Here is a 54,363-nt window from a genome sequence, read left to right on the forward strand (position 1 = left end):
GGCTGACCGGGGCCGACCTGGAGCGGCCGTCGGCGTACCCCTGGCCGGCCGACGCGGGGTTCACCGTCGCGGACCTGGCCGCCTGGGTGAACGCCGAGCTGATGAAGAACGTGGCCGAGATCGGCCAGCTCCGGCTGCTGCGAGCGGCCGGGCTCAGTGGGCGCCGCCGAGGTTGAGCACCACCACCCCGGCGATGACGAGCCCCGCGCCGATCACCTTGGTCACGCTCAGCGGCTCACCGAGGAACGCCGCGCCGATCGCCATGATGGCGGCGGTGCCGAGGCCGGACCAGACCGCGTACGCGACACCGACCGGGATGTCCTTCACGGCCAGGGAGAGCAGCCCGAACGCGGACAGGTACGCCACCGCCAGGCCCAGTGTGGGCCAGAGCCGGGTGAAACCGTCGGTGGCCTTGAGCAGACTGGTGCCGATCACCTCGGCGGTGATCGCGCCGAGCAGGAACAGGTACGCCATCGCAGGACCGTACCCGGTCCTGCGATGGCGTCCGGTCAGCTCGGTCAGGAGACCGTGCAGGCCTTTCCGTTCAGGGTGACCAGCCCCGGATCCGGGTTCGGGAACCGGGAGGCGGTCCCGTTGAAGCCGAACGTGGTGGACGCGCCCGGCGCCAGCTTCGCGTTCCAGGACAGGTTCTTCGCGGTGACCGTGGCGCCGCTCTGGCCGAGCTGTGCCGACCACGCGTGGTCGACCTTCTGGTCGCCGAGGAACGCCCAGCGCAGGCTCCACCCGTTCACCGCCGTCGTGCCGGTGTTGCGCACCGTCACCTGGGTGGTGAAGCCGGACGGCCAGCTCCCGTGCGTGGTGTAGGTGACCGCGCAGGACGGCGCCGGCACCGCGCCGGCGTCACCCTGGTCGGCCAGGAACGACGCGAGCCAGGCCAGCGCCGAGTTCCAGTTGATCGCCACCTCGTTCGTCGCGTACGAGTTGATGTCGTCGACGTAGCAGAACATCGGCGCGCACCCGGCAAGCAGGTTCGCCGCGAACGGGTCCTGGAGCGCGGCGTTCGGACCACCGGCGAGCGAACCGGCCGGCGGGCGCGGCAGGTCCGGGTTGAGCTGGTGGCCGAAGATCCGGCTGTGCTGGTTGCGGGCGTGCTGCTCGCCCCACCCGGTCACGTACGACATGTTCAGCGCGTTGCGGCCGAACAGGTAGTCGGCGGCCTGCACCGCGCCGTCCCGGTACTTCGCGTCCCGGCTCAGGTCGAACGCGGTGGCGAGCACGATCGCGTTGTTCACCAGGTTGCTGTTGCTGCCCCAGACGTACGCGTCGGCGCTGCCCGGGAACGGCAGCCCGTACGCCTGGCCGGCGATCGTGGCCAGGTATCCGTCGGCGGCGGCGGTGATCGACTCGCGGATCCGGGTCTTCTCCGCCGCGGGCAGCGTGTTCGGCACGGTGGCCAGGTCCAGGCGGCCCAGCGCGGCGACACTCTGCCAGCCGAACGCGCCGGTCGGGGCGAACACGTCGGCGGTGTGCAGCGGCGAGCCGGTGATGTCGGCCAGGTACGCCTTGTCGCCGGTGGTCAGCCACAGCTCGACAGCGGCCCAGTAGAACTCGTCGGTGACGTTCGTGTCGTCGTACGCGCCGCCGCCGGTGCCGTCGCTGGCCGAGGCGTAGATCGCCGGGTGCGCCTTGGCCGCCGCGTACGCGGTCTTCGCGGCGGTGCCGCAGCGCGCGGCGAACGCGGCGTCGTACGGGGCGTACAGCCGCTGGCACTGCGCGGCGACGGCGGCCAGGTTCAGCGTGGCGGCGGTGGACGGCGCGTGCAGCTCACGCGGCTGCGGGTCGTCCTGGGGCTGCAGCGGCAGGCCGGTCCAGTTCCGGTCGTGGATCTTGTGGTGGACCATCCCGGCCAGCGGTTTGCCCGCCGGCACCTGCATGCGCAGCAGGAACTCCACCTCCCAGCGGGCCTCGTCGAGCACGTCCGGCACGTCGTTGCCGCGCTCGGGCAGTCGCAGCGTCGAGTCGCCCAGGGCGGCCCCGCCGGCGGCGGTCTCGGCCGTCTTGGTCCGCTCGAACGTGCTCAGCAGCTGGTAGGCGGCGATGCCGCCGTTGACGACGTACTTGCCGTGGTCGCCCGCGTCGTACCAGCCGCCGCGCACGTCCAGCGAGTAGTCGCAGACGCCGGCCTGGCACGGCACGTCGGTGTCACCCTGGTTCGGCTCGACGCCGAGGTGGCCGGCCGGGCGGGCGTACTCCTCGCCGATCAGGTCGCCGTCGATCTCGATGCCGCTGCGCTGGGCGTAGAAGAACTGCAGCGAGTCGGCGCGCAGCCGGTCGTAGAGCGCGCCGGAGATGTCGAACGGGTGGCTGGTCTCGCCGTCCACTGCCAGCGTGTAGCCGGTGCCCGGCGTGCGGTACGCGGAGAAGTCGACAGTCTGCACGTTCTGCGCCGAGGCGACGTCGGTGCCGCGCGGCGTGGTCTGCCCGCTGGCGACCACCGCGCCGCCGGCCGACTTGAGCTGCCAGGGCAGGGCGTCGGTGGCCTCGGTGACCACTGTGGCGTGCTTCGGCCCGCCGGGCAGGTAGCCGACCTGGTTGACCCGGACCCGGGGCCCGGTGTCCGGCTCGTACGGCGGCGCCGGCTCTCCGCCGCGCAGCGACACGTTGTCCAGGCAGAACGTCTGCGCCTGGGCGCTGCCACCGACCTGGAAGATCAGCTGGGCGGTGGGGTTGTCGGCCGGGGAGGTGAACGTGGTGGTGACGTGCTTCGCGGTGCCGGTGGCTGTGGCGTCGACGCTGGCGTAGGTGGTGTAGGGGGCGCTGCCGAGCTGGAGCACCGCCTTGACGGCCGCGCCGGGGGTCGCGGAGACGTCGAAGGACAGCTCGTACTCGGCGCCCTGGGTCAGCGGCACCGCGTCCTGGCCGATCCCGGCGTCCCACGGGTTGGCTGTGCCCGCCGCGACGGAGGTGCAGAGCCGGCCGTCGACGACCGCGAGGTCGCCGGTGCCGTACGAGAACCAGGGGGAGACGCCGGCGCTGAAGTCGCCGTTGCGCAGTTGTTCGGGGGCATCCGGCGGCACCTCGGCGCTCGCCGGGCCGGCGGTGAGGCCGGTGAGCGCCAGCGTGGTGGCCGCGAGTGCGGCGAGCCGACGACGGGATCGGGTCACGGAGGTTCCTTCCGTGCTCGGGGGTGGTGGGGGAGACCGGGAGCTGGGAGCGCTCCCAATATCAGCCCGATGTTTCCACCGCGTTCCGTCGCTGTCAATCGATCCGGCCCGATGAGGCATCCCGCCCGCGCGCGGCCCGATTCGGCGCGCCACGTACGATGTCAGTGATCTCCTAGAGACATCCGAGCCCTCGACCTGGCAGGCTGCGACCCATGACCCTGAAGCTTCGTTCCGTCGGAGCGAGCGACCGTGGGCTGATCCGCAGCGGTAACCAGGACGCGCAGCACGCCGGTGCCTGGCTGGTCGCGGTCGCCGACGGCATGGGCGGCATGGCGGCCGGCGACCTGGCCAGCCGCATCGCCATCGACGCGGTCGCCCCGCTGGACGTGGAGACGCCGGAGGACGCTCTCGTCGCCGCACTCCAGGGCGGGATCGAGCTGGCCACCGCGCGGATCCGCCAGGCCGTCGAGGAGGATCCGGAGCGTCAGGGCATGGGCACCACGCTCACCGCGCTGCTGTTCGCCCGTACCGGCAGCTGTCTCGCGCTGGCGCACGTCGGCGACTCCCGGGCCTACCTGTACCGCGAGGGCGTGCTCAAGCAGGTCACCCGCGACGACACGTTCGTGCAGATGCTCGTCGACCAGGGCGTCATCACCGCCGAGCAGGCCAGCAGCCATCCCCGGCGGGCGGTGGTGACCCAGGCGTTGCAGGGCGACGAGGTCTCCCCGTCGTACGCCACGATGGTGCCCCGGGCCGGTGACCGCTGGCTGCTGTGCAGCGACGGCCTCTCCAACGTGGTCCGCGCGGACACGCTCACCGAGGTGCTCAGCGAGCAGCCGGAACGCGACGCCTGCGCGGCCCGGCTGATCGACCTGGCGTTGCGGGCCGGCGGCCCGGACAACATCACCGTCGTGATCGCCGACGTCGTCGAGGAATAGCCCTCACCGCCGTCGCGGGGCGGCCCTTCGGGTCGGCTCGGCGGTGGTCGGGTCCTCCGGCCACGGATGGCGCGGGTAGCGTCCGCGCAGCTCCGCCCGTACCTGCTGATAGCCGGTGCGCCAGAACGAGGCCAGGTCGGCGGTGACCGCCACCGGCCGCCCGGCGGGGGAGAGCAGGTGCAGCAGCACCGGCACCCGCCCGTCGCCGATGCGCGGCACGTCCCGCCAGCCGAACGTCTCCTGGAGCTTGACCGCCAGCACCGGCGCGGCCGGGTCGGCGTAGTCGACCCGGATCCGCGAGCCGCTGGGCACCTCCAGGCGCTCCGGGGCCAGCTCGTCCAGCCGCGCCGCCTGCCGCCAGTCCAGCAGCCGCCGCAGCGCCGCCGCCACGTCCACCCGGCCGAGGTCGGCCCGGCGGCGGGCGCGGGCCAGCTCCGGGCCGAGCCAGACGGGTGCGTGGTCCAGCAGCGCCGCGTCGGAGACGTCCGGCCAGTCGTCGCCGAGCGCCTGGCGGCAGAACGCCAGCCGGCGGCGCAGCCCGGTCGCCTCCGGCGTCCAGCGCAGCAGGCCCGGTCCCTCCTGCCGCAGCCCGTCCAGCAGCGCCGCCGCGACCAGCTCCGGGTCCGGCGCGGTGAGCGGCCGGTCGACCAGCTCGACGGCGCCGAGCCGGACCACCTCGCGGGCCACCACGTCCCCGCCGGACCAGGCCACCTCCCGCCCGGTGTCCAGCAGCGCCGCCCCGGCCTCCCGGGCGGTCGCCTCGTCGATCGGCGCGGCGAGCCGCACCCGGGCGGCGGGCGCGCCGGGGGAGCGGTCGGCCACCGCGACGGCCAGCCACGCCGCTCCGGCCAGCCCCGAGCCGGGCGCCAGCTCCGCGGCGGTCCCGCCGGCCATCAGGTACGCGGACCCGCCCGGCCGCCGTGCCCGGGCCAGCCGTTCCGGGTACGCCAGTCCGGCGAGCAGCCCCGCGGCCAGATCGTCCGGCAGGCGCCCCCGCTCGGCCGCGCCGTCGGCGGGCAGGGCGGCGCGCAGGCGGCGTACCTCGGTGCGCCAGCGCGCGGTTGCGGCCGGGTCGGTGCCGTCGCGCAGTCGCCGCCAGCGGGCGGGCAGGTCGTCCCCGGTCCCGCCCAGCGTGTCCTCGCCGAGGATCGCCACCACCTGGGCGGCCCGTTCGGCACCGACCCGGGGTGCGCCGTCCAGCAGCGCCCGCGCCAGCCGGGGATGCGTGCCCGCCGCCGCTACCGCCCGTCCCCGCGCGGTGATCCGGCCGTCGTGGTCCACCGCGCCGAGCGTGGTGAGCGTCTCCCGCGCCACAGTCAGCGCGGCCGGTGGCGGTGGGTCGGGCAGCGCCAGCCCGGTGCCGTCCGGTGTGCCCCAGGCGGCCAGCTCCAGCGCGAATCCGGTCAGGTCGGCGGTGGCGATCTCCGGTTCGGGCTGCGGGGCGAGCCGTTCGTGTGCCGCCTCCGACCAGCAGCGGTAGACCGCGCCGGGCGCCTCCCGTCCGGCCCGGCCGGCGCGCTGGGTGGCCCCGGCCCGGGACACCGGCACCGTGACCAGCGCGCCCAGCCCTCGGGCCAGGTCGGTGCGCGGCACCCGGCTCAGTCCGGCGTCCACCACCACCCGGACGCCGGGCACGGTCAGGCTGCTCTCCGCCACCGCCGTCGCGAGCACCACGCGCCGTCCGGCGGCCGGGGTGAGCGCCGCGTCCTGGGCGGGCCCGGGCAGCCGGCCGTGCAGGGGCAGTACCGCGATGTCGCGCAGGTCGGCCAGGCGGCCCGCGACGGCGGCGATCTCACCCGCGCCGGGCAGGAAGACCAGCACGTCGCCGTCGCGTTCGCGCAGCGCCCGGCGCACGGTGGCGGCCACGTGGTCGAGCAGCGCGGGATCGACCCGGCCCGCGCCGGGCGGCGTCACCGGGCGCGGCGGTGGCGCCCACACCCGCTCGACCGGGTGCAGCGCGGCCTCGGCGCGTACCACCGGGGCGGGGTCGCCGGCGCCGAGCAGCGCCGCGAACCGGTCCGTCTGCGGGGTGGCCGACATCGCCAGCAGCCACAGGTCCGGGCGCAGCGTCGCGCGGGCCTCGACGCTGAACGCCAGCGCCAGGTCGGCGTCGAGGTGCCGTTCGTGACACTCGTCGAGCACTACCGCGTCCACGCCGGGCAGCTCCGGGTCGTGGTGCAGGCGGCGGACCAGGAGGCCGGTGGTGACCACCTCGACCCGGGTACGCGGGCCGGTCCGGCGCTCGCCGCGCACCGCGTATCCGATCCGGTCGCCGACCCGCTCGCCGAGCAGGGCGGCCATCCGGTGCGCGGCGGCGCGGGCGGCGACCCGCCGGGGCTGGGCGATCACCACGCGGCCGGGCACCGCGTCGGCGACCGCGAGCGGCGCGGTGGTGGTCTTGCCGGTGCCCGGCGGCGCCACCAGGACGGCGGCGCCGCGCTCGCGCAGCGCGCCGACGAGCGCCGGCAGGACCGGGCGGACCGGCAGGTCGAGCGGGATGTCGGCGAGCACGGCCCCACTCTCGCACCGCGCCGCCGGACGGTCCGCGCTGCCCCCGGAACGCGGAACGGCCCGGCCGGCGCACCGCCGACCGGGCCGGGTGGCCGCCGCGCCGGGTCCGCCGACCCGGCCGCAGCCCCCTTGCTAGTACGTTCCGTCGAGCTGACCGCGCAGCTTGGTCAGGGCCCGGGCCAGCAGCCGGGACACGTGCATCTGCGAGACGCCGATCTGCTCGGCGATCTGCGACTGGGTCAGGTTGCCGTAGAAGCGCAGCGTAAGGATCTTCTGCTCGCGCCGGTCGAGCGTGGCGAGCGCCGGGCCGAGGGCGACGCGCATCTCGGCCAGCTCGAACTCGCCGTCCTCGCCGCCGAGCAGGTCGCCCAGCTCGGTGGCCCGCTCGCCGTCGCCGGTCGGGGTGGACAGCGACACCGCGTTGTAGGCGCGGGCGCCCTCCAGGCCCTCCAGCACCTCTTCTTCGGTGAGCTTGAGGTGGGCGGCGATGTCGGCGACCGTCGGGGAGCGGCCGAGCGTCTGGAGCAGCGTGCTGTTGGCGTCGGAGATCGCCAGGCGCAGCTCCTGGAGCCGGCGGGGCACTCGGATGTCCCAGGTGCGGTCGCGGAAGTGGCGCTTCAGCTCGCCGATGATGGTGGGGATGGCGTAGCCGGCGAAGTCGACGCCGCGCGACGGGTCGAACTTGTCGATCGCCTTGATCAGGCCGATCGCCGCGGTCTGCGCCAGGTCGTCGTTCGGTTCGCCGCGGCCGCTGTAGCGGTGGGCCAGGTGGTTCGCCAGCGGCAGCCACGCCTCGATGGCGCGGTCGCGCAGCGCGGGCCGGGACGGGTGGCCGGCCGGCAGCGCGGCCATCGCGGCGAGCAGGTCGGCGGCGCTGTCGGTGAGCGAGCGGGGGTCGAGCTTCGCGGAGCCGGCCGGCGTGGTCGCCGGGGCGCTGGTCGTGGGAGCGGTCATGGGTGGTCCTCCCTGCACCTCGTCCACGGAAGAAAAAAGACGTGACGCTCAGGTTTAGGTGTCGGTAGTACGTTCGGAAGCCACCATAGCCCGATCGTGCTGCGGAAATCTAGCCGAAAGTACGATGTACTTAAGGTGTGGCGGGGTATGGACCTCGTTTTTCCGGGCATAGCGCGTCCCGATCGGTCAACGAAGAATCCGACAGGTGGTCGATGTGTCGGCTTTCTGTCGTTGTCCCGCCGACGGGACCGCCCGTAGCGTCCGTAGCGACACGTCAACGGAGGCACCGTGCTGGATCCCGCCGCGCCGCAACTCGTCATCAACGCCCGGACGCTGCTGTTCAGCTGGCTCCCGGCGGATCCCCGCGCGGTCGACACGCTGCTGCCCGCGGGGCTGCGCCCGCACCCGCAGCGTCAGGTGTTCGTCAACCAGTACGTGGTCGACGACGAGACGCAGACCTCCGGCTTCGGCGCGTACTCGCTCACCTACCTGGGTGTCTCACTGGCGGATATGGATCCGCCCGACGGCGAGACGCCGGGTGGCTGGTGGACGCACTACCTCACCTCCAGCGAGCGGGTCCGGCAGTACGCCGCCGCGCGGGGCGCACCCGCCGCCGCCGGGCAGACCCGCCTGGACCTGCGGGGCGACCGGCTCACCGCCGAGACCCGGGCCGCCGACGGCACGCTGCTGATCCGGGTCACCGCCCGGGTCGGGCACACCGGCACCGAGGCGCACATGGGCCATCACCGTTACCTCACAGGCAACGACGGCGAGCTGATCGTCACCGACTATCCGTACGTGGCCGAGCCGGTGTCCCCGTTCGAGGTCGAGTCGGTGGAGTTCCCGGCCCCGGAGCACCCGGTCCACGCGTTGCGGCCGGCCAACCCGCTGCACGTGTGCTGGGGCTTCTACTCGCCGCGCGTGTCGTTCGCGTACCCGGCCCGCCCGAACGTGCCGGACGAGCCGGCCGACCTTCACCAGGTGCCGGCCCGGCGGGCCCGCAGCGGCCTGCCGTCCGGGTCGTAGACCAGCCGGTACGCGGGCAGCGCCCAGAGCCGCGTACGCCAGGGCAACCGCTCCGGGCGGTGCGGCCGCAACCGGCCCGGCGGACGGGGACCGGCCCGGCCCCCGGCGTGCCAGCGCTCCAGCTCGTCCGCCGCCGCGGTGATCGCCGCGACCGCGTCCGCCGGGTCCAGCAGGTCGTCGTCCTGCGCGCCGCCCGGATCGCGGTCCAGGTGTTCGCGCCACAGCCGCAGCCGCAGGTCGCGGGCGAACACCCGGGCGCCGTCGCCCAGCCCCGCCGGGTCGGCCGGCGCCCGCTCGTCGCGGGTGTCGTCGAGCACCGCGCAGGACAGCTCGCTGTCGTGCGTCCAGGACCGGCGGTTGAAGTTGTCGCTGCCCACGCTGGCCCACACGTCGTCCACCACGCAGACCTTCGCGTGCACGTAGACCGGCGTGCCGTCGTGGTTCTCCACGTCGAACACGTGCACCCGCTCCGGCGCGGCCCGGTGGCACAGCGACAGCGCCTGCTCCCGGCCGACCATGTTCGGCGGCAGCGCGAGCCGGCCGTCCACGTCCGGATGCCGGGGCACGACCGCCACCAGGTGCAGGTCCGGGTGCTCCTGCAGCGCCTGCGCGAACAGTTCCGCCACCTCGGTCGACCAGAGGTACTGGTCCTCCAGGTAGATCAGCCGCCGGGCCCGGCGTACCGCCTTGGTGTAGCCGCGGGCCACTGTGCGCTCGCCGTCCGGGGCGAACGAGTAGCGGGGGCGCACCGCCGGGTAGGTGCGCAGCACCTGCACGTGGTGCGGTCCGCAGGGCGGCGGGTCGGCAGGCTGCTCGGGCAGCGGGTCCGGGCGCAGGTCGGAGCCGCGCAGCCGGTCCCGCAGGTACGCCATCGGGTTCTCCGAGTCCAGCGGCATCGGGTCGGTCCACCGCTCCCGGAACGTGGTGTCGAGCGCGCCGACCACCGGTCCGCGTAGCGCGAGCTGCACGTCGTGCCAGGGTGGCGTGGGGCCGTACCGCGGGGACATGCCGACCGGCTGCGGGTCGCCGGCGTGGCCGGCGTCGTCGCGGCGGCTGTGGCACAGGTCGATGCCGCCGGCGAAGGCGATGTCGCGGCTCGGGTCGCCGGGCCGGCGCAGCACCACGAGCTTCTGGTGGTGCGAGCCGCCGCGCCGGACCCGCTGGTCGAGCAGCACCTCGCCGCCGGCCGCGCGGACCGCCTCGCTGAGGTCGCGGTTCTCCGCCTCGCTGTAGGAGAGCGTGTCGAGGTGGGAGCGCCAGAGCAGGCCCTTGACGATGACGCCGCGCTGGGCGGCCTGCGCGAACAACTGCGCCACGGTGGGGCCGTCCGGGCGCATCCGCTCGTCCGGGTCACCGCGCCAGTCGGTGAAGAACAGGTGGTCGCCCGCGGACAGCGCCTCCACCTCGCTGACCAGGCGGTCGAAGTACGCGGCACCGTGAATCAGCGGCTCGGCGAGGTTTCCATCGGCCCAGACGGGTAACTCAGACCCCGGGTTGGCGCGTTCCTGTGCGGTGAGGAACCAGTCCCGCAGAGTCACGTTCCACCCCCCGAGGTCGACGACGTCCTCACACGGTAGGACCCCCGGCAGGGCCCCGCACGTCGAGCAGCAGGTCGGCGTCGGTGCCGCGCGTCAGGGGTGCGCCGGACCCCTGGATCGCGATACCGAGGAGGCACCGACATGCCCGCCGAGACGACGAACACCGTGACCGACCGCGACCAGGTGGTGGAGGGGGAGCGGGGTGCGCTGGTGGCGGTCCTGTTGATGGTGATCCTCGGGGTGGCCGGGATCTTCGCCGTCTCCTGAGACCGCGGCCGGGCGCCCCGGCGAACCGGGGCGCCCGTAGCAGGTCAGGGCCGGTCGCCCTGGCCGTCGGTGTGCGGCACCCGCCCGGTCGGGATCACCCCGAGCCGGCCGGCCTGGAAGTCCTCGACCGCCTGGATCAGCTCGGCGCGGGTGTTCATGACGAACGGGCCGTAGTGCGCCACCGGCTCGCGGATCGGCTGGCCGCCCATCAGGTAGAGCTCCAGCGCCGGGGTGTTGGAGTCCTGTGTCCGGTCGGCGGTGATCCGCAACGCCTCACCGGGCCCGTGCACGGCGAGCTGGCCGAGGTGGATCGGCCGCCGGTCGGTTCCGACGGTGCCGCGGCCGGCCAGCACGTACACCAGCGCGTTGAAGTCGGACCGCCACGGCAGGCTCAGCTCGGCGCCGGGTTGCAACGTGACGTGCGCGATGGTGATCGGCGTGTGCGTCGAGCCCGGACCCTGGTGCCCGGCGACCTCACCGGCGATGACCCGGATCAGGCCGCCGCCGTCGGGCGTGGTCAGCAGCGCCGACTCCCGGCCGCGGATGTCCTGGTAGCGGGGCGCGCTCATCTTGGCGACGCTGGGCAGGTTGACCCAGAGCTGCAGGCCGTGGAACAGCCCGCCGCTCATCACCAGGTGCTCCGGCGGCGCCTCGATGTGGAGCAGGCCACTGCCGGCAGTCATCCACTGGGTGTCGCCGTCGGTGATGGTGCCGCCGCCACCCGTCGAGTCCTGGTGGTCCATGATCCCGTCGATCATGTAGGTCACCGTCTCGAAGCCGCGGTGCGGGTGCCAGGAGGTGCCCTTCGGCTCGCCCGGCGCGTAGTCGACCTCGCCCATCTGGTCGAGGTGGATGAAGGGGTCCAGCTCGGTCATCGGCACGCCGGCGAAGGCCCGGCGGACCGGGAAGCCCTCGCCCTCGTACCCGCTGGGGGCGGTGGTGACCCGGCGGACCGAGCGGTATTCGGTGGCCTCGCCGAGCTGCGGCAGGCGGGGCAGGACGAGGACGTCGTCGACGGTGATCGCGGGCATCGCGGGGCTCCTTACTTGTCGGCCGGGGTGGACGACGCGGTGCGGTCGGCGCGCAGGCGCCGGCCGAGCCGCTCGAAGACCCGGGTGAGGCAGGCGACCTCGGCGTCGTCGAGGTCGTCGATCAGGTGGGCGCGCACGGAGCGCAGGTGGTGCGGCGCGGCCTCGCGCAGGGCGAGCAGGCCGGCGGCGGTGAGCACGGCCTCGCTGCCGCGCCGGTCAGCCGGACACGCCTCCTTCGCCACCAGGCCGCGCTTGCGCATCGTGGTGATCTGGTAGGTCAGCCGGCTCGGTGAGAACACCAGCCGGTCGGCCAGCTCACCCATGCGCAGCCGGTGGCCGGGCGCCTCGGAGAGCAGCACCAGCACGTGGTAGTCGGCGAAGCTCAGGTCGCTGTCGGCGCGCAGGTCGTCCTCGAGCCGGGTGAACAGCCGCTGGCTCGACTCGATGTACGCGCGCCAGCAGGCCGTCCGCTCCGCGTCCAGGCTCTCCGTCATGGCTCCGAGAGTAGCACTATTTAAAATTTAAACAAGCTCTGCTGCCGTGGGGACCTGCTCTCCTCCGTAGGCCTCCTTCAAACCTGAAGAGATGACCCGGCTAGGGTCGGGGGATGGACGATCTCGACCTGCTCGACTGGCGGGAGCGGGTGGCCCGGCTCTACCTGTCCGGCCTCGACCTGGCCGGGTTCCGGGCCGCGCGCGACGAGCTGTTCCGCACCCACCCGAGCAGCCCGGTGCCGCCCGCCGACCGGCCCGCCTTCACCGGGCTGCGCTGGTACCCTCCCGACCCGTCGGCTGTGGTCGAGGCGCCGCTGCGCCCCGCTACCGGGGAGCTGCGCATCGACACCGGCGGCCCGGACGGCGTGGTCGCGTACCGGCGGGTGGCGGTCGCCGAGACGCCGTGGGGCCCGCTGACGCTCTGGTGGATCGAGGCGTACGGCGGCGGGCTGTTCCTGCCGCTGCGCGACGGCACCTGCGGCGACGGCTCGTACGGCGGGGGCCGGTACCTCACCGACACGGTCAAGGGCACCTTCGGCCGGGGACTGACAGTGCTCCCCGGCGACCGGGTCCGGCTCGACGCCAACTACCTCTACAACCCCAGCTGCGCCTACGACGACAGGTGGGCCTGCCCGCTGGCGCCGCCGGAGAACCGGGTGGACGTGCCGCTGCGCGCCGGGGAGCGGGCGTACCACGAATGAGGGGAGGGCCGCCCGGCCCTCCCCTCATTGCCCTACCGGTCAGCGGGCGGTGGCGCCGGTTGGTGTCAGGTGCATCCGGCTGAGCAGTTGCTGGGCCTGACCGGCCATCTCCGCGTCCACAGTCACCGCGTACTGCGCGGCCCGCAGTGAACTGGCCGACGTGAAGTCACGCTGCCCACCGCTCATGGCGTGTGCCACAGCACCGAACACCGCACCCCAGATCGCACCGATCACCAGCCCGACCAGGATCACCGCCAGCCAGTTCCCGGCGGTGAAGATGCCGAACAGCAACCCGATGAACAAACCGAACCAGGCGCCGGTGCCGGCCCCGAGCAGGGCCGCCCGGCCCGTGGTGAGCCGTCCCATCACGGTCTCCACGAGCGTGAGGTCCGTACCGACGATCGAGGTACGTTCCACCGGGAAGCGGTTGTCGGCCAGATAGTCCACCACGCGCTGGGCGGACGGATAGTCCGGGTACGAGCCGATCGTGACGGTCGGCGCCCCGGCGTGCGGTCCGTGCCCGTCCCCGCTCGGCGGCGTCGGGCGACCGCCCGGGCCGGACGGGAGGTTGTCGCTGCCCGGCATTCCGGGTTGCCAGGCCGCGGTCGGAGTCGAGGGTCTGGTCATGAGCATCCTCCTTCGTCAACCCACCGCGTTCCCGGCGCCGGGCAGCGGTAACGCGCCGGGCCGGACCGATGTGGCGAGGCATGCCGATGCCCCGGGCCGGGTAGCCACATCCGTGCCGACCCGACACATCAGCGAGCACGGCTTCCTCGCCGACGGGCGCAGCGCGGCCCTGGTCGACCGCGACGGCTCGGTCAACTGGTGGTGCCCGCCCCGGTTCGACGCGCCGTCGGTGTTCGGGCGGTTGCTCGACGAGCACGCCGGGCACTGGAGCATCCGACCCGAGGGCGCGGCCACCAGCACTCGGTCCTACCTGGACGACACGCTGGTGCTGCGTACCGTCTTCACCACGGCGACCGGCACGGTCGCCGTCACCGACGCACTGGCGCTGGAGCACGGCGCGCGGGGCCACGACATCGGGATGCGCTCGCCCCGGGTGCTCGCCCGGCTGGTCGAGGGGCTCACCGGCGAGGTGGCGATGCGTGTCGAGTACGCGCCGCGCTTCGAGTACGGCCGGGTCGGCGCCTACCTCACCGAGCACGACGGGGTGGTGGCCGCCACCGCCGGCGCCTGCCGGCTGGAACTGCGCGCCGACGTCCCGCTGGCAGTCGCCGAGGGGGCCGCCGCCGGCCGGTTCACCGCCCGCGCCGGCAGCGTCCACCGCTTCACCCTCGGGTACGCCCCGGCGTACGCCGGCGCCGCACCGGCGCTGCCCGACGCCGCCGAGGCGGTGGCCGAGACCGTCGCCGCCTGGCGGTCCTGGTCGGCGCTGCACGACTACCAGGGTGAGTACCGCGACGAGGTGCGGCGCAGCGCCCTCGCGGTGCAGGGCATGACGTACGCGCCGAGCGGCGCCGTCGTCGCGGCGGCCACCACCTCGGTGCCGGAGAAGCTCGGCGGCGACCGCAACTACGACTACCGCTACGTGTGGCTGCGCGACTTCAGCCTCACGCTCCAGGCGCTGTGGCGGGCGGCCTGCCCGGACGAGGCGGACCGGCAGTTCACCTGGGTGGCGCGGGCGATGGGCCGGATCGGCGACGAGCCGGTGCCGATCATGTACGGCGTCGAGGGGGAACGGGACCTCACCGAGCACGACCTCGACCACCTGGCCGGGTACGAGCACAGCCGGCCGGTGCTGGTCGGCAACGACGCCTGGCGGCAGCGGCAGAACGACGTGCTGGGCGAGGTGCTCGACGCCGCCTGGCTGATGCGGTACTACCTCGACCCGATGTCACCGGAGGTCCGCGACCTGCTGCGTACGCTCGCCGACCAGGCCGAACGCGGCTGGCACCGGCCCGACGCGGGGATGTGGGAGGGGCGCGGCCCGCAGCGGCACTACGTGTCGTCGAAGGTGGAGTGCTGGACCGCGCTGGACCGGGCGGTCCGGTTCGGCTCCCGCATCGGCGAGCCCGCCGACGTGGCGCGCTGGGCAGCCGCCCGCGACGAGATCCGGGCGGCTGTGCTCACCCACGGCTGGAACGAGCGGGTCGGCGCGTACACCGGGGCGTTCGGCGCCGACGACCTGGACGCCTCGGTGCTGGTCATGCCGCTTGTCGGTTTCCTGCCCGCGAACGATCCCCGGATGCGCGCGACGATGGACGTGCTGGAGCGGCGGCTGTCCCGCGACGGGCTGCTGCGCCGCTGGGACGGCGACCCGGCCGGGTTCGTGATCTGCTCGTTCTGGCTGGCCGCCTGCCTGGCCGAGGCGGGGGAGCTGGACCGGGCCCGGCGGCTGTTCGAGCGGCTGGCCGCCCGCACCAACGACCTCGGCCTGTACGCCGAGCAGATCGACCAGGACACCGGCGAGCAGACGGGCAACTTCCCGCAGGCGTACTCGCACATCGGCCTGATCATCGCCGCCGGCCGCATAACGGACGCCGCCGCCTCTTCCCGCCACCCCGCGCCTGCTTCGCGTCGATCATGAGGTTGACGGCGAAGTCGATCTCCCTGAGTGCCGCCAACTTCATGATCGACCCGGGGAAGCGGGGGTGGGGGAGGATGAGGGGGTGGAACTGGTCGTGATGGCTGACACGCATGTGCCCAAGCGGGCGCGGGATCTTCCGGGGGCGCTGTGGGGGGCCGTCGAGGCCGCGGATGTCGTCGTGCACGCCGGGGACTGGGTGGACGTGGCGCTGCTGGACGCGCTGGAGAAGCGGTCGCGCCGGCTGGTCGGCGTGTACGGCAACAACGACGGGCCGGAGTTGCGCGCCCGGCTGCCCGAGGTGGCCCGCGTCGAGCTGGACGGCCTGCGCGTCGCCGTGGTGCACGAGACCGGCCCGAAGACCCGCCGCGAGGAGCGCTGCGCCGCCGCGTACGGCGACTGCGACCTGCTCGTCTTCGGACACTCGCACATCCCCTGGGACAGCGTCGCCCCGGGCGGCCTGCGCCTGCTCAACCCCGGCTCACCCACCGACCGGCGGGCGCAGCCGTACGCCACCTACCTGACCGCGCGGGTGGCGGCGGGGCGGCTCGACCGGGTCGAACTGCACCGCCTGCCCCCGCGCTGACCTCAGCGGCCCCGGCCGGTCTCCGCCTGGAGCTCGTCGATCCGCCGGGACGCCTCGGCCTTGGTCAGGCCCTCCGGCACCGGCTCGCCCGCCTCCTGGGCCAGGGTGTGCAGGTACGACTCCTGGGCGGCGGTGGGCGGCTCGTCGCCGGTGACCCAGTCGTCCGGGTCCTTGACGGCGGCGTCCGGATTCACGTTCCTGCCGCTGGTGTTGGCGCGCTCGGCCATGCTCATCACCTCTCCTCGAACAGGTGTACCACTACCCCCGGCCCGGCGGGTTCATGCCGCCCGCCGCCTACGATCACCTGGTGACGGCGGAGCGGGCGGGCGTGGTGGTGGTCGGCGCGGGCATCGCCGGGGTGGCGTGCGCGACCGAGCTGGCGCGGGCCGGCATCCCGGTGCGGGTACGCGAACGGGCCCGGGTCACCGGCGGTCGGATGGCCAGCAAGCGCTTCGACGGCCGCCCTGCCGATCTGGGCGCCGCGTACTTCACGGTGGACGACCCGGACTTCGTCGCCGTGGTGGACCGGTGGCGGGACGCCGGGCTGGCGCGGGAGTGGACCGACACGCTCGTCGCGTACGGGCCGCGCGGACGCGAGCAGGTCGCAGGCCCGATGCGCTGGGCCGCCCCGCGCGGGCTGCGCTCGCTCGTCGAACACCTCGCCGCCGACCTGCCGGTGACGCACGACCGGCTGGTGATGACGGTCGAGCCCGGCCCCCGGGTGGACGGCACCGCTGCCGAGGCGGTCGTGCTCGCCATGCCCGGCCCGCAGGCGGCGCTGCTGCTGGACCCGGCGCTGGCCGAGGCGACCCGGGCGGTCGCCGCACAGCGCTGGTCGTCGGCGCTGACCGGGGTGCTGCACTTCCCGGCCCGTCGCTGGGCGGACTTCCGTGGCGCGTTCGTCAACGACCACCCCGTGCTCAGCCTGGTCTGCGACGACGGCGACCGGCGTGGCGACGCCGCGCCGGTGCTGGTCGCGCACACCACCGCCGGGTTCGCCGCCGGGCACCTGCTCCAGCCCACCGCCGCCCGCCCGGCTGTCGAGCAGGCGGTCCGCGACCTGCTCGGACTCCCCGAGCCGGCGGTGTCGGTCCACGTGCACCGCTGGACGTACGCGTCCCCGGCCGCGCACGCCGGGAGCGCCACGTACCACCTGGACGACGACGGCATCGGCCTGGCCGGTGACGCGTTCGGCCGCCCGCGCGTACAGACCGCCTGGCGCTCCGGCCGGGACCTGGGCCGCGCGCTCGCCGCCCGGCTGGGCGGATAGCCCGGGCCGGTCAGCCGGTGGCGCCCACCGGTTGGGCCGCCGACCCGGCCCGCGTGTCCTCGCCGGTGCGATCGCCCTCCCGGTCCAGCAACTGCATGACCGGTGTCGCGGCGATCCCGTGCGCCACCACCGACACCACCACCACGAGACCGACGGTGGCCCAGACCAGATCCGCCTGCGGGAAGTCGGTCTTGCTGGTGGCGTACGCCAGGTAGTAGAACGAGCCGACGCCGCGGATGCCGAACAGCGAGATCACCCAGTGCTCGGCCGGTTTGCCGGGCGCACCGCGCAGCGACAGCCACCCGGCCAGCGGCCGGATCACCAGCACCAGGGCCAGCCCGGCCAGCGCCGCCGGCCAGGTCAGCGGCGCGAGCAGCCCGCCGATCACGGCCCCGCCGAACAGCAGCAGCAACAGCACCGTGAGCAGCCGCTCCACCTGCTCGGCGAAGTCGTGCAGCACGGAGTGGAACTCGTGCGTTCGCTCGGCGGCCCGGATCGCGCGAGCGGCCACGAACACGGCCAGGAAGCCGTACCCGCCGATCACCTCGACCAGCCCGTACGCGAGGAACGTCGCGGCCAGCGCGAGGAAACCCTCGGAGTGCTTGGCCAGCCGCAGCTTGCTCGGGGCGCGGAAGAACAACTTGCCGAGCAGCCAGCCGACGAGCAGCCCGCCGCCCACCCCGGCGGCGAGCTTGTAGAGCACGTCCACGGCGAACCACTCGGCGAGCCAGCCGGACGGCGCGAGCCCGGTGGTGGCGATCGCGATGGCCGCGTACACGAACGGGAAGGCGAGCCCGTCGTTCAGGCCCGCCTCGGAGGTGAGCGCGAAGCGCACCTCGTCCTCCGAGTCCTCCACATCTGTCGGTTCACCCACCTGCACGTCCGAGGCGAGCACCGGGTCGGTGGGCGCGAGCGCCGCGCCGAGCAGCAGCGCCGCGGCCGGCACCAGACCGGCCCACCACCAGCCGAGCAGCGCCACCGCGGCGATGCACAACGGCATGGCGATCGCCAGCAGCCGCCACGTCGACGACCAACGGGCCCAGCTCAACGGGCGGTCGATCTTCAGACCGGCGCCCATCAGCGCGACGATCACCCCGACCTCGGTGAGGTGGGTGGTCAGCTCCGGCCAGCGCAGCGGGTCAGGTGTGGGCAGACCGGTGGGCAGTACGAACACGAGCATGCCGAGCCCGAGGAACGCGATCGGCATCGACAGCGGCCGTCGCTCCAGGACCCGGGGCAGTACCCCGGCCAGCAGCGCACCGACGCCCAGCAGAGCGAACGCGACATCGACCGGTTCCACGACACCACCCTTCGGCCGCCCGTGGACCGGGCGGCGGAGTCCAGCAGTGCCCCGAAGCGGGCCCGGTTAAGCGTGTGCGTGCCCGTCGATCGGACGGGCCGTCAGCCGAGCGTGGCGATGGCGCTGTCCGGCAGGGCGTCCAGCAGCGCCGCCGGGTCGTCGTAGACCGCCACCGCGCCCGCGCCGGCCAGCTCCGCCCGGCCGGTGCCGCCGCAGGTCAGCCCGATACAGGGGATGTCCAGCTTGCCGGCGGCGGCCACGTCCCACACCGAGTCCCCGACGAACACCACCCGCTCGGCGGCCAGCCCCGACTGGTCCAGCGCGGCGACCAGAATGTCCGGCGCCGGCTTGCTCTCCTGCGCGTCGGCCGACGAGGTGACCGAGTCGATCACGTCGTCCGCGTCCAGCGCGGCGCGCAGCGCTGTCACCTCGTGCTCGGCGGCCGAGGTCGCCAGCACCACCCGCAGCCCGCGTTCCGCGCAGGCGCGCAGCAGTTCCCGCGCCCCGGGCAGCGGCGCCAGCCGCTCCCAGTACTCCGCGTACAGCGTGTCGTGCGCGTCGCGCAGCCGGCCGTCGGCGTCCCGGTCCCGCTCCGCGCCGAGCAGGTGGTCGAGGATCTTGTCCGAGCCCATGCCGATGGACCTGTGGATCCGCGCCATCGGCACCCGGTGGTCGGCCTGGCGCAGCGCCTCCCACCAGCTCACCGTGTGCAGGTACGTCGTGTCGACCAGGGTGCCGTCAACGTCGAACAGGACACCGCGTCGCTTGTCGTCGGCCATGTCCGGCTCCTACCCGGCCGGGGCGTCGCCGACGCGCGACTCACCCGCCGGAATGAGGATCTCGAACCACACGGTCGATCCGCGTACGGCCGGGTCGGTGCCCCACGCGTCGCTCAGCTCCTCGATCAGGCCGAGCCCGCGGCCCCGGCTGCTGAGCGTGTCGGTCTGCGCCCGGGTGACCTGACCCCGGGTGCCCGAGTCGGCCACCGACACCAGCAGCCGCTCCGCGGACAGGTCGACCTCGACCCGGGCGGCGGTGCCGGCGTGCAGCAGCGCGTTCGTGGTCAGCTCGCTGGTGCACAGCACCGCCGCGCCGATCACCGCCTCCGGCACCCGCCACTCGCCGAGCTGCGCGGTCATCCAGTGCCGGACCCGGCTCGGCGCAGTCGGCTCGGCCGGCACCTCCATGCTCGCCGACCGGCTGGGGCGCACCGCGTACTCGACGGCGAGCACCGCCACGTCGTCCTCGGTGGCGCCCGGCACCGACGCGGTCGCCACCGCGCACAGCGCACGCGGATCGCCGCCGGCCGCCCCGGTCACCGCCGCGCCCAGCCCGGCCATCCCGGCGGCCAGGTCCTGCCAGCGCCGCTCCACCACGCCGTCGCTGTAGAGCAGCAGCGTGTCGCCGGGCCGGAACGGCACGGTGGTGGTACGCGCCCGTCCACCCAGGCCCAGCGGAGGTGCGGGCGGCACGTCGACGAACTCGGCCACCGGCGCGCCGGGGCCGGCGCGCCGGATCAGCGGCGCGGGATGACCGGCGCTGGCCAGCGTGACCAACTCCCGGTCCGCCTCGACCACGCCGAAGACCACTGTCACGAACAGCTCCTGGGTGCCGCCCTCGACGCCGAGGCTGGCGACCAGCCGGTCCAGCCCGTCGAGCACCGCGTCCGGCCGGGAGTCGACCAGGGCGAGCGCGCGCAGCGCGGCGCGTACCTGGCCCATCCGGGCGGCAGCCTGCACGTCGTGCCCGGCCACGTCGCCCAGCACCACACCGAGAGCGCCGGTGGGCAGCAGGAACGCGTCGTAGAAGTCGCCGCCCGCGGCGTTGCCGTCCACGCCCGGGTCGTAACGCGCGGCGATGCGCAGCCGGGGCAGGTCCGGCAGCCGCTCCGGCAGCATGCTGCGCTGCAGCATCTGGGCGGTGCCATGCTGGGTCTCGAAACGGCGGGCCCGCTCGGCGGCCTGGCCGACCAGCTCGGCGGACGCGGCCAGCAGCGCCCGTTCCGCCGGTGACCAGGGCCGCGGCGTCCGGTAGCCCACTGTCAGCGAGCCCCGCACCACAGTCGTCCGCAGCGGCAGCGCCGCCAGCGCCCGGATCTTCTCGTCGTGCCGGTCCGCCGCGACGCCGCGCAGCGGCTGCCCGTCGGCGGTGAACGAGGCGACCCCGCTCCGCGCGGTCACCACCGCGGGCAGCGCCGACTCGGCGGACATCCGCCGCCACAGCGGGGGCAGCCGCTCGTCGGCCTCGTCGAGCAGCTCACCGCGGATGCGGCGGACCAGACGCCACGCGCTGCCCTCGTCCACCGCGAACGACACCCGGTCGGCGTCGAAGGAGTGCAGGCAGTAGCGCAGCGCCACCCGCGCCACGTCGTCGAGCGTGAGCGTGCCGGCCAGCGCCGCCGCGAAGTCGCTCAGGCTCTGCAACTGCTGGGTCAGCTGGGTGGTCTGCGCCGAGACGGTGAGCACGCCGGCGATGCGGCCGGCCGAGTCGCGGACCGGGCAGTGGCCCCTGGTGAACACGGCCGGTTCGGCCGGGCCCTGCCGGTCGGCCGGCAGCACCGCCTCCCGTTGCAGGAACGGCTCGCCGTGCCGGTAGACCCGCTCCAGCGCCTCGCCTGCGCCCGGGTCGCGCCACACCTCGGCGAACGCCTCGGCCGCGGGCCGGCCCAGCGCCTCCGGGTGCCGGTCGCCGATCAGCTCGGCGTACCCGTCGTTGTAGAAGACCACCAGGTCGTCGCCGAGGAGCAGGGCCATCGGGACCGGGGAGGCGAGCACCACGTCCGCGACGGCGCGGACCGCGGGGTCCCAGGTGTGCGGGGCGCCCAGCGGCGTACCGGCCCACGGGTGGGCGGTCCCGGCCGCCTGCCCGCCGACGACGGGATCGGTGGGCGCTCCCGGTGCGGTAGCGGACGGCGTGGGAATCCGACCGACGGTGCCTGGCATGACCGCAGCCTAACCGGAGCGTGGCCGGGCGGTTCCGATCATGCGTCCGTGGCGGATACGGGTGCCGCCCGGCGCGGATGTTCGGGCAGGTCAGGGCCGGTTCGGCGGACCATGTCGGGAAATTCCCCCGGTCCGGCCCGGCGTGCTGCCCAGGTCACCGGGTATGCGGGCGGCGCAGTTCACGCGACAGGAGGGACATCATGCCGAAAACCCTCGCGGTCGGGCAGGTCGACATCAGTGCGGCCTGGACCGACTTCTGGAGGTCGGTGCTGCTCTTCGTACCGCGGGCGATCGCGTTCATCGCGATCCTCGTCGTGGGTTGGCTCATCGCCCGAGCCGTCCTCAAAATCGTGGACGCGGCACTGGAACGGGTCGGCTTCGACCGCGCCGTCGAACGCGGCGGCGTCAAACGGGCCCTGGAACGCACCAAGTACGACGCCAGCGACATCCTGGCCAAACTGGCCTACTACGCGGTCCTGCTGTTCACCCTGCAGTTCGCCTTCGGGGTGTGGGGACCGAACGCGATCAGCGACCTGATCCGTGGGGTGGTGTCCTGGCTGCCGCGGGCCTTCGTGGCGATCGTGATCGTGGTGATCGCCGCCGCCATCGCCAACGCCGTCCGGGACTTGGTCTCGGGTGCGCTCGGCGGGCTCTCGTACGGCCGGGTGCTGGCCGACGTGACGGCGATCTTCATCCTGGCGCTCGGCATCATCGCCGCGCTGAACCAGGTGGGCATCGCCACCACGGTGACCACGCCGGTGCTCGTGGCGTTCCTCGCCACCGTGGCCGGCATCCTGATCGTCGGTGTCGGTGGTGGTCTGGTCAAGCCGATGCAGGACCGCTGGGACGGCTGGCTGCACCGGGCCGCCGAGGAGTCCCGGGCGATCCGGCAGCAGCGGCAGGCGCAGCAGGCCGGCCGCGGCGACTACGAGCGGCGGATGGCCGACCGGGGCGGGCAACCGGCACCGGCGGCGCCGCAGTCGTCCATGTCGGGCGCGGGCACGTACCGCTCCGGCGAGATGGGCGACGAGACGCAGCAGTTCCGCCGGCCGAACGGCTGACGGCAACGGGTGACGGGGTGTCCGCGGGGTGATCGCGGGCACCCCGTAGCCGTGTCCGGGTCAGGCGAGGTGGCGCGGGTCCAGTCCACGGGCCAGCAGGCACACCGCGAGCAGGCGGGTGAGCGTCCAGTCGGGCGCGGACCAGTCCGGCTCGGTCGGCGGCGTCCAGCCGTACTCGGCCGCCGCGTCGCGCAGACCCTCGGCGTACCCGGCGAGCGCCGCCACGGTGAGCGGGCGGCGGTCACCGTCGAGGGTGTCGCGTACCCCGGCGGCGTGCTGGTCGACCTCGGCGAGCAGCCCGGGGTTCGCGTGGGCCGCGGCGAGGCCGGCGGTGCCGACGGCGGCGATCAGGGAGGTGAGGGTCGTCCGCGCGGCCACGGCCGCGGAGCGGCGGGTCGCGACCCGGTTGTTCGGCACGCGCATGGTGTCCGAGGCTAACGCCGCCCGCCGGGGGCCGGCCTCGGCCGAGCGGGGGATGCCCGGGTCGTCCGGGGGAGCCGTCGCGCCGTCCGGCGGGATTGAGTCGCCCGTGCGGGGGCAGAAGTCCGGTACGCAGAGCACGCGATCGGGGTCACGGAGGGACACGATGGGACAGCGGGCCGACGGACCGGACCGGGCGCACCGGCGCCCGGAGGGAGTGAGTGACGCCACGGTCGAGGCGCTGGGCAAGCTCAGCGAGGCCCTGGAGTGCGTCGAGCGGGCCCGTGGGCACCTCTACGAGCTGCACCAGCTCATCGGCCACGCCGACCTGATGCTCGACGACGCGGTGGAGATGTTCCGCACCGCCGGTCACCCGGCGCTCGCCGAGCGGATCGACAGGGAACTGCTCGGCCGCAACGTCATCGCCGGGCGGTGGACGTTCCAGATCGTCGAGGACTTCGACGACGGCTACTACGCGCTCTTCCGGGAGCTGGACCGGCAGGCCCGCGACGAGCTCGTCGCGGGCCGGCGGCACCTCTACGAGGCGGAGATGAAGGAGCGCCGCCGCAGCCGGGGGATGGCGGGGCACGAGGCGCGCCCCGGCACTCGCTGACTCAGTCGGAGGAGCGTGCTTCGGCCGGGCGACGGCGGGCGCCGTCGTCGGCGATGATCACGGTCGCGACCATCAGCGCCACCACCAGGCTGAACAGCCAGGAGCTGTCCTCGGTGAACCGGGCGGAGACCGGAGCCTGGATCGCGGCGAGCAGGAAGCCCAGCCACGCGAGCTTGCGCTGACGGTTGGAGAGGAAACCGGAGCCCTGTTGCATCCCGAAAGTCTTGCGCGCATCAGGGGGAGTGCCGTCAGCCGTTCGGCCGATTCTGGATGGGCTGTCCGTTTTCCTGGCTGTCCGTACCGCACTTTTTGTCGTGTCGGCCGAGCATGAATCCGGCGGCTGCGGGAATCGGCACCGATGCCCGCAGCCACCCCGCGATCACCCGCCGTCCGGGCCGGTCCGCCCGATCGTCGACGGCCGGTAGGCCCGGTCCGCATCGGTCATCTCACGCCGCTCGGCCTCGGGGCCGGCGCCCCGGTCCACCGCCTCCGGGCCGTGGCCGAACGCGGCCTCCTCGCCGGCGTCGTTGGCGGTGACGTCGTCGCCCTGGCCGTCCGTGGCCGACCGGGCGATGGCCTGGTCCAGCTCGTGCAGGGGAGTGCGGTCCTCGTCGCGCCACTGGCGGTCGTTGTCGGTCATTCCCCTGCGGTACCCGGACCGGATGATCGCAAACGGCCGGACACGGCGATGGCCGCCGGCACCGCCGGCGGCCATCCAGACTCGGGTACGGGGGGAGGTGGCTCAGGGGGTGGGGCGGTCGACAGCGCCGCGCCAGGCGCCGGTCTCCTGACCGCGCCGCTCGATGAACTGCTTGAACCGCTCCAGATCGCCCTTGGCGCGCCGGTCGACCACGCCCAGCTTGTCGCCGGCCTGCTCGACCACGCCGTGCGGCTCGAACTCCATCTGCAGCGTGACCCGGGTGTGCCCCTCGTCGAGCCGGTGGAAGGTCACCACGCCCGCCTGCTGGGTGCCCCCGGTGGAGCGCCAGGCCACCCGCTCGTCCGGCAGCTGCTCGGTGATCTCGGCGTCGAACTCGCGCTTCACGCCCGCGATCTCGACGGTCCAGTGGGTCATCGTGTCGGAGAGCTGCCGCACCTCCTGCACGCCGTCCATGAAGTGCGGGAACTCCTCGAACTGGGTCCACTGGTCGTACGCGGTCCGGATCGGGACGTCCACGTCCACGTGCTCGGTAACGCCACTCATGTCGGGGTTCCTCCTGTTCCGCCGGTGTGTGTCTCGTACGGGCCGTGGGCCGGCCCGCTCACCAGCGCGTCGTCTCGTTCCTGTGCCCGAGTGCGGCCCACACCTCGGAGATCGTCTGGTAGTGGGCGCCCGCGGGCAGGGTCTCCAGGGCGGCGACGATGTCCGTCGGCGCCTCGTTCTCCCGTGCGTTCGCCAGCAGCGCCTCCCGGTCACCGGGCAGGGCGGTCATCGTGATGAACCGCCCCAGACGGCTGCGCGCCTCGACGTCCTCGGAGCTCATGCCCTGCGGCGTGCCGCTGCGCAGCTCCCCGGCCGGCGCGGTGGTGGCCTCCGGCTGGTCCTCGCCGGCCGGCTCCGGGATCCGGAACTCCTCGGCCCGCGAACCGCCGGTGCCGGCGCTCTGGACGAGACCGCTGACCTCGCTGCTCATCTGATCGTCGACCCTGGGCGAGTGCTTGCTGCTGCCACGTTCCATGCCTTGGGAGATGCCCCGGGGGACCGCCGGTAAACCGGCGCCGCCCGGGAGAGCCGGTCATCCGGGCGGCAACCGGTCGGCCGTCTTCTCCGCATCTGCCGTCTCGTCGCCGGCCTTCTGCCCGTCCGTCTTCTCGTCGTCGGCCGGGGCACGGGGCGGCAGCACCGGGTCGTCCGGCTCCTCGACCCCGGCCTGCATCGCCCGCCCGCGTTGCAGTTCGGCGTTCACCTGCACGCCGAGCATCAACGCGCAGTTGGACAGGTAGAGCCACACCAGGAACGCGATGACCGCGCCGAGACTGCCGTACGTGACGTCGTACGAGCCGAAGTTCGCCACGTACAGGCCGAAGCCGAAGGACGCGAGCACCCAGGCCACGAGTGCGAGCGCGCCACCCGGGGTGAGCCAGCGGAACCGCGGCTGCCGCACGTTCGGCGCGATCCAGAACAGCAGCGACAGCAGCGTCATCGCGACCACGGCGAGCAGCGGCCACTTCGCCACCGACCACGTCGTGCGGGCCACCGCTCCGGCGTGCAGCAGGTCGCCGACCGCGTCGGTGACCGGGCCGCTGACGATCAGCCCGGTGGCCACCACGGCGAGCAGCACGATCGTCACTGCGGCCATGCCGATCTGCAACGGGCGCAGCCGGTAGAACGGCCGGCCCTCCCGCACCCCGTAGATCGCGTTGGAGGCGCGGGTGAACGCGCCGATGAACCCGGACGCGGACCAGAGCGCGCCGAGCAGACCGAAGCTGAGCAGCACCTTCGCCGAGCCCTGCTGCTCGACCACGTTGCGCACCACACCCACGAACGCGTCGTTGCCGACCACCGAGCCGGCGCCGATCTCCCGGGCCAGGTCGATCACGGTGTCGACGGTGCGCGGGCCGTCGGAGACCAGGCCGACCAGCGCGACCACCACGATCGTGGACGGGAACAGGGCCAGCACGCCGTAGTAGGTGAGCGCCGCGGCCCAGTCCGCGCAGTTGTCCGTGACGAAACCCTTGCCGCTGCGCACCAGCACGCCGCGCCAGGTGCGCCAGTTGAGCTGGCGGATCCGCCGAGGCAGACGCGACCGCGTCCGGCCGCCGACCGTCTGTGGTGTCGTCGCGGTCATGTCCGCCTCCTCCAGGGCCCGCCACGGGCGTGGGCGGGCGGTACCCCCGGGGGGAAATCGACAAACCGGGTGCCGGTTTGCCCGCCGGGCGGGAGGGAACCACACCAGACACCCGATCGAGACTCCAGGAGGACGAGATGCCCGGGCGCGAGGTACTGCCCAGCACGCTGCGGCGCTCCCCGGCGAAGGCGCAGCGGACCTGGGAGAAGACGCACGACTCGGCGGTCGAGACGTACGGCGAGGGGGAGCGGGCGCACCGCACCGCCTTCGCCGCGGTCAAGCACGAGTTCGAGAAGGTGGGCGACCACTGGGAGCCCAAGGGCCGCAAGGGGCCCAGCGACAAGCAGGCCGCAGGCGGCGGCCCGGCCCGGCGCGCGCCGACCGCCGGTGGGGTGGACGCCAACGCCACCAAGGACCACCTCATGGAGGTGGCGAAGAAGCTGGACGTGCGCGGCCGGTCCCGGATGACCAAGCCGGAGCTGGTCAAGGCCATCGAGAAGGCGAACAACAACGCGACCCGCAAGGCCCGCGGGGGTCGCTGACCCCTGGGGGTACGCGTCGAGCCCGGGACCGCCTCGGTCCCGGGCTCGTGTCGTGCCGCCTCACCAGTGGCCGCCGCCCGGCGCCTCCAGGTGCACCGCCTTCATGGTGCTGAACTCGTCCAGCAGTTCCGGGCCGTACCCGAAGCCCTGGCCGCTGCCCCGGCGCGGCTGGGCCGCACCGCCGGGTGCCCCGCCGAACACCGAATTGATCTTCACGGTCCCGACCGGCAGCTCCCGCCAGGCGCGCTGGGCGTGGCTCATCGAGCCGGTCAGCACGGTGGCGGCCAGGCCGTACGGGGAGTCGGCGGCGCAGCGCAGCCCCTCGCTGAACGAGTCGACCACCACCACCGGCGCGACCGGCCCGAACGTCTCCTCGCGGACCAACGTCATGTCGTGGCGGCAGCCCTCGATCACCGTCGCCGGGTAGAACGCGCCCGGCCCGTCCGGCAGTACGCCGCCGGCGCGTACCCGGGCGCCGTCGGCGAGCGCGGCGGTCACCTGACCGTGGACGTGGTCCCGGTGCCGCCGGTCGACCAGCGGCGCGAGCTGCGTGCCCGGGTCACGGCCAGGGCCCACTGTGAGCGCCTCGGCGCGCGCCACCAGCGCGTCCAGGAAGCCCTCGGCGACGTCGCGGTGCACGTAGATCCGCTCGACCGCCACACAGATCTGACCGGCGTTGGCGAAGCACCCGAGCGCCGCCTGTCCGGCCGCCCAGACCGGGTCGACGTCCGCGTCCACCACGAGCGGGTCGCTGCCGCCGTTCTCCAGCAGCACCTTCGCCCCGGTACGCGCGCCCGCGGCGGCGATCGCCCGGCCGGTGGCGGTGGAACCGACGTGCGCGATCACGTCCAGTTCCTGCCCGGCCAGCGCGGCGCCCACCTCGCTACCGCCGGTGAGCAGCGACAGCACCCCGGCCGGCAGCGCCGAGTCCAGCGCGCGGGCCAGCAGCCAGCCGGTGGCGGGGGTCCGCTCGCTCGGCTTGTGGACCACCACGTTGCCGGTGACCAGCGCGGCGCCGAGCAGGCCGCAGGACACCGCAACCGGGTCGTTCCACGGGGTGATCACGGCGACGACGCCGCGCGGCTCGGGGGCCATGAAGTCCAGCGCGTCGTGCGCGCCGTGCAGCGTCCGGCCGCCCCGGACGGGGGCCAGTTCGGCGTACTGTCGCAGTGTGCCGACGCCCGCCGCCACCCCGCCCCGCGCGTCTTCGAGCGGCTTGCCCATCTCCGCCGTGGTCGCCTCGGCCAGCTCGCCTGCCGCCGCCTCGACCGCGTCCGCCGCCCGGTGCAGCGCCGCGGCCCGTTCCGCCGGTGCGGTCGCGGCCCACTCCGCCGCCACCCCCCGGGCCGCCTCCACCGCCTTGGCCACCTCGTCGGCCGTCGCGACGGGCGTCCGCGTCACCGGCGACCCGTCCGCCGGATCGTGGACGACCAGCTCGCCGCCCTCGCCGCCGGCGCCCCACACCCCACCAATGAGCTGCGCAACCGTGTACATGCGGCCGTGCTTGCCCCGGCCTGGGCGGGACAAACGCGTTTCGCCCGGTGACCGGCCGGGTAGCCGGATCCGATGACCTCCACCGCAGACGCCGTCGTCATCGGAGCCGGGCACAACGGGCTGGTGGCCGCGAACCTGCTGGTGGACGCCGGCTGGGACGTCGAGGTCCTGGAGGCCACCGAGGCGCCCGGCGGAGCCGTGCGATCCGCGTACGTCACGGCGCCCGGTTACCTCAGCGACCTCTACAGCTCCTTCTACCCGCTCGGCTACGCCTCCCCGGTACTCGACGGGCTGGACCTGGAACGGCACGGCCTGTCCTGGACGCACGCGCCGGACGTGCTGGCGCACCTGCTCCCGGACGGGCGCGCCGCAGTGGTAAACCGCGACCTGGACGTCACCGCCGCCTCGCTGGAGGCGTTCGCCCCCGGCGACGGGGAGCGCTGGCGGCACGCGTACGCCGACTGGTGCCAGGTGGCCGAGCCGATGTTGCAGACCATCACCACCCCGTTCCCGCCGGTACGCGGCGGGCTGGGCCTGCTGCGGCAACTCCGGGTCGGCGGCGCGCTGCGCCTGGGCCGCCGCCTCGTGCTGCCGGTCCGCAAGCTCGGCGCGGAACTGTTCGAGGGCGAGGGCGGCACGGTGCTGCTGGCCGGCTGCGCCCTGCACACCGACCTGTCCCCGGAGGACGCCGGTTCCGGGGTGTACGGCTGGCTGCTCGCCATGCTCGGCCAGCAGGTGGGCTGGCCGGTGCCGATCGGCGGCGCCCAGAAGATCACCGACGCGCTCGTCGCGCGGCTGCTCGAGCGGGGCGGGCGGATCACGTACGGCGCCCGGGTCGAGCGGGTGCTCACCGCCCGGGGCCGGGCGATGGGCGTGCGCACCGCCGGCGGCACCGACTGGCGGGCCCGGCGCGCGGTGCTCGCCGACGTACCCGCCCCGGCGCTCTTCCTCGACCTGGTCGGCGCGGCGGCGCTGCCGCCCCGGATGGTGGAGGACCTGGCGCACTTCAAGTGGGACGGCTCCACCCTCAAGGTCGACTGGGCGCTGTCCGCGCCGGTGCCGTGGAAGAACCGCGACCTGGCCGGTGCCGGCACCGTGCACCTGGGCGCCGACCTCGACGGGCTCACCACGTACGCGGCCGAGCTGGCCCGCGGCGAGCTGCCACGGGATCCGTTCCTGCTGGTGGGGCAGATGTCGGTGGCCGACCCGAGCCACTCGCCACCCGGCACCGAGTCGCTCTGGTCCTACACCCACCTGCCGTTCCGCCGCGACTGGCGGGCCGAGGAGGTGGCGGGGCACGTGGAGCGGATGGAGGAGGTGCTGGAGGCGGCGGCACCCGGGTTCCGGGCGTCGATCGTCGGGCGGCACGTGGCCGGCCCGGCCGACCTGGAGGACGCCGAGCCGAGCCTGGTCGGGGGAGCGCTCGGCGGGGGCACCGCCGCGGCGTACCAGCAGTTGTTCCTGCGGCCGATCCCCGGCCTGGGCCGCGCCGACACCCCGGTCGACCGGCTCTACCTGGCCAGCGCCTCCGCCCACCCCGGCGGCGGCGTGCACGGCGCGCCGGGGGCGAACGCGGCGCGGGCCGCGCTGGCACGCGACCGGGCGGTCACCGGCGAGGTGTACGCCCGCACGATCGCCGCCGCCCACCGCACCCTCTACCGCTGACCCGCCCGGATCCCCGTCACCACCGCACCCGCTGTCGCTGACCGCCGCCGCTGACCGGCGGCGTTGCCCGGCATACGAGATCGGCCTTCCGTATCCCGGGATCCGCCGTAGATCTTGGTACGAAAGTGCCCCTATGGGGGCCGTTTCCTACCAAGATCTGCTGGCTGCCCGGGACGAGGCGCGACCGCACCGCCGCCTTTGCTCTGCACCCGCATACGCATCGGTCACGCACCGTGTCCGCGGCGGGCGGCCGGCGAGACGGTGTCCCGGACAGCGCCCCTGCTCAGAGCGCTGCTGCGCCGATGGCTGCAGAGCAAAGGGCCGACGAGGGAATGTGGCGGGACGACCGCGCCCTCACGCGCGGTGACGATGACGCGGCGTGAGGGCGCGGGGAGGCGCGGGAGAGCGGGTCAGGAGTCCAGGTTGCGGTGCCGGCTGCGCAGCTTGAACGGCATCAGCGCACTCTCGATCTTCGTGGCCGTGGTCATCTTCGAGTCGCCGTCGCGGCGTTCCTCGAAACGGATCGGCACCTCGAGGATCGTGTGACCGAGCTTGGTGGCGAGGTAGTGCATCTCCACCTGGAAGCTGTAGCCGTTCGACTGGACCCGGTCCAGCCCGATCGCGCGCAGCGCGTCCGCCCGCCAGATCTTGAAGCCGGCGGTCAGGTCGCGGATGCGGACCCGCAGCAGCGTGTGCACGTACAGGTTCGCCCAGCCGCTGAGCGCGCGCCGGTACAGCGGCCAGTTCTCGTCCAGCTCACCGCCGGGCACGTAACGCGAGCCGATGACCACCGAAGCCTGGGTGGACAGCAGCGCGCCGAGCATGCCGGGCAGCGCCTCCGGCGGGTGCGACAGGTCGGCGTCCATCTGCGCGACGAAGTCCGCACCGTCGTCGAGCGCCCGGCCGATGCCGTCCACGTACGCCCGGCCGAGGCCCTCCTTGCCCGGGCGGTGCACCACCATCACCCGGTCCGGGTGCTCGATGGCCAGCTTGTCGGCGACCTCGCCGGTTCCGTCCGGGGAGTTGTCGTCGGCGACCAGCACCTTCAGCCCCGGCAGCGGCAGCGCGAGCAGGCGCTCGACCAGCACCGGGAGGTTGCCCGCCTCGTTGTAGGTCGGAACGACGACGGTCAGGCGCGCATCCCCCCACGGGGAGGGTAACTGCACGGGTTCGATCATCACGGACATCCTCGGTCAGCCGACAGGTTCACCTGAGAGGGTAGCCAGTCCCTCGCGCGGCGGCCGCACAGACGCCCCGCCGGCGATCGATCACCGCTCCGGCTTCTGCCGCGTCGCGATGTCGGACAGCCGGGCCAGCGTCTCCCGGTTACGAAGATGCAGCACCAGGTCGTTGAGCTTGGTCCGGATCCACCGCAACGGCCCGGCGGCGAAGTCCTCGCCGAGCGTCACCCGGGTCCTGCCGTCGTCGAGCGGCTCGAGCACGAACGCCACGACCGCCTCCCCGGCCGGCCACAGCCCGGCGCGCAGCACCAGCCGGTGCGGCGCCTGGCACTCCAGCACCGTCGACTTGTCCTGGAGCGAGAACGGCCACGGCCCGGCCCGGTGGTGCAGGCGGCTGCCGACGCGCGGCCACGTGTCGTCCACGTCCCGCACGTGCGCGGTGCCCACCACCCAGTCGCTGTACGTCCACCCGTCCGCGAGCACCTCGAAGACCTGCTCCGGGGGCGCGTCGATCACCTTCTCCACAACCGCCATCACCGAGCGGTACCCCCGCGCGGGCGGTCGCTAACGGCGATCCGGGTTAGCTTCTCCGGGGCGGCGGGTATCGCCGGACCGGGCCGGTCGTGGCAGGTGCGCACCCGGCAGTGCGGCACCGGCGGGGCGGCCTGGCGCCGACGCCGACGTTTACTCCTCGGGGCCTCGGGAACCCGCCGCCCGTGCGACGGGACCAGGAGCGGGATCAGTGCAGGTCAGCCCGGTTTGACCCGGGTACTGACCGCTTCCCGTCCGGCCTGTACGACGCGGTCCTGCTGGACCGGGACGGCACGCTGGTGGAGGACGTGCCGTACAACGGCGACCCGGAGAAGGTACGGCCGGTGCCCGGCGCCCGGGAGGCGCTGGACCGGTTGCGGGCGGCCGGGCTGCGGCTGGCGGTGGTCACCAACCAGTCCGGCCTGGCCCGGGGGTACTTCACCGCGCACGACCTGCGCCTGGTCAACGCCAGGGTGGAGGAGCTGCTCGGGCCCTTCGACCACTGGGTGATCTGCCCGCACGCGGAGGCCGACGGGTGCGCCTGCCGCAAGCCCGCGCCCGGCCTCGTCCACGAGGCGGCCCGAGCGCTCGGCACCACCCCTACCCGGTGCGTGCTGATCGGGGACATCGGCGCGGACACGGCAGCCGCCGCGGCTGCGGGCGCCGCCGCGATCATGGTGCCCACGCCGGCGACCCGGGCCGCCGAGGTCGCCGCCGCGCCCACAGTCGCCGCGGACCTGCCGGACGCGGTGGGCATCGTGCTGGCCCGGATGCGCCTGACGGCCGCGCCGCACCCCGCGCGCCGGTCGCGTCGCGGGACGGTGCTGGTGGTCCGCAGCGACGCGGCGGGCGATGTGCTGGTGACCGGGCCGGGCATCCGGGCGGTAGCGGCCGGAGCGCAGCGGGTGGTGCTGCTGTGCGGTCCACGTGGCCGGGCCGCCGCCGACCTGCTCCCCGGCGTGGACGAGATCATCGAGGCGCCGCTGCCGTGGATCGACGCGCCCGCCCCGCCCGTCGACCCCGGCGCCGTGCGCGCGCTCACCGACCGGTTGTCGGAGGTACGCGCCGACGAGGCCGTCGTGTTCACCTCCTTCCACCAGTCCGCCCTGCCCCTCGCGCTGCTGCTGCGCCTGGCCGGGATACCGCGGATCAGCGCGATCAGCGACGACTACCCGGGCAGCCTGCTCGACGTCCGCCACCGCGTTCCGGCAGGCGTACCCGAACCGGAACGTGCCCTGTCACTCGCGGCCGCCGCCGGCTTCGCGCTGCCCGGCCACGACGAACCGGCGCTGCGCATCCGCACCGACCGGCTTCCGCCGCCCGCGGCGGACGCCGGCGAACCCGGCTACGTGGTCCTGCACCCCGGCTCGTCGGTGGAGACCCGCGCCTGCCCGGAGGAGCTGGCCACCCGCGTGGTCCGCGTGCTAGGCGCGGCCGGCTACCGGGTCGTGGTCACCGGCGGACCCGACGAGCGGGAGCTGACCGCGCGCGTGGCCGCCGCGGGCGGCGTGGACCTGGGCGGGCGGACCGGGCTGGACGACCTGGCGGCGGTGATCGCCGGCGCCGGGGCGCTGGTGGTGGGCAACACCGGTCCGGCGCACCTGGCCGCCGCGCTCGGCGTGCCGGTGGTGAGCCTGTTCGCCCCGACGGTGCCGTTCGGGCAGTGGGGGCCGTACCGGGTGCCGACGGTGCGCCTCGGCGACGCGGGGGCGGCGTGCCGGGACACCCGCGCGACCGTCTGCCCGGTGCCCGGGCACCCGTGCCTGTCGGCCGTCGAGCCGGGACGGGTGCTGGAGGCATTGCGGCTGCTGCGCGTGCCGGCGCCGGTGGCGGGCGGGGTGGCCGGATGAACATCCTGCTGTGGCACGTCCACGGGTCGTGGACGACCTCCTTCGTGCACGGCAAGCACCGCTACCTGGTGCCGGTCACCCCTGATCGGGGGCCGTACGGGCTGGGCCGGGCGCGCACCTACCCGTGGCCGGACAGCGCCGTCGAGGTCACCCCCGACCAGCTGCGCGACACCGACGTCGACCTGGTGATCCTGCAACGCCCCGAGGAACTCGACCTGGCCGCCGAGTGGCTCGGCCGCCGGCCGGGCCGGGACGTGCCGGCCATCTACGTCGAGCACAACACGCCGAAAGGCGACGTGCCGAACACGCGGCACCCGATGGCCGACCGCGACGACCTGCTGCTCACCCACGTCACCGCGTTCAACGAGCTGTTCTGGGACAACGGCGGCACCCGCACCACTGTCGTCGACCACGGCGTCGTACCACCGAACGTCGAGTGGACCGGGGAACTCGACCGCCTCGCCGTGGTCATCAACGAGCCGGTACGCCGCTGGCGGGTCACCGGCACCGACCTGCTCGCCCGGTTCGCCGCGCTGGCGCCGCTGGACGTCTACGGAATGAAGGTGGACGGTCTGGCCGCCCACCTCGGCCTGCCCGAGGACCGGCTGACCAGCCACGACGACGTACCCCAGCACGCCATGCACGCCGAACTCGCCAAACGGCGCGCGTACCTGCACCTGTGCCGCTGGACCTCACTCGGCCTCAGCCTCATCGAGGCCATGACCCTGGGCATGCCCGTGGTGGCACTCGCCACCACCGAGGCGGTGGAGGCGGTGCCACCGGCCGCGGGCGCGCTGTCCACCCGCGTCGACACGCTCGTCGACGCCGCCCGTGGCCTGCTGGACGACCGGGAGTCCGCCCGCCGGGCGGGCGCCGTGGCCCGGGCCGCCGCCCGGGACCGCTACGGCCTGGAGCGATTCCTCGCCGACTGGGACCGGCTGCTGGAGGAGGAAGTATGCGCATCGCGATGATCTCGGAGCATGCCAGCCCGCTCGCCGTCCTCGGCGGGGAGGACGCCGGTGGCCAGAACACGCATGTCGCGGAGCTCTCCGCCGCGCTCGCGGCCGCCGGTCACGACGTGCGCGTCTACACCAGGCTCGACGCGGTGGACCTGCCGGTGAGCGTCCGCACCCCGGACGGGTACGAGGTGGTGCACGTACCGGCCGGGCCGGCCGAACCGGTGGCCAAGGACGACCTGCTGCCGTACATGCCGTCGTTCGGGCAGTGGCTGGCCGACCGGTGGCGCACCGGCGACTGGCAGCCCGAGGTGGTGCACGCGCACTTCTGGATGAGCGGGCTCGCGGGTCTCGCCGCGGCCCGCCGCGCCGGGGTGCCGGTGGTGCAGACGTACCACGCGCTCGGCACCGTCAAGCGCCGCCACCAGGGCGTGCAGGACACCAGCCCGCCGGGGCGGGTCGAGCACGAGCGGAAGCTGGGCCGCTCGGTGGACCGGGTGGTCGCCCAGTGCCAGGACGAGGTCGCCGAACTGGTCCGGATGGGCGTGCCCCGGTCCCGGATGACAGTGGTGCCGTCGGGGGTGAACCTCACGACGTTCTCCCCGCTCGGCCCGGTCGCCGACCGCGACGGCGGCCGGGCCCGCATCCTCACCGTCGGCCGGCTGGTCGAACGCAAGGGTTTCCAGGACGTCATCCGGGCCGTGGCCGAGGTGCCGGACGCCGAGTGCGTCGTCGTGGGCGGGCCGCCGGCCGGACTGCTGGAGACCGACCCGTACGCGTTGCGGCTGCGCGCGCTGGCCCACTCGCTCGGCGTCGCCGACCGGGTACGGCTGGTCGGCGCCGTCCCCCGGGAGGAGATGGGTCGCTGGTACCGGTCGGCCGACGTGCTCGTGGCCGCACCCTGGTACGAGCCGTTCGGACTCACCCCGCTGGAGGCGATGGCCTGCGGCGTACCGGTGGTCGCGACCGCCGTCGGCGGGCTGATCGACACGGTGGTGGCCGGACGTACCGGCGACCTGGTGCCGCCCCGGGAGCCGGCCGCCCTCGGCGCGGCGCTCCGGGGCCTGCTCGGCGACCGGATCCGCCGCTTCGCCTACGCCACCGCCGCGTTGGATCGGGCCCGCACCCGCTACTCCTGGGCCACCACCGCGGACCGGCTCACCGAGCTGTACGGCGAGGTGGCCACCGTGCGCCGCCCGACCCGGGTGGTCGCCTGATGAGGGCCGGGACGCCGGCCGCCGGCGCGACCGTGCTGGAGGATCACCTGAGCCTGCTGGCCGCCGCGCTGCTGCCGCTGCGGGAGGCGGAACAGATGCTGGCCCGCTGGGGTGAGGAACTGGCGCAGCGGCTCGCCGCCGGTGGCCGCCTGCTGGTGGCCGGTAACGGCGGCAGCGCCGCCGAAGCCCAGCACCTCACCGCCGAACTCGTCGGCAAACTCCGCCACGACCGCCAACCCCTGTCCGCGATCGCCCTGCACGCCGAGACCAGCGCCGTCACCGCGATCGCCAACGACTACGGATACGACGAGACCTTCGCCCGGCAGGTCCGTGCCCACGGCCGACCTCACGACATCCTCCTGCTCCTCACCACCAGCGGCACCAGCACCAACCTCCTCACCGCCGCCCACGCCGCCCACCACACCGGCATGCGCTGCTGGGCCTTCACCGGACCCGCACCCAACCCCCTCGCCGACCTCTGCCACGAGCACCTGGCGATCGACTCGCCGGACGGGCAGGTCGTGCAGGAACTGCACCTGGTGGCCTCGCACGTGCTCTGCGAGTACGTCGAACTGGCGCTGCCCGCCGCGCTCGCCGCCCAGCCCGCGGCCGGGCCGGTACGCGCCGGCGTCGAGGTCGTCGTCGGCGAGCCGGACCCGGCGGCGCCGGCCGGGCGGGGAGGACCGGCATGAGGGGCCCGGTGGTGGTGCTCGGTGACACGCTGCTGGACCGCGACGTCGAAGGTCTGGTGAACCGGCTCTGCCCGGACTCCCCGGTGCCGGTGCTCGACGAGACCGTCTCCGCCGACCGGCCCGGCGGCGCCGGGCTGGCCGCCGTCTTCGCCGCCGCGCAGGGCGCCGAGGTCGCGCTGGTCACCGCCGTCGCCGACGACGCGGGCGGGGCCCGGCTGGGCACGCTGCTCGCCGCCGCCGGGGTCCGGCTGTACGCGCTTCCGCTGGCCGGCGCCACCCCGGAGAAGATCCGGCTGCGGGCGCGCGGCCGGGTGCTGCTGCGCCACGACCGGGGCGGGAGCGCCGGTACCCCGGGTCAGCCCAGCGATGCCGTGCTGCGGCTGATCGCCGACGCGTCCGCCGTGCTGGTCAGCGACTACGGCCGGGGCGTGGCGGCTCATCCGGCGCTGCGCGCCGCGCTCACCGCCACCCGGGCACCGGTGGTCTGGGATCCGCATCCGCGCGGACCGGCCGCCGTACCCGGTGTGCACCTGGCGACCCCGAACGAGCCGGAGGCCCGCGAGCTGGCGAAGACGCCGCCGGGCGGCTCCCGCCTGGCCGTCGCGTCCCGCAGCGCGCACGCGTTGCGCCGCCGCTGGCAGGCGCGCGCGGTCGCGGTGACGCTCGGCGGGGACGGCGCGCTGCTCAGCCACGCCGGGTCCACGCCCCTTGTGGTGCCGGCGCCGCCCGCCGAGGGGGACACCTGCGGGGCGGGCGACCGGTTCGCGTCCACCGCGACCCTCGCCCTGGCCCGTGGGGCGCTGGTGTCCGAGGCGGTGCAGGAGGCGGTCACCGAGGCGTCCGCGTACGTGGCCGGCGGCGGTGTCGCGGCCGCGCTGCCCGCGCCGGTGCGCGCGGTGGCCCCGGAAGTGGTCACCGGAGGCGGGGACCGGATCGGCGCCGGGGCGGCCGGCGAGGTGGTGGCCCGGGTCCGCGCGGCCGGCGGCACCGTGGTCGCCACCGGCGGCTGCTTCGACCTGCTGCACGCCGGGCACGTGGCGACGCTCCAGGCGGCCCGGCAACTCGGCGACTGCCTGGTGGTCTGCCTCAACTCCGACGCCAGCGTCGCCGGGCTCAAGGGCCCGGAACGCCCGGTCGTGCCGCAGGGCGACCGGGGACGGCTGCTCGCCGCGCTCGGCTGCGTCGACGCGGTGCTGATCTTCGACGAGCCGACCCCGGAGGCGGCGCTGTCCTGGCTGCGCCCGGACATCTGGGTCAAGGGTGGCGACTACGCCAGCGGTGGCGGCCCGGAGACGCTGCCCGAGACGGAGATCCTGGCCCGCTGGGGCGGCCACACGGTGGTCGTGCCGTACCTCGACGGGCGCTCGACCACCGACATGATCGCGGCGGCGCGGGCCGGGCGGGGCAGCGGCGGCTGGCCGGCCCCGTCGGTCGACCCGGCCGAGGCCGTCGCGCAGGTCCGGTCCACGGCGAAGGGAGCACGATGAACGAGCGACGCATCCGACCCGGCGCGGTCGCGCCCGCCGGTCCGACGGTGGCGGCGTGAGCGCCGGCGCGCCCGGAGCCGGGCCGACCGTCCTGGTCACCGGCGGCTCCAGCGGGCTCGGCGCGGCGGTGGTCGCCGCGGTGGCCCGCGCCGGTGGACGCCCGCTGGTGCTGGACCGGCAGCGCCCCGCCGACGGGGTGCCGTGGGTCGAGTGCGACCTGGCCGACACCCGCGCCGCCGAGGCCGGCACCCGCGATCTCGCGGAACGCTCCGGCGGGCTGGACGCCGTGGTCACCGCCGCCGGGATGGACGTGCCCGGGAAGCTCGCCGACATCCCGGCGGAGACCTGGGAGCGGATCGTCACCGTCGACCTGCTCGCCACGGCCGCGGTGATCCGGGCCGCGCTGCCGTGGCTGGAGGCGTCCCGGGGCAGCATCGTCACAGTCGCCTCCACGCTCGGCGTGAAGGCGGTCAGTGACGCGACGGCGTACTGCGCGGCGAAGTTCGGGGTGGTCGGGTTCACCCGGGCGCTCGCCGCCGAACTCGCCGGAGCGGTCGGCGTGACGCTGCTGATCCCGGGCGGGATGCGGACCGCGTTCTTCGACGAGCGGGACGCGCAGTACCGCCCCGGCACGGACGCGGTGCTCAACGAGCCCGCCGACACCGCCGCCGCGGTCATGTTCGCGCTGTCCCAGCCGGCCGGCTGCGCGGTACGCGAGATGGTGGTCTGTGCCGCGCAGGAGTCCTCGTACCCGTGATCCTGGTGCTGCGCGCGCTCGGGGTCGGTGACCTGGCGACCGCCGTGCCGGCGCTGCGCGGCCTGCGCGCCGGCCTGCCGGGCCGGGAGCTGGTGCTCGCCGCGCCGGCCTGGCTGGCGCCGCTGGCGGAGCTGACCGGGGCGGTCGACCGGGTGCTGCCCACCACCGGGCCGGACCGGATCGGGTGGACGGGGCCGCCGCCGGAGGTGGCGGTCAACCTGCACGGCCGGGGACCGCAGTCGCACCGGGCGCTGGCCGCCGTCCGCCCCGGGCGCGTGCTGGCCTACCGCAACCCGGGCGCCGGGCACCCGGACGGCCCGGCCTGGGACGACGACGAGCACGAGGTCCGCCGCTGGTGCCGGCTGCTGCACGCGTACGGGCTGCCGGCCGACCCGGGGGACCTGGCGCTGCGGCGTCCGGCGGCGGCCGGCGTACCGGCCGGGGTGACGCTGCTGCACCCGGGCGGCAAGATCCCGGCGAAGCGCTGGCCGGCGGACCGGTTCGCCGGGCTGGCCCGGGAGCTGGCCGCGCGCGGGCACCGGGTGGCGGTGACCGGTTCGCCGGACGAGCGGGCGCTGGCCGAGCGGGTCGCCCGCGACGCCGGGCTGCCGCCGCGGGCGGTGCTGGCCGGCCGGACCGGGCTGGCCGAGATGGCCGCGCTCGTCGCGGGCGCGCGGCTGGTGGTCAGCGGGGACACCGGCGTGGCGCACCTCGCCACCGGCTACGGCACCGCCTCGGTGGTGCTGTTCGGTCCGGTGCCGGCGGCACACTGGGGCCCACCGCCGGACCGGCCCCGGCACCGGGCGCTGGGTGCGATCGAGCCCACGCCCGTCAACTCGGATTCGACCGGGTCGGGCGGGGTAGGAACCCATCCGACATTGGATGCCATCGGGATCGACGAGGTGGTGGCTGCGGTGGCCGACGTGGAACGGGTCTCCGGTGCGGTTGCGGCGTAGCGATCCGGGCCGGCCGGGGTACGCGCGCCGGCGCCGCGGCAAGGGCTGGCTGTTCCTCGACCCGGCCGGCGAGCCGGTACGCGACGCCGGGGAGCTGACCCGGCTGCGTGAGCTGGTCATCCCGCCCGCGTGGCAGGACGTGTGGATCTCGCCGTACCCGAACGGCCACATCCAGGCCACCGGCATCGACGCGGCGGGCCGCAAGCAGTACCTCTACCACCCGGGCTGGCGGCGCAAGCGCGACGAGGCCAAGTTCGACCACGTGCTGGAGGTGGCGCACCGGCTGCCCGCACTGCGCGACCGGGTCACGCACGACCTGGCGCTGCGCGGCCTGCGCCGGGAACGGGTGCTCGCCACCGTCGCCCGGCTGCTCGACATGGGCGCGTTCCGGGTCGGCAGCGACCAGTACGCCACCGGCGACGACCCGACGTTCGGGGTGGCCACCCTGCGCCCCGAGCACGCCCGTTCCCGGGGCGGCTGCGTGGTCTTCGAGTTCCCGGCCAAGGGCGGCATCGACCAGGTCCGCCGGATCGAGGACGCCGAGCTGTGCCGGGTGCTGTTCGACCTGCGCCGTCGCCGGCGTGCCCAGGAGCGGCTGTTCGGCTACTGGGACGGCCGCTCCTGGCGTGACGTGCGCAGCGACGAGGTCAACGACTACCTGCGCGACGCCAGCGGCGGCGAGATGACCGCGAAGGATTTCCGTACCTGGCACGCGACGGTGCTGGCCGCCGCCGAACTGGCCACAGTGGGCCCGCAGCGGTCCGCCACCGCCCGCAAACGTGCGGTGGCGGGGGTGATGCGTTCGGTGGCCGAACTGCTCGGCAACACCCCGACGGTGGCCCGCACCTCGTATGTGGACCCGCGCGTGGTCGATCTCTACCACGACGGGGTGCTGGCGCCGGTGCAGCCGGAGATGCCGCGCGAGGCGGTGGAGAAGTCGGTGCTGGCGCTGCTGGAGGAGGAGGCCGGCTGACCGCCGACCGGCCCCGCCGGTCCTGGGGGGAAGCGCGACGGGGCCGGAAATCTCGGCCGCCGGTGCGGTCCCGGGGAGCCATCACCGGGCGGGGCCGCCCGCGGCCGGGACCGCCGCGGGCGCCACGCCCGGCCCCCCGATATCCGTGGGCTCACCGCGAGCGGTAGCCCGAGTTTCAGTATGTACGGGACAGGTTGACGGCGGATGCCTCGCTGTTGACGATCCGTGCCGGTTCCAGGTGACGAGCCCGGTACGCCTGGGGTGTCTCACCCTGCGCGGCCCGGAAGACCCGGCTGAAGTGCGCCTTGTCGCGGAAGCCCCAGCGGGCGGCGATGACCTGGATCGAGCGGTCGCTCAGCGCCGGGTCGGCGAGGTCGCGGCGGCACCGGGCCAGTCGCTCGTCCCTGATGTACGCGGCCACAGTGGTCTCCTCGTCCTCGAAGAGCCGGTGCAGCGAGCGCACCGAGATGTGGTGCGCGTCGGCGATCGCGCCCGGGTCCAGCGAGGCGTCACCGAGATGCTGGCGCACGTATGCGCGCACCTGGGCCCGGAGGGCGCGACGCCGGACCTCGGTGGGCACCTCGTCCTCGGAGACCAGGTTGCGGCCGAGCAGCGTGGCGATCAGGTCGAGCCCGACGGCGCCGAGCCGCTCCGCGTCGGCCGCGTGGTACTGCTCGGGCTGGGCGGTGATCCGGATGAGGAAGTCGGCGACCAGCCCGCCGACGCCCTCGGAGCCGGACATCCGGCCGGCGAACAGGGGAGCGAGCCGGCGTGGCGGCAACGGCAGCGCGTCGTACGGCATCAGGGCCACGATCGAGCGCGCGTAGTCGAGCCCGGCGGGGTCGGCGTGGTGACTGAGTTCGTGCGGCCGGGAGCAGTCGTAGAAGGTGAGGTCGCCGGGGCGGCACCGGGCGCGCCGCCCCTCCTGGTCGGCCTGGCTGGCGCCGCTGACGGTCAGCGCGAGCATGTAGTAGTCGGGGTCGGAGCGCTGGATCAGTTTCGCGGTGCGCACGCAGTCCACCGACGGGTAGCGGTGGCGGATGAGCTGCATCGGGCCCAGGTCGATGAACTCCGCGCGCGCGACGAAGTCGTCGGCGTGCGCGCTGCGCACGCGCAGCGGCGTCGGGGTCCTCGCCATCGTGTCCAGCCACATGCCGAAGCGCTCCGGCGGCGGCAGCGCCGCCGTGTCGAGGACCTGACGTTGCAGCTTCCCGTCCATCAACGACCCCCCGTGGCTCGTCACTCCTCCTCTAAGCAGGACGCCCCACGGGGTCGAAAAGCGACACCCGTGGGGCGTGACGTCCGTCATTGACGGATTTGGAAACCTTCTGTTAGGAGTCCGTTCAGTCGTTCAGCACCTGGGACAGCCGGTCCCGGAAACGACGCTCGGAATCGGTCACCGCGTCGCCGCCCAGACCCAGGATGCCGCCGGTGGAGGCCGCGCCCACCACCTGCTCGGCGATCTCCACCAGCCAGTGCCGGTACGCCCCGGCCTGCCCCTCGTCCACCCGCGCGGTGAGCAGCGCGGACGCCTGCCCGGCCCGGGCCAGCACGTCCTCGATCATCGCCTTCGGGTCCTGCGGCGTGATCACCGGCAGTTCCGCGCCGGTCTCCGGGTCGCCCACCCGGTCGACGACCTCACCGGCCACCGCGGCGACCAGCGGACTGGCCGACTCGCGGCCGGCCGCGATGGTCTCCAGCCCGGCGGCGTTCTCCGCCATGGTGCGGCGGGTGCCGTCGGACTCGGCGGCGGCCGCCGCGGTGAGGACCGACTGCGGCAGCCCCACCAGCAGCCCCCACTCCTCGTCGGAGACGCCGAACCGGGTGTACGCCGGCTGCTCGATCACGATCAGGCCCCTTTCGCCGTGGTCGTCGTTGTCGACGGGCGCCCCCGTGGCGCCCGGGTCAGGCTAGTCCAGCTCCAGCAGGCCCTGTTCGGACACCACGCGCACGGACAGCGTCTTGTAGCCCACCTCGTCGAAGAGCACCGTCATCCGGTCCTCCTCGTAGCTGAGCACCAGGCCGGCGCCCCACTCCGGGTGGCGTACCTGGCTGTGTACCGGGAACGGCCCGACCGCGCCGTCACCGGCGACGCTGGTGCCCGCGTGGCAGTTGTCGCAGTGCCCGCAGACCTCGGTCATCTGCTCACCGAAGTACGCCAGCAGGGCCTGGCCCCGGCAGCCGGTGGTCTCGGCGAACGCGCGCATCATGTCGGTGCGCGACCGGGTCACCGTCTGCTGCCGTTCCGCCTCGGCCAGCGCGGCCCGGCCGGACTCGGCGGCCGCCGGGGCGTACCGGGGTGCGCCGATGCGCTGCCCGGCGCGTGGCTCGGCGGCGCCGACCTGCTCCAGCAGGGAGAGGTACTGCCCCATCTTGCGCGGACCGAGGCCGGTCAGCTCGCGCAGCTCCCTGCGGTTACGGGCCTTGCCGCGCAGCAGCGCGGCGAGTTCGGTCAGTTCCTTTTCGTCCGGCAGGCCGCCGCTGAAGTAGCGCTGGAGGCCGACGTCCTCGGAGCGCCACAGCAGCAGTACCCGGGCCGGCGAGCCGTCGCGACCGGCCCGGCCGATCTCCTGGAAGTAGCTGTCCGGCGAGTCGGGCAGCGCCATGTGCACCACCCAGGCGATGTTCGGCTTGTCGATGCCCATGCCGAACGCCGACGTGGCCACCATGATCGGCACCCGGTCGGCGAGGAACGCCTCGTGCAGCTCGTGCCGGGCCGCAGTGGGCATGCCGCCGTGGTAGAACTCGGCCGGGAAACCGGCGCCGGTGAGCCGCTCGGCCAGCTCCTCGGCCGCCCGCCGGGTCGGCACGTAGATGATGCCGGGCCGCTCGTCGTCGCGCAGCAGCGCGACCAGTCGCCGCCACCGGTAGTCGTCGGTCGGGCAGTGGGCCACCTCCAGGAAGAGGTTGGGCCGGTCCAGCCCGGAGACCACCACCTCCGGCTCGCGCAGTCGCAGCCGGGCGATGATGTCGTCGCGTACCGGCGGGGAGGCGGTCGCGGTGAGCGCCACCACCGGCGGTCGGCCCAGGCCGTCGATCAGGTGACCGAGCGCCAGGTAGTCCGGCCGGAAGTCGTGGCCCCACGCGGAGATGCAGTGCGCCTCGTCGATCGCCACCAGCGCCGGCTTCAGCTCGCGGACCTCGGCGAGCCGGTCCGGGTTGCTCAGCGCCTCCGGCGTGATGAACAGGAACTCCGCGCGCCCGGCCCGGATGTCCTCGATCGCCTCGGCCTGCTGGGCGGCGCTCTCGTCCGAGCTTATCCGTACCGCGCGCAGCTCCGGGCGCTGCCGTTCGTTGAGCGCGGCGATCTGGTCCTGCTGCAACGCCAGCAGCGGGGAGATCACCACCGTCGGGCCGGGGATCAGGCTCGCCGGGATCTGGTAGATCGCCGACTTGCCGGCGCCGGTGGGCAGCACCACGAGGGCGTCGCGGCGCTTCATCACGGCGCGCATGGCGGCGAGCTGGTTGGGCCGCAGCGCGGTCCAGCCGAACAGGTTCCGCGCCGCCCGGCGCAGGCTGGAGGAGTGCGTGGTCAGTTTCATCAAGCGCCTCAGCTACCCCCGGCGATCCCGCGCGAAACCGGCACCGCCGCTCACCGCCGGGGCGCGGATCAGCGGCGGAACATGGCCCGGATCGCGATCAGCAGGAAGAGGCCGCCGACCACCAGGCCGAGCAGGCGTACGCCGGGGATGTCGGCGGCGCTGGTGGCGTCGGCGAGCGGCTGAACGGACATGTGGGAACTCTCCCACGCGAGGTCCGGGGGCGCCAGCGGCTAACAGTAAGGATTGTTGACTATTTAGCGGTGCGGTGTGACCATGTCAGCACCCGCCGGCCCCGGCGGGTCCGTGGGGGAGACGGGGGTACGACAGCACATGAGCGAGCGGACCGAGGGATCGACCGGAGACCTGGCGGCGCTCGCCGCCGCCGTCCTGCAACCGGGGTTCGTCGGCACCACACCGCCGTCGTGGGTGTGCCGCTGGCTCGGCGAGGGCCTCGGCTCGGTGGTCCTGTTCGCCCGCAACGTCGTCGACCACGAGCAGGTCGCCACGCTCACCGCGAACCTGCGCGCCGAGCGGCCGGACGTCATCGTGGCGATCGACGAGGAGGCCGGCGACGTCACCCGGATCGAGTCCGCCCGGGGCAGTTCCCGTCCCGGCAACTACGCGCTCGGCGCTGTCGACGACCCGGCGCTGACCGAGGAGGTCGCCCGCGACCTCGGCGCCGAACTCGCGGCCGTCGGCGTCACGCTGGACTACGCCCCGGACGCCGACGTCAACTCCAACCCGGCCAACCCGGTCATCGGGGTGCGCTCCTTCGGCGCCGACCCGGACCTGGTCGCCCGGCACACCGCCGCCTGGGCACGCGGCCTCCAGGCCGGCGGCGTCGCCGCCTGCGCCAAGCACTTCCCCGGGCACGGCGACACCCGGGTCGACTCGCACCACGACCTGCCACGCATCGGCGGCGACCGGGCCCGGCTCGACGCGGTCGAGCTGGCCCCGTTCCGCGCCGCCGTGGCCGCCGGGGTGCAGGCGGTGATGACCGGCCACCTGCTGGTGCCGGCGCTGGACCCGGAACTGCCCGCCACGCTCAGCCCGCGCGTGCTCGGCGGCCTGCTGCGCGAGGAGATGGGCTTCGGCGGCGTGGTGGTCACCGACGCGGTCGAGATGCGCGCGGTGGCCGACCGGTACGGCTTCACCGGCGCCGCGGTGCGCGCGCTCGTGGCCGGCGCGGACGCGATCTGTGTGGGCGGGGAACGGGCCACCGAGGCCGACGCCCGCGAGCTGCGCGACGCGATCGTGGCGGCGGTGATCAGCGGGGAACTGCCCGAGGAGCGGCTCGCCGAGGCGGCCAAGCGCGTCGGTCAGCTCGCCGCCTGGAGCGTCGCCGCCCGCGGCCGCCGGGTCGCCGGCCCGCCGTCCGCCGACGGCTCACCGATCGGGCTCGCCGCCGCCCGCCGTGCGGTACGGGTCACCGGCGACGCCGCGCTGCTGCCGCTGACCGGTCCGGCGCACGTGGTGGAGTTCGCGCCGCCGCGCAACATCGCCATCGGCGAGGAGACGCCGTGGGGCATCGCCGCGCCGCTGGCCCACCTGGCGCCCGGCACCACCACCGTCCGCTACGCCGCCGACGCCGTACCGGCCGACGCGGGCGCGACACCCGCCGGCCGGCCGCTGGTGCTCGTGGTACGCGACCTGCACCGCCACGACTGGATGCGGGACGCGGTACGCCGGGCGCTCGCCGCCCGCCCCGACGCGGTGGTGGTCGAGCTGGGCGTGCCCGAGCTGGTCACCGGCGCGGTGCATCTGGCCACCCACGGCGCCACCGCCGCAGCGGCCCGGGCCGCCGCCGAGGTGCTGACCGGGGCGCGCTGACTCCCGGTCCGGCCGGGTGGGGAGGTCCCCCGGCCGGGCCGGGCCTCACGGCTTGTCGGCCACCAGGTCGGCGTACTCCGGGTGGCGCTCGATGAACGAGGCCACGAACGGGCACTGCGGCACGATCCGGCCGCCCCGGGTGCGGACCTGGTCCAGCGCGCCCCGGACCAGCGCGGCCCCGACGCCCTGACCCTGGAACCGGTCGTCGACCTCGGTGTGCGTGAACACCAGCGTCTCTCCGCGCGGCGTGTACGCGGTGAACCCGGCCAGCGCGTCGTCCACCAGGATCTCGAAACGGCGCTCGGCGGTGTTCTCCTCGACCAGAAAGCTCACCGGATCATTCTCCCTCCGGGCCCGGCCAGCCGGTCCAGTTCGACCAGCAGCCGGTCCACCTCGTCGACGGTGTTGTAGTGGTAGACGCTCGCCCGCACGGCCCCGCCGCTGCTCCGCAGGCCCATGCCCTCGAAGTACTCGTAGGCGTAGTAGTCGCCGTGCGACAGGCACAGGCCTGCCTCACCCAGCGCCGCCGCGGTCTGCGCCGGGGTCAGGCCGGCGACCCGGAACGACACCGTCGGGCAGCGCCGGGCCGGTGCGCCGTACACGGTCACGAACGGGCGGTCGGCGAGCCCGGCGAGCAGCCGGTCGAAGACCGCCTCCTCGTGCGCCTGCGCGGCGGCCAGCCCGGCGCGTACCCGCTCCCGCCGGTCGCCGGTCGCGGCCGGATCCAGGCCGGCCAGGTGGTCCACCGCGGCGGTCACCCCGGCCAGCAGCGGGAAGCTCGGCGTGCCGTACTCGAACCGGTCCGGCACCGCGTCGGCGGAGGGCACGAGCTTCGCCGGGCGTAGCGCCTGCCACCGCGCCGGGTCGGCGACCATCGCCGCCAGGTGCGGCCCGGACCACTTGTACGCGCTGGTCACCAGGAAGTCCGCGCCGAGCGAGGCCGCATCGGTCGGGCCGTGCGGCACCGAGTGCACGCCGTCCACGCACACCAGTGCGCCGGCGGCGTGCGCGGTCTTGGCGATCGCCGCCACGTCCGGCACGGTGCCGATCGCGTTGCTGCCGGCGGTCACCGCGACCAGCCGGGTCCGCTCGGTGACCAGGTCGGCGTACTGGCCGGCGGGCAGCTCACCGGTCGTCGGGTCGAACTCTGCCCAGCGCACCGTGGCGCCGGACGCCTGCGCGGCCTGCACCCACGGGCGGACGTTCGCGTCGTGGTCCAGCCGGGAGACGACCACCTCGTCGCCCGGACGCCAGCCGGCGCCGAGCGTCCGGGCCAGCGTGTACGTCAGCGCTGTCGCGCTCGGCCCGAGCACCACGCCCGACGGCTGCGCGCCGAGCAGGTCGGCGACCGCCGCCCGCGCCCCGGCGACCAGGTCCAGCGCCCGGCGGCCGGGCAGGAAGGCGGTGCTGCGGTTGCCCGTCGCGGCGCGCATCGCCCCGGCCACCGCCTCGACGACGGCGGCGGCGGTCTGGGTGCCCCCGGCGCCGTCGAAGTGGGCGAATCCCTCGCTCAGGGCAGGGTAGGCGGCCCGGACCCGGGCGACGTCGAAAGCCATTCCGGCACCCTAGCGCGCACCCCGGACGCCCCGCCCGGCGTGGCCGTCCCGCGCCCGCCCGCGAGGGCGCCGTGGCGTTCGCCGCCTATCCTTGGACGGGTGACGATCCGACGCGCCACCTCCGCCCCCGCCCGTCGCGCCGCCGGTCTGCTCGCCGGTCTCGCCCTCGGCGCCGCACTGCTCGCCGGATGCAGCTCCGAGGGCGCCGAGACCGACTGCGGCCTCGACGCCTGCACGATCACCTTCGACCGTGGCGTGGAGGCCAGCGCCCGGATCCTCGGCGTCGAGGCGAAGCTGATCGGCGCCCAGGACGACCAGGTGACCGTCGAGGTCGCCGGGGAACAGCTCTCGCTCACCGTGGGTCAGCAGGCCACCGAGGTGGCCGGCTTCCAGGTCAGCCTGGACAGCGTCACCGACCAGCAGGTGGTGCTGCGGGTCGCCCGCGACCTCGCCGGCTGATCCGTTTCGGCCGTCCCGGCGGGCGGCGACGTTTGGAAAATCGCCCGCCGGGAGATTGAGGGCTCATGTCTCTCACCCGGAATGCCGGAGCCACCGCCGCACAGGCTCGAAACAGCCGGTGGCTCGAACTGTTGACCCGTGCCGGATTCATCGGATACGGGGTGGTGCACCTCCTCTTCGCCTGGCTGGCGCTGCAGATCGCCTTCGGGAACTCGGGCGAGGAGGGAAACCAGAACGGCGCGCTGCGCACCCTCGGTGAACAGCCGCTCGGGAAGTTCCTCCTGATCGCGGTCGCGGTCGGCCTGTTCGCCATGGCGATCTGGCAGGCGTTCGAGGCGATCTCCGGCCACGTCTCCAGGACCGGCAAGGAACGACTGTTCGAACGGATCGCCTCGGCGGTCCGGGTCGTCGTCTTCGTCTGGCTGGGCTGGACCGCGATCAAGGTCTTCCAGGACGCCAGCTCCAACGCCTCGGACCAGCAGCAGCAGCTCTCCGAGAAGCTGATGGCCTCCGACGGCGGCCGGTGGCTGGTCGGGCTGGCCGGGCTCGCGCTCGCCGCGCTCGGCGTCGGCATGGTGATCTACGGCCTGAAGAAGAAGTTCGAGCGCAACCTCAAGACCGGCGAGATGAGCCCGAAGACCCGCCAGCTCACCCGTCGTCTCGGCATGGCCGGCTACGCCTCCCGGGGCGCCGTCTTCGCCATCGCCGGCGTGCTTGTCGTCGTCGCCGCGGTGAACTACGACCCGGAGAAGGCGCGTGGCCTGGACGCCGCCCTGCGGACGCTGCGCGACCAGTCGTACGGGCCGTGGCTGCTGGCGCTCATGGCGCTCGGCATCGCCGCGTTCGGTGTCTACTGCTTCTTCCAGTCCCGGTACCGCAAGGTCTGATCCTGGTCGATACCCGGGCCGCCGGGCACCATTGGGCCTTTGCCCGATTCCCGCCCGGTCGGAGGGAGAGAGAGTTCGTGCAGAGTTACGTCGTGACAGTCGCCGCCGCGCTCGCCGCGGCGGCGATCGCGTTGGTGCTGGCCCAGGTGGTGCACCGCGTCATCCGCCGCCTCGGCCGCCGCTCGCTGCTGATGACCGAGCTGACCGAGCACGCGCACCGCGCGTTCCAGCTCGCCCTCACCGTGGCCGCGGTGCAGTTCGCGGTCCGGTTCACCACCGCGTACGCGGTCGGCAGCCCGTGGCGGCAGTTCGTCCTGCACACGCTGGTGCTCGCGACGATCGCCGCCACCGCCTGGCTGGTGGCCTCGCTGCTGGTCGTGGCGGAGGACACCGCGCTGGCCCGGTTCCGGGTCGACGTGCCGAACAACAGGCACGCCCGCCGGGTGCGCACGCAGGTGGTGCTGCTGCGCCGGCTCACCATCGCGGTGATCGTGATCCTCACGGTCGGCGTGATGCTGATGACGTTCCCGGCCGTACGCGGCGTCGGCGCCGGTGTGCTGACCTCCGCCGGTGTGATCGCCGCGGTCGCCGCGCTGGCCGCGCAGAGCCTGCTCGCCAACGTCTTCGCCGGTCTCCAGCTCGCGTTCAGCGACGCGGTACGCCTGGACGACGTGGTGGTGGTCGAGGGGGAGTGGGGCCGGATCGAGGAGCTGACGCTCAGCTACGTGGTGGTGCAGATCTGGGACGACCGCCGGCTGATCCTGCCCACCTCGTACTTCACCAGCCGGCCGTTCCAGAACTGGACCCGGACCGAGGCGGCGGTGCTCGGCACGGCCGAGTTCGAGCTGGACTGGGCCGTCCCGGTGCAGGCGATGCGGGAGGAACTGCGCCGCCTGTGTGAGGGCACCGAGCTGTGGGACGGCCGGGTCTGCGTGCTCCAGGTGACCGACGCGACCGGCGGCATGGTCAAGGTCCGCGCGCTGGTCAGCGCCGCCGACGCGGGCAGCCTGTGGGACCTGCGGTGCCTGGTCCGCGAGCACCTGGTGACCTGGGTACGCGACCAGCGCCCGACCGCCCTGCCCCGGCTGCGCGCCGAGGTCGGCGAGGTCAACGGCCTGCTGCCCTGGCAGGCGGTGCAGCCGCGCCGCCCGGTACGCCGCCCGACCGGCACCGAGGCGCCCGACGACGCGCGTGTCTTCGGCGGCAGCGACGACGGCGAGGCGCGCAGCGAGGTGTTCGTGGGCCGGGAGGAGCACGCCGAGGCGCGTCGCTGACCCGTACCCCGATCGGAGCCCCCGGCCGCCCACGGCGCCGGGGGTTCGGCGCGTACGGGCGGCTTTCCGGCCGGACGGGTTTGGCCGGGCGGTTGCGGGGGACGTGGTGCGCACGCCCCGGATCCGGTGCCCGGCACCGGATTCCGGCGGCGCGCGGCCGGGCGGACCGGCTGCTCCGCGCAGGATTGACGGGCGGCGACTCCGGGCATACAGCGCGGTGATGACGAAAGGAGGACAGCATGGCTGACGTCGCGAGTCGCAGCACGTCGCGGACCGGGAGCGAGCCGTCCACCGCCGAACTGGTACAGCGCGCCACCGAGCAGGTCACCCGCCTGGTGCGGGACGAGCTGGCCCTGGCCCGCGCGGAGCTGACCCAGAAGGGCAAGCACGCCGGAATCGGGATCGGTCTGTTCGGCGGCGGCGGGGTGATGGCGCTCTACGGAGCCGGCGCCCTGGTCGCCACCGTGATCCTGCTGCTGGCGCTTGTCATGCCGGCGTGGCTGGCCGCCCTGATCGTGGCGGTGGCGCTGTTCCTGCTCGCCGGGATCCTGGCTCTGGTGGGCAAGAAGCAGGTCAGCCGTGCCGTCCCGCCGGTGCCTGAGGCGGCGGTCCGCAGCGTGCGGGCTGACGTCGACACGGTCACCGCCGCGGTGAAGGACGGGAGGCGGGCATGACCGGTAACGGGACCGGGGACGTGGCGGCGCTCCGGGAGGAGATCCGCCGGACCCGGGTGGAGCTCGGTGAGACGATGGAGCTGCTCGCGGCCAGGGCCGATCCGAAGGCGCTGGTGCGGCACTCGGCTGAGCAGGCGAAGGCGCGGATGCGCGAGCAGGCGTCGCTGACCGCGGCCCGGGTGCGCGGGCGGGCGGCCCAGCGCGCCCGGCTGGTCCGGGCGCAGGCGTACGAGAAGGGTGAGGCGGTCGGGCGCAACCCGTTGCCGTGGGCGGCCATCGCGGCCGGCGCGCTGGTGACCGCGGTGGTGCTGGTGATCGTCCGAGGGAGGCGCAGGTGAGCGGCAGGATCGGCAAGGCGGCGTACAAGCCGGTGGGGGTGCTGCTCGGCCTGGCCGCCGGTGCCGTCGCCGGGGCGATCTTCCGCCAGGTCTGGAAGGTGACGGCGGGCGACGGCGAGGCGCCGAGCGCCACCGACGAGGACCGCCGCTGGGGCGAGGTGCTCGCCGCCGCGGCCCTGCAGGGGGCCATCTTCTCGGTGGTGCGGGCCGCCGTCGACAGGGGCGGAGCGGTGGGCGTACGCCGGCTGACAGGTCGCTGGCCGGACTGACGAAAAGGCCGGAAAGGCCCCTTTCCCGAGCGCGGGGAGGGGGCCTTTCGCATGGCTCCGGCGGGGCCGCGCAGCGCCGTCCGCGCGACCTTCAGGTCACATGTCGGAGAATTTCGTCCGCTAGGCTGTGCGAAGTTTTTGCGTACGTGGTTTGCTTTCTCACGCTGTTGAGAGACGCGTGGGTTGAGAGAAGTCTCCTGCATTGGGGGCCGCCTCAGGCACCGCTGCTCGAAAACGGCCAATCGGCCGCACGGCGTGCTCGGCCGCCAGTTTTAGAAGGAGATACACATGGCGCAGGGAACCGTGAAGTGGTTCAACGCTGACAAGGGCTTCGGCTTCATCACCGTCGACGGCGGGGGTGCTGACGTGTTCGTCCACTTCTCGGCCATCCAGACCAGCGGCTACCGCACGCTGGAGGAGAACCAGCGGGTGGAGTTCGAGATCGCCCAGGGTCAGAAGGGTCCGCAGGCCGAGCAGGTCCGCCCCATCTGAGCTGACCGCACCGGCCGCGCCGGCCGGTGCCGGAAGCCCCGCATCCCGTACGGGAGGCGGGGCTTCGCCTTGCCGCGCCTCAGCGGCGCCGCGCCCGCATGCCCCACCAGAGCCCGGCCAGTCCGAACAGGACCAGCACCGGGCCGACCATCGCCCAGATCCGCTTGTCGCTCATGACGCTGCCCTCGACGTAGCCGAGGCCGAGCACCGTCCACAACGCGCCGATCACCACGGCGAGCAGCCCCACTGTGAGCCGGAACCAACCCCTCATCGTTCCCCCTCCGACGACAGTCCCGCTCCAGCATGCCCGCCGCCGGCGCCCGGCGACGCCGCGCCGCGCGGCCGGTTCACCACCGGTCGTGCACCTGCGGGCGGATCAGCTCGTCGTAGGTGGCCCGCACCGCGGCCAGCTCCACCTCGGTCAATGCCGGCTGCCCGGCCGCCTCGGCGTTGCGCCGTGCCTGCTCGGGGGAGCGGGCGCCGGGGATCACCACAGTCACGCCGGGCTGGTCGAGGATCCAGCGCAGCGCGAACTGCGCCATCGTGCGGTCGTCGCCGACCAGCGGCGCGAGCCGGCGTACCGCCTCCAGGCCGCTGTCGTAGTCCACACCGGAGAACGTCTCGCCGACGTCGAACGACTCGCCGTGCCGGTTGAACGTGCGGTGGTCGTTCGCCGGGAAGGTGGTGTTCTCGTCGTACCGCCCGGAGAGCAGGCCGCTGGCCAGCGGCACCCGGGCGATGATCCCGACCCCGGCGGCAGCGGCGGCGGGCAGCACCCGCTCCAGCGGCTTGTGCCGGACCGCGTTGAGGATGATCTGCACGCTCGCCACACCGGGCCGGGCGATGGCGGTGAGCGCCTGGTCGCAGGTCTCCACGCTGACGCCGTACCCGGCCACGCGGCCCTCGGCGACGAGCGTGTCGAGGGCGTCGAAGACCCGGTCGTCGGCGAAGACGGCGGTGGGCGGGCAGTGCAGCTGCACCAGGTCGAGCGTGTCGACGCCGAGGTTGGCCCGGGACCTGTCGGTCCAGGCCCGGAAGTTGTCCAGGGTGTACGCCTCCGGCGTCTGCTCCACCCGGCGGCCCATCTTGGTGGCGACGGTGAGCCCGTGCCCGGGGCGGGAGCGCAGGAACCGGCCGATCAGGGCCTCGCTGCGGCCGTCGCCGTACACGTCGGCGGTGTCCAGGAAGGTGACGCCGGCGTCGACGGCGGCGGCCAGGACGGCGAGCGCCGCGTCCTCGCTGACCTCGCCCCAGTCCGCGCCGAGCTGCCACGCGCCGAGTCCGATGATGCCGACGTGCCGGCCGAGCCGGTCGAAGCTGCGCTGTTCCATCCGGTCGAGCCTAGTGAGCGGCTTGCCGTGGCGCGCGCCGGGCCGTACCGTCTAACAAGACGTACGTACGGTTTGGAGGCTGCCATGTGGGACCCGCGCACCTACCTGCGCTACGGCGACGAGCGCTCCCGGCCGTTCCACGACCTGCTGGCCCGCGTCGGCGCCGAGCACCCGCGCGCCGTGGTCGACCTCGGCTGCGGCCCCGGCACCCTCACCGCCACGCTCGCCGCCCGCTGGCCCGGCAGCCGGATCACCGGCCTGGACTCCTCCCCGGAGATGATCGCCCGGGCGGCCGCCGAGGGCGGACCGGTCGGCTACGCGGTCGCCGACGTCCGCGACTGGCGGCCGGAGCCCGAGGTGGACGTGCTGGTCGGCAACGCCGTGCTCCAGTGGGTGCCGGAACACCGCGACCTGCTCCGCCGCTGGGCGGCGGCGCTGCCCACCGGCGCCTGGATGGCGTTCCAGGTACCCGGCAACTTCGACGCGCCGTCACACCGGCTGCTGCGCTCCGTCGCCGCGCAGGACCGGTGGCGCGACGCGCTCGCCGGCAAGCTGCGCGAGGCCCCCGTCGACGAGCCGGTCGGGTACGCCACGCTGCTGACCGACGCGGGTTGCGCGGTCGACGCCTGGGAGACTACGTACGTGCATCTGCTGCCCGCCACCGGCGCCGACCACCCGGTGCTGGCCTGGATGGAGGGCACCGCGCTGCGCCCGGTCCGCGCCGCGCTGGACGCCGCCGGCTGGGCCGCCTTCCGCGCCGAGCTGGGGGTACGGCTCGCGCAGGCGTACCCGGTGCGGCAGGGTCAGGTGTACTTCCCGTTCCGCCGGATCTTCATGGTGGCCCGCACCGGCACCCGCGCAGAGGAGAACTCGTGACCGACCTGCCCACCTTCATCGCCGGACTGCCAAAGGTGGAGCTGCACGTGCACCACGTCGGCTCGGCCTCGCCCCGGATCGTCGCCGAGCTGGCCGCCCGGCACGAGGGGCGCAGCCCCGTCCCGGCCGACCCGGAGGCGCTCGCCGACTACTTCGCGTTCCGCGACTTCGCCCACTTCATCGAGGTCTACCTCAGCGTGGTGGACCTCATCCGCGACGCCGACGACGTCTGGCTGCTCACCCACGAGGTCGCCCGGGAACTGGCCCGCCAGCAGGTCCGCTACGCCGAGCTGACCGTCACGCCGTACTCGCACGTCAACCGCGGCATCCCGGCGCCGGCGTTCTGCGAGGCGATCGAGGACGCCCGTAAGCGCGCCGAGGCCGACTTCGGCATCGCGTTGCGCTGGTGCTTCGACATCCCCG

59 protein-coding genes (2 of these 59 only partly in view) are annotated in these 54,363 nt (G+C 74.4%); 30 read left to right on the top strand and 29 right to left on the bottom strand.

The window, feature by feature from the left end; translation table 11 throughout:
• Positions 1 to 176, top strand: the 3' end of a protein-coding gene (locus tag O7611_RS08370; RefSeq protein ID WP_194800980.1) for a DinB family protein. Its footprint begins 367 nt before the window's first position; 176 of the gene's 543 nt are visible here — the last part of the coding sequence; the start codon falls outside the window, past its left edge; the stop codon is at positions 174 to 176.
• Here the strand turns inward: O7611_RS08370 and O7611_RS08375 are convergent.
• Together O7611_RS08375 and O7611_RS08380 are read right to left on the bottom strand one after the other, a co-directional pair.
• Positions 154 to 474, bottom strand: coding sequence for a DMT family transporter (locus O7611_RS08375; RefSeq protein ID WP_194800981.1), 321 nt, complete (start codon positions 472 to 474; stop codon positions 154 to 156). The genes O7611_RS08370 and O7611_RS08375 overlap by 23 nt on opposite strands.
• Positions 475 to 518: 44 nt before the next feature.
• Positions 519 to 3,125, bottom strand: a complete 2,607-nt coding sequence (locus O7611_RS08380) for a glycoside hydrolase family 9 protein (RefSeq protein WP_269696525.1) — start codon at positions 3,123 to 3,125, stop codon at positions 519 to 521.
• A 212-nt stretch (positions 3,126 to 3,337) separates the two neighbouring features.
• Between O7611_RS08380 and O7611_RS08385 the strand changes: the two genes are divergently transcribed.
• Positions 3,338 to 4,063 (top strand): PP2C family protein-serine/threonine phosphatase, encoded by a 726-nt coding sequence (locus O7611_RS08385; RefSeq protein ID WP_194800983.1) that lies wholly within the window; start codon positions 3,338 to 3,340, stop codon positions 4,061 to 4,063.
• Between the two features lie 3 nt (positions 4,064 to 4,066).
• Here O7611_RS08385 and hrpB read toward each other — a convergent pair whose 3' ends face one another.
• Positions 4,067 to 6,574, bottom strand: a complete 2,508-nt coding sequence (hrpB, locus tag O7611_RS08390) for an ATP-dependent helicase HrpB (protein WP_269696526.1) — start codon at positions 6,572 to 6,574, stop codon at positions 4,067 to 4,069.
• A 132-nt stretch (positions 6,575 to 6,706) separates the two neighbouring features.
• On the bottom strand, positions 6,707 to 7,528 hold the full coding sequence (locus tag O7611_RS08395) for a SigB/SigF/SigG family RNA polymerase sigma factor (RefSeq protein ID WP_194800985.1): 822 nt from the start codon (positions 7,526 to 7,528) through the stop codon (positions 6,707 to 6,709).
• A 288-nt stretch (positions 7,529 to 7,816) separates the two neighbouring features.
• Here O7611_RS08395 and O7611_RS08400 point away from each other — a divergent pair, with 288 nt between their 5' ends.
• Positions 7,817 to 8,554, top strand: coding sequence for a hypothetical protein (locus tag O7611_RS08400; protein WP_269696527.1), 738 nt, complete (start codon positions 7,817 to 7,819; stop codon positions 8,552 to 8,554).
• Here the strand turns inward: O7611_RS08400 and O7611_RS08405 are convergent.
• The gene (locus tag O7611_RS08405) at positions 8,503 to 10,092 is read right to left on the bottom strand and encodes a phospholipase D family protein (protein WP_269696528.1); all 1,590 of its coding nucleotides are present in this window, start codon (positions 10,090 to 10,092) and stop codon (positions 8,503 to 8,505) included. The genes O7611_RS08400 and O7611_RS08405 overlap by 52 nt on opposite strands.
• A gap of 141 nt (positions 10,093 to 10,233) precedes the next feature.
• Between O7611_RS08405 and O7611_RS08410 the strand changes: the two genes are divergently transcribed.
• The gene (locus O7611_RS08410) at positions 10,234 to 10,359 is read left to right on the top strand and encodes a hypothetical protein (RefSeq protein ID WP_255533052.1); all 126 of its coding nucleotides are present in this window, start codon (positions 10,234 to 10,236) and stop codon (positions 10,357 to 10,359) included.
• Positions 10,360 to 10,403: 44 nt separating this feature from the next.
• Here O7611_RS08410 and O7611_RS08415 read toward each other — a convergent pair whose 3' ends face one another.
• Both O7611_RS08415 and O7611_RS08420 read right to left on the bottom strand, forming a co-directional pair.
• Complete coding sequence (locus tag O7611_RS08415; RefSeq protein ID WP_194800988.1) at positions 10,404 to 11,390, bottom strand: pirin family protein; 987 nt, start codon at positions 11,388 to 11,390, stop codon at positions 10,404 to 10,406.
• Between the two features lie 11 nt (positions 11,391 to 11,401).
• The gene (locus O7611_RS08420) at positions 11,402 to 11,884 is read right to left on the bottom strand and encodes a MarR family winged helix-turn-helix transcriptional regulator (RefSeq protein ID WP_194800989.1); all 483 of its coding nucleotides are present in this window, start codon (positions 11,882 to 11,884) and stop codon (positions 11,402 to 11,404) included.
• 113 nt (positions 11,885 to 11,997) lie between these two features.
• Here O7611_RS08420 and O7611_RS08425 point away from each other — a divergent pair, with 113 nt between their 5' ends.
• Positions 11,998 to 12,585, top strand: coding sequence for a DUF1684 domain-containing protein (locus tag O7611_RS08425; protein WP_194800990.1), 588 nt, complete (start codon positions 11,998 to 12,000; stop codon positions 12,583 to 12,585).
• 39 nt (positions 12,586 to 12,624) lie between these two features.
• Here O7611_RS08425 and O7611_RS08430 read toward each other — a convergent pair whose 3' ends face one another.
• The gene (locus O7611_RS08430) at positions 12,625 to 13,212 is read right to left on the bottom strand and encodes a general stress protein (protein ID WP_013285375.1); all 588 of its coding nucleotides are present in this window, start codon (positions 13,210 to 13,212) and stop codon (positions 12,625 to 12,627) included.
• 112 nt (positions 13,213 to 13,324) lie between these two features.
• Between O7611_RS08430 and O7611_RS08435 the strand changes: the two genes are divergently transcribed.
• Entirely contained in the window at positions 13,325 to 15,133 is a 1,809-nt protein-coding gene (locus O7611_RS08435; protein WP_269696529.1) for a glycoside hydrolase family 15 protein, read from the top strand.
• A gap of 82 nt (positions 15,134 to 15,215) precedes the next feature.
• Complete coding sequence (locus O7611_RS08440) at positions 15,216 to 15,716, top strand: metallophosphoesterase family protein (RefSeq protein WP_269696530.1); 501 nt, start codon at positions 15,216 to 15,218, stop codon at positions 15,714 to 15,716.
• A gap of 2 nt (positions 15,717 to 15,718) precedes the next feature.
• Here the strand turns inward: O7611_RS08440 and O7611_RS08445 are convergent, their stop codons facing one another.
• The gene (locus O7611_RS08445) at positions 15,719 to 15,943 is read right to left on the bottom strand and encodes a DUF3072 domain-containing protein (RefSeq protein ID WP_135239321.1); all 225 of its coding nucleotides are present in this window, start codon (positions 15,941 to 15,943) and stop codon (positions 15,719 to 15,721) included.
• A gap of 101 nt (positions 15,944 to 16,044) precedes the next feature.
• On the opposite strand from O7611_RS08445, the gene O7611_RS08450 reads away from it, so the two are divergent.
• Positions 16,045 to 16,986, top strand: coding sequence for an NAD(P)/FAD-dependent oxidoreductase (locus O7611_RS08450; RefSeq protein WP_269698067.1), 942 nt, complete (start codon positions 16,045 to 16,047; stop codon positions 16,984 to 16,986).
• A 10-nt stretch (positions 16,987 to 16,996) separates the two neighbouring features.
• Here O7611_RS08450 and O7611_RS08455 read toward each other — a convergent pair whose 3' ends face one another.
• The 3 genes from O7611_RS08455 to O7611_RS08465 form a co-directional block, all read right to left on the bottom strand.
• Positions 16,997 to 18,286, bottom strand: a complete 1,290-nt coding sequence (locus O7611_RS08455) for a cation:proton antiporter (protein ID WP_194800992.1) — start codon at positions 18,284 to 18,286, stop codon at positions 16,997 to 16,999.
• Between the two features lie 101 nt (positions 18,287 to 18,387).
• The gene (locus O7611_RS08460; RefSeq protein WP_194800993.1) at positions 18,388 to 19,065 is read right to left on the bottom strand and encodes an HAD family hydrolase; all 678 of its coding nucleotides are present in this window, start codon (positions 19,063 to 19,065) and stop codon (positions 18,388 to 18,390) included.
• 9 nt (positions 19,066 to 19,074) lie between these two features.
• Complete coding sequence (locus O7611_RS08465) at positions 19,075 to 21,228, bottom strand: ATP-binding SpoIIE family protein phosphatase (protein WP_194800994.1); 2,154 nt, start codon at positions 21,226 to 21,228, stop codon at positions 19,075 to 19,077.
• 200 nt (positions 21,229 to 21,428) lie between these two features.
• Here O7611_RS08465 and O7611_RS08470 point away from each other — a divergent pair, with 200 nt between their 5' ends.
• On the top strand, positions 21,429 to 22,289 hold the full coding sequence (locus O7611_RS08470; protein WP_194800995.1) for a mechanosensitive ion channel family protein: 861 nt from the start codon (positions 21,429 to 21,431) through the stop codon (positions 22,287 to 22,289).
• Positions 22,290 to 22,349: 60 nt separating this feature from the next.
• Here the strand turns inward: O7611_RS08470 and O7611_RS08475 are convergent, their stop codons facing one another.
• On the bottom strand, positions 22,350 to 22,712 hold the full coding sequence (locus tag O7611_RS08475; RefSeq protein WP_269696531.1) for a DUF6401 family natural product biosynthesis protein: 363 nt from the start codon (positions 22,710 to 22,712) through the stop codon (positions 22,350 to 22,352).
• Between the two features lie 163 nt (positions 22,713 to 22,875).
• Here O7611_RS08475 and O7611_RS08480 point away from each other — a divergent pair, with 163 nt between their 5' ends.
• A complete protein-coding gene (locus O7611_RS08480; RefSeq protein WP_194800997.1) occupies positions 22,876 to 23,322 on the top strand; it encodes a hypothetical protein in 447 nt (148 codons plus the stop codon).
• A gap of 1 nt (position 23,323) precedes the next feature.
• Here the strand turns inward: O7611_RS08480 and O7611_RS08485 are convergent, their stop codons facing one another.
• From O7611_RS08485 to O7611_RS08505, 5 genes are all read right to left on the bottom strand, one after another.
• The gene (locus O7611_RS08485) at positions 23,324 to 23,536 is read right to left on the bottom strand and encodes a hypothetical protein (RefSeq protein WP_018784964.1); all 213 of its coding nucleotides are present in this window, start codon (positions 23,534 to 23,536) and stop codon (positions 23,324 to 23,326) included.
• Between the two features lie 165 nt (positions 23,537 to 23,701).
• Complete coding sequence (locus O7611_RS08490) at positions 23,702 to 23,962, bottom strand: hypothetical protein (protein ID WP_194800998.1); 261 nt, start codon at positions 23,960 to 23,962, stop codon at positions 23,702 to 23,704.
• A 102-nt stretch (positions 23,963 to 24,064) separates the two neighbouring features.
• Positions 24,065 to 24,526 (bottom strand): SRPBCC family protein, encoded by a 462-nt coding sequence (locus O7611_RS08495; protein WP_013285389.1) that lies wholly within the window; start codon positions 24,524 to 24,526, stop codon positions 24,065 to 24,067.
• A 58-nt stretch (positions 24,527 to 24,584) separates the two neighbouring features.
• A complete protein-coding gene (locus tag O7611_RS08500) occupies positions 24,585 to 25,001 on the bottom strand; it encodes a DUF2795 domain-containing protein (protein WP_194800999.1) in 417 nt (138 codons plus the stop codon).
• A gap of 57 nt (positions 25,002 to 25,058) precedes the next feature.
• Entirely contained in the window at positions 25,059 to 26,111 is a 1,053-nt protein-coding gene (locus O7611_RS08505; RefSeq protein WP_269696532.1) for a YihY/virulence factor BrkB family protein, read from the bottom strand.
• A 137-nt stretch (positions 26,112 to 26,248) separates the two neighbouring features.
• Between O7611_RS08505 and O7611_RS08510 the strand changes: the two genes are divergently transcribed.
• Positions 26,249 to 26,653: a ChaB family protein gene (locus O7611_RS08510; RefSeq protein ID WP_194801001.1), complete on the top strand. Its 405-nt coding sequence runs from the start codon at positions 26,249 to 26,251 to the stop codon at positions 26,651 to 26,653.
• Between the two features lie 60 nt (positions 26,654 to 26,713).
• On the opposite strand, the gene O7611_RS08515 is transcribed toward O7611_RS08510, so the two are convergent.
• Positions 26,714 to 28,147, bottom strand: coding sequence for an aldehyde dehydrogenase family protein (locus tag O7611_RS08515; protein WP_194801002.1), 1,434 nt, complete (start codon positions 28,145 to 28,147; stop codon positions 26,714 to 26,716).
• Positions 28,148 to 28,219: 72 nt separating this feature from the next.
• Here O7611_RS08515 and O7611_RS08520 point away from each other — a divergent pair, with 72 nt between their 5' ends.
• Positions 28,220 to 29,812: a phytoene desaturase family protein gene (locus tag O7611_RS08520; RefSeq protein ID WP_269696533.1), complete on the top strand. Its 1,593-nt coding sequence runs from the start codon at positions 28,220 to 28,222 to the stop codon at positions 29,810 to 29,812.
• 410 nt (positions 29,813 to 30,222) lie between these two features.
• On the opposite strand, the gene O7611_RS08525 is transcribed toward O7611_RS08520, so the two are convergent.
• The gene (locus O7611_RS08525; protein WP_194801004.1) at positions 30,223 to 30,990 is read right to left on the bottom strand and encodes a polyprenol monophosphomannose synthase; all 768 of its coding nucleotides are present in this window, start codon (positions 30,988 to 30,990) and stop codon (positions 30,223 to 30,225) included.
• A gap of 90 nt (positions 30,991 to 31,080) precedes the next feature.
• Positions 31,081 to 31,527 carry an SRPBCC family protein gene (locus tag O7611_RS08530; protein ID WP_194801005.1) on the bottom strand — a complete coding sequence of 149 codons (447 nt, stop codon included), beginning with the start codon at positions 31,525 to 31,527 and terminating at the stop codon, positions 31,081 to 31,083.
• Between the two features lie 182 nt (positions 31,528 to 31,709).
• Between O7611_RS08530 and O7611_RS08535 the strand changes: the two genes are divergently transcribed.
• Genes O7611_RS08535 through O7611_RS08570 form a run of 8 tightly spaced genes read left to right on the top strand, consistent with a single transcriptional unit; the run spans position 31,710 to position 40,412 of the window.
• The gene (locus tag O7611_RS08535) at positions 31,710 to 33,374 is read left to right on the top strand and encodes an HAD-IIIA family hydrolase (RefSeq protein WP_194801006.1); all 1,665 of its coding nucleotides are present in this window, start codon (positions 31,710 to 31,712) and stop codon (positions 33,372 to 33,374) included.
• Complete coding sequence (locus O7611_RS08540; RefSeq protein WP_194801007.1) at positions 33,371 to 34,345, top strand: glycosyltransferase; 975 nt, start codon at positions 33,371 to 33,373, stop codon at positions 34,343 to 34,345. The genes O7611_RS08535 and O7611_RS08540 overlap by 4 nt, the downstream gene beginning before the upstream one ends.
• Positions 34,330 to 35,547: a glycosyltransferase gene (locus O7611_RS08545; protein WP_269696534.1), complete on the top strand. Its 1,218-nt coding sequence runs from the start codon at positions 34,330 to 34,332 to the stop codon at positions 35,545 to 35,547. Before O7611_RS08540 ends, O7611_RS08545 begins: the two co-directional genes overlap by 16 nt.
• Positions 35,547 to 36,239 (top strand): D-sedoheptulose-7-phosphate isomerase, encoded by a 693-nt coding sequence (locus tag O7611_RS08550; RefSeq protein WP_194801009.1) that lies wholly within the window; start codon positions 35,547 to 35,549, stop codon positions 36,237 to 36,239. The genes O7611_RS08545 and O7611_RS08550 overlap by 1 nt, the downstream gene beginning before the upstream one ends.
• On the top strand, positions 36,236 to 37,726 hold the full coding sequence (locus tag O7611_RS08555) for a PfkB family carbohydrate kinase (protein WP_194801010.1): 1,491 nt from the start codon (positions 36,236 to 36,238) through the stop codon (positions 37,724 to 37,726). The genes O7611_RS08550 and O7611_RS08555 overlap by 4 nt, the downstream gene beginning before the upstream one ends.
• A gap of 55 nt (positions 37,727 to 37,781) precedes the next feature.
• Entirely contained in the window at positions 37,782 to 38,483 is a 702-nt protein-coding gene (locus O7611_RS08560; RefSeq protein WP_269696535.1) for an SDR family oxidoreductase, read from the top strand.
• Positions 38,480 to 39,439 (top strand): glycosyltransferase family 9 protein, encoded by a 960-nt coding sequence (locus tag O7611_RS08565; protein ID WP_269696536.1) that lies wholly within the window; start codon positions 38,480 to 38,482, stop codon positions 39,437 to 39,439. The genes O7611_RS08560 and O7611_RS08565 overlap by 4 nt, the downstream gene beginning before the upstream one ends.
• Positions 39,423 to 40,412, top strand: a complete 990-nt coding sequence (locus tag O7611_RS08570) for a DNA topoisomerase IB (RefSeq protein ID WP_194801013.1) — start codon at positions 39,423 to 39,425, stop codon at positions 40,410 to 40,412. Before O7611_RS08565 ends, O7611_RS08570 begins: the two co-directional genes overlap by 17 nt.
• 175 nt (positions 40,413 to 40,587) lie before the next feature.
• On the opposite strand, the gene O7611_RS08575 is transcribed toward O7611_RS08570, so the two are convergent.
• The 4 genes from O7611_RS08575 to O7611_RS08590 all read right to left on the bottom strand — a co-directional run bounded on the left by O7611_RS08575 (position 40,588) and on the right by O7611_RS08590 (position 44,145).
• On the bottom strand, positions 40,588 to 41,631 hold the full coding sequence (locus O7611_RS08575; protein ID WP_194801014.1) for a helix-turn-helix domain-containing protein: 1,044 nt from the start codon (positions 41,629 to 41,631) through the stop codon (positions 40,588 to 40,590).
• A 124-nt stretch (positions 41,632 to 41,755) separates the two neighbouring features.
• Positions 41,756 to 42,259, bottom strand: a complete 504-nt coding sequence (locus O7611_RS08580) for a hypothetical protein (protein WP_135239346.1) — start codon at positions 42,257 to 42,259, stop codon at positions 41,756 to 41,758.
• 63 nt (positions 42,260 to 42,322) lie between these two features.
• Positions 42,323 to 43,954, bottom strand: a complete 1,632-nt coding sequence (locus O7611_RS08585; RefSeq protein ID WP_269696537.1) for a RecQ family ATP-dependent DNA helicase — start codon at positions 43,952 to 43,954, stop codon at positions 42,323 to 42,325.
• 68 nt (positions 43,955 to 44,022) lie between these two features.
• Positions 44,023 to 44,145, bottom strand: a complete 123-nt coding sequence (locus tag O7611_RS08590; RefSeq protein WP_255533053.1) for a hypothetical protein — start codon at positions 44,143 to 44,145, stop codon at positions 44,023 to 44,025.
• Between the two features lie 139 nt (positions 44,146 to 44,284).
• On the opposite strand from O7611_RS08590, the gene O7611_RS08595 reads away from it, so the two are divergent.
• Positions 44,285 to 45,784, top strand: coding sequence for a glycoside hydrolase family 3 protein (locus O7611_RS08595; protein WP_194801016.1), 1,500 nt, complete (start codon positions 44,285 to 44,287; stop codon positions 45,782 to 45,784).
• A gap of 45 nt (positions 45,785 to 45,829) precedes the next feature.
• Here the strand turns inward: O7611_RS08595 and O7611_RS08600 are convergent, their stop codons facing one another.
• Positions 45,830 to 46,117, bottom strand: coding sequence for a GNAT family N-acetyltransferase (locus tag O7611_RS08600; RefSeq protein WP_194801017.1), 288 nt, complete (start codon positions 46,115 to 46,117; stop codon positions 45,830 to 45,832).
• The gene (locus O7611_RS08605) at positions 46,114 to 47,340 is read right to left on the bottom strand and encodes a cysteine desulfurase-like protein (protein ID WP_194801018.1); all 1,227 of its coding nucleotides are present in this window, start codon (positions 47,338 to 47,340) and stop codon (positions 46,114 to 46,116) included. The genes O7611_RS08600 and O7611_RS08605 overlap by 4 nt, the downstream gene beginning before the upstream one ends.
• A 99-nt stretch (positions 47,341 to 47,439) precedes the next feature.
• Here O7611_RS08605 and O7611_RS08610 point away from each other — a divergent pair, with 99 nt between their 5' ends.
• The 7 genes from O7611_RS08610 to O7611_RS08640 all read left to right on the top strand — a co-directional run bounded on the left by O7611_RS08610 (position 47,440) and on the right by O7611_RS08640 (position 51,733).
• Positions 47,440 to 47,799, top strand: a complete 360-nt coding sequence (locus O7611_RS08610) for a hypothetical protein (RefSeq protein WP_194801019.1) — start codon at positions 47,440 to 47,442, stop codon at positions 47,797 to 47,799.
• 65 nt (positions 47,800 to 47,864) lie between these two features.
• Positions 47,865 to 48,686, top strand: a complete 822-nt coding sequence (locus O7611_RS08615; protein ID WP_194801020.1) for a DUF1206 domain-containing protein — start codon at positions 47,865 to 47,867, stop codon at positions 48,684 to 48,686.
• Positions 48,687 to 48,763: 77 nt separating this feature from the next.
• A complete protein-coding gene (locus tag O7611_RS08620) occupies positions 48,764 to 49,960 on the top strand; it encodes a mechanosensitive ion channel family protein (RefSeq protein WP_194801021.1) in 1,197 nt (398 codons plus the stop codon).
• A gap of 239 nt (positions 49,961 to 50,199) precedes the next feature.
• Positions 50,200 to 50,634 (top strand): phage holin family protein, encoded by a 435-nt coding sequence (locus O7611_RS08625; protein WP_013474843.1) that lies wholly within the window; start codon positions 50,200 to 50,202, stop codon positions 50,632 to 50,634.
• Complete coding sequence (locus O7611_RS08630; RefSeq protein ID WP_194801022.1) at positions 50,631 to 50,972, top strand: DUF3618 domain-containing protein; 342 nt, start codon at positions 50,631 to 50,633, stop codon at positions 50,970 to 50,972. Before O7611_RS08625 ends, O7611_RS08630 begins: the two co-directional genes overlap by 4 nt.
• Entirely contained in the window at positions 50,969 to 51,241 is a 273-nt protein-coding gene (locus O7611_RS08635; RefSeq protein WP_194801023.1) for a DUF4235 domain-containing protein, read from the top strand. Before O7611_RS08630 ends, O7611_RS08635 begins: the two co-directional genes overlap by 4 nt.
• 288 nt (positions 51,242 to 51,529) lie before the next feature.
• Positions 51,530 to 51,733: a cold-shock protein gene (locus tag O7611_RS08640; RefSeq protein WP_007075740.1), complete on the top strand. Its 204-nt coding sequence runs from the start codon at positions 51,530 to 51,532 to the stop codon at positions 51,731 to 51,733.
• 79 nt (positions 51,734 to 51,812) lie between these two features.
• On the opposite strand, the gene O7611_RS08645 is transcribed toward O7611_RS08640, so the two are convergent.
• Positions 51,813 to 52,004 (bottom strand): hypothetical protein, encoded by a 192-nt coding sequence (locus O7611_RS08645; protein ID WP_194801024.1) that lies wholly within the window; start codon positions 52,002 to 52,004, stop codon positions 51,813 to 51,815.
• Between the two features lie 76 nt (positions 52,005 to 52,080).
• On the bottom strand, positions 52,081 to 53,064 hold the full coding sequence (locus O7611_RS08650; protein WP_194801025.1) for an aldo/keto reductase: 984 nt from the start codon (positions 53,062 to 53,064) through the stop codon (positions 52,081 to 52,083).
• 84 nt (positions 53,065 to 53,148) lie between these two features.
• Here O7611_RS08650 and O7611_RS08655 point away from each other — a divergent pair, with 84 nt between their 5' ends.
• On the top strand, positions 53,149 to 53,940 hold the full coding sequence (locus tag O7611_RS08655) for a trans-aconitate 2-methyltransferase (RefSeq protein ID WP_194801026.1): 792 nt from the start codon (positions 53,149 to 53,151) through the stop codon (positions 53,938 to 53,940).
• Positions 53,937 to 54,363, top strand: the 5' portion of a protein-coding gene (locus tag O7611_RS08660; protein WP_194801027.1) for an adenosine deaminase. It continues 599 nt past the right edge of the window; only the first 427 of its 1,026 coding nucleotides appear in the window; the start codon lies at positions 53,937 to 53,939; the stop codon falls past the right edge of the window. The genes O7611_RS08655 and O7611_RS08660 overlap by 4 nt, the downstream gene beginning before the upstream one ends.

Source organism: Micromonospora sp. WMMC273 (assembly GCF_027460285.1).
Taxonomy (GTDB): Bacteria; Actinomycetota; Actinomycetes; order Mycobacteriales; family Micromonosporaceae; genus Micromonospora; species Micromonospora aurantiaca.

Bases quoted from the DNA above. Each gene is read 5' to 3' on its own strand.
- O7611_RS08375 (WP_194800981.1), bottom strand. From the start codon at position 474: ATGGCGTACCTGTTCCTGCTCGGCGCGATCACCGCCGAGGTGATCGGC.
- O7611_RS08385 (WP_194800983.1), top strand. From the start codon at position 3,338: ATGACCCTGAAGCTTCGTTCCGTCGGAGCGAGCGACCGTGGGCTGATC.
- O7611_RS08395 (WP_194800985.1), bottom strand. From the start codon at position 7,528: ATGACCGCTCCCACGACCAGCGCCCCGGCGACCACGCCGGCCGGCTCC.
- O7611_RS08410 (WP_255533052.1), top strand. From the start codon at position 10,234: ATGCCCGCCGAGACGACGAACACCGTGACCGACCGCGACCAGGTGGTG.
- O7611_RS08415 (WP_194800988.1), bottom strand. From the start codon at position 11,390: ATGCCCGCGATCACCGTCGACGACGTCCTCGTCCTGCCCCGCCTGCCG.
- O7611_RS08420 (WP_194800989.1), bottom strand. From the start codon at position 11,884: ATGACGGAGAGCCTGGACGCGGAGCGGACGGCCTGCTGGCGCGCGTAC.
- O7611_RS08425 (WP_194800990.1), top strand. From the start codon at position 11,998: ATGGACGATCTCGACCTGCTCGACTGGCGGGAGCGGGTGGCCCGGCTC.
- O7611_RS08430 (WP_013285375.1), bottom strand. From the start codon at position 13,212: ATGACCAGACCCTCGACTCCGACCGCGGCCTGGCAACCCGGAATGCCG.
- O7611_RS08445 (WP_135239321.1), bottom strand. From the start codon at position 15,943: ATGGCCGAGCGCGCCAACACCAGCGGCAGGAACGTGAATCCGGACGCC.
- O7611_RS08460 (WP_194800993.1), bottom strand. From the start codon at position 19,065: ATGGCCGACGACAAGCGACGCGGTGTCCTGTTCGACGTTGACGGCACC.
- O7611_RS08465 (WP_194800994.1), bottom strand. From the start codon at position 21,228: ATGCCAGGCACCGTCGGTCGGATTCCCACGCCGTCCGCTACCGCACCG.
- O7611_RS08470 (WP_194800995.1), top strand. From the start codon at position 21,429: ATGCCGAAAACCCTCGCGGTCGGGCAGGTCGACATCAGTGCGGCCTGG.
- O7611_RS08475 (WP_269696531.1), bottom strand. From the start codon at position 22,712: ATGCGCGTGCCGAACAACCGGGTCGCGACCCGCCGCTCCGCGGCCGTG.
- O7611_RS08480 (WP_194800997.1), top strand. From the start codon at position 22,876: ATGGGACAGCGGGCCGACGGACCGGACCGGGCGCACCGGCGCCCGGAG.
- O7611_RS08485 (WP_018784964.1), bottom strand. From the start codon at position 23,536: ATGCAACAGGGCTCCGGTTTCCTCTCCAACCGTCAGCGCAAGCTCGCG.
- O7611_RS08490 (WP_194800998.1), bottom strand. From the start codon at position 23,962: ATGACCGACAACGACCGCCAGTGGCGCGACGAGGACCGCACTCCCCTG.
- O7611_RS08495 (WP_013285389.1), bottom strand. From the start codon at position 24,526: ATGAGTGGCGTTACCGAGCACGTGGACGTGGACGTCCCGATCCGGACC.
- O7611_RS08500 (WP_194800999.1), bottom strand. From the start codon at position 25,001: ATGGAACGTGGCAGCAGCAAGCACTCGCCCAGGGTCGACGATCAGATG.
- O7611_RS08505 (WP_269696532.1), bottom strand. From the start codon at position 26,111: ATGACCGCGACGACACCACAGACGGTCGGCGGCCGGACGCGGTCGCGT.
- O7611_RS08510 (WP_194801001.1), top strand. From the start codon at position 26,249: ATGCCCGGGCGCGAGGTACTGCCCAGCACGCTGCGGCGCTCCCCGGCG.
- O7611_RS08515 (WP_194801002.1), bottom strand. From the start codon at position 28,147: ATGTACACGGTTGCGCAGCTCATTGGTGGGGTGTGGGGCGCCGGCGGC.
- O7611_RS08520 (WP_269696533.1), top strand. From the start codon at position 28,220: ATGACCTCCACCGCAGACGCCGTCGTCATCGGAGCCGGGCACAACGGG.
- O7611_RS08525 (WP_194801004.1), bottom strand. From the start codon at position 30,990: ATGATCGAACCCGTGCAGTTACCCTCCCCGTGGGGGGATGCGCGCCTG.
- O7611_RS08530 (WP_194801005.1), bottom strand. From the start codon at position 31,527: ATGGCGGTTGTGGAGAAGGTGATCGACGCGCCCCCGGAGCAGGTCTTC.
- O7611_RS08540 (WP_194801007.1), top strand. From the start codon at position 33,371: ATGAACATCCTGCTGTGGCACGTCCACGGGTCGTGGACGACCTCCTTC.
- O7611_RS08545 (WP_269696534.1), top strand. From the start codon at position 34,330: ATGCGCATCGCGATGATCTCGGAGCATGCCAGCCCGCTCGCCGTCCTC.
- O7611_RS08550 (WP_194801009.1), top strand. From the start codon at position 35,547: ATGAGGGCCGGGACGCCGGCCGCCGGCGCGACCGTGCTGGAGGATCAC.
- O7611_RS08555 (WP_194801010.1), top strand. From the start codon at position 36,236: ATGAGGGGCCCGGTGGTGGTGCTCGGTGACACGCTGCTGGACCGCGAC.
- O7611_RS08575 (WP_194801014.1), bottom strand. From the start codon at position 41,631: ATGGACGGGAAGCTGCAACGTCAGGTCCTCGACACGGCGGCGCTGCCG.
- O7611_RS08585 (WP_269696537.1), bottom strand. From the start codon at position 43,954: ATGAAACTGACCACGCACTCCTCCAGCCTGCGCCGGGCGGCGCGGAAC.
- O7611_RS08590 (WP_255533053.1), bottom strand. From the start codon at position 44,145: ATGTCCGTTCAGCCGCTCGCCGACGCCACCAGCGCCGCCGACATCCCC.
- O7611_RS08595 (WP_194801016.1), top strand. From the start codon at position 44,285: ATGAGCGAGCGGACCGAGGGATCGACCGGAGACCTGGCGGCGCTCGCC.
- O7611_RS08605 (WP_194801018.1), bottom strand. From the start codon at position 47,340: ATGGCTTTCGACGTCGCCCGGGTCCGGGCCGCCTACCCTGCCCTGAGC.
- O7611_RS08615 (WP_194801020.1), top strand. From the start codon at position 47,865: ATGTCTCTCACCCGGAATGCCGGAGCCACCGCCGCACAGGCTCGAAAC.
- O7611_RS08625 (WP_013474843.1), top strand. From the start codon at position 50,200: ATGGCTGACGTCGCGAGTCGCAGCACGTCGCGGACCGGGAGCGAGCCG.
- O7611_RS08630 (WP_194801022.1), top strand. From the start codon at position 50,631: ATGACCGGTAACGGGACCGGGGACGTGGCGGCGCTCCGGGAGGAGATC.
- O7611_RS08640 (WP_007075740.1), top strand. From the start codon at position 51,530: ATGGCGCAGGGAACCGTGAAGTGGTTCAACGCTGACAAGGGCTTCGGC.
- O7611_RS08645 (WP_194801024.1), bottom strand. From the start codon at position 52,004: ATGAGGGGTTGGTTCCGGCTCACAGTGGGGCTGCTCGCCGTGGTGATC.
- O7611_RS08650 (WP_194801025.1), bottom strand. From the start codon at position 53,064: ATGGAACAGCGCAGCTTCGACCGGCTCGGCCGGCACGTCGGCATCATC.
- O7611_RS08655 (WP_194801026.1), top strand. From the start codon at position 53,149: ATGTGGGACCCGCGCACCTACCTGCGCTACGGCGACGAGCGCTCCCGG.